Source organism: Bacillus sp. BF2-3, assembly GCF_008368795.1.
GTDB classification, from domain to species: Bacteria; Bacillota; Bacilli; order Bacillales; family Bacillaceae_G; genus Bacillus_A; species Bacillus_A cereus.
This window is the reverse complement of record NZ_QOSA01000046.1, coordinates 1-45,321: the sequence shown is the minus strand read 5'-3', so window position 1 is coordinate 45,321 and position 45,321 is coordinate 1. Positions and strand designations below refer to the sequence as shown.

Genomic DNA, 45,321 nt, shown 5'->3' with positions numbered 1-45,321 from the left:
GATCATCTTGACATTTACAAATGCAATGGCTTCTTTTACGGTAACGTCGTTTATACGGCACTAGATACTTAATTTCCCCAGTGCAGCTCTAAGGTGGTAAGTTATTTTTCTGCGTTAGGAAGTTCTCAGCTTTCCTTCCTTCTCTGTATAACCGGGTAAAATAACTCGTGTCCTTTTCTTCGCTTATTATGAAATTGAATGCAAAAAAGCATATTCATCCCTAAATATAGGGACGAATATGCTTATATCCGTGGTTCCACCCAGATTCCCATCACAAAAAACATAATGGCTTCTTTTGCGATAACGTCGCATACACGGCACTAGATACTTAATTTCCCTAGTGCAGCTCTAAGGTGGTAAGTTATTTTTCTGCGTTAGGAAGTTCTCAGCTTTCCTTCCTTCTCTGTATAACCGGGTAAAATAACTCGTGTCCTTTTCTTTGCTTTTTGTAAAACATCCATTTATTGTCATTTAATATATCTTATTCATTTTATTTTTGCAAGTGTTTAAAAAAATTATTTATTTAATTAAAAAAGTGAAACCAAATTTTTTTGGTTTCACTTCACAATTTTACCAATCTTGTGGTTCGTAATTTAAGTCTGCAAATAGACGTCTTTTCTCTTTCTTTGTTAAATCTCTCCACTGCCCAACCGGTAAATTATTCAATTCAATATTCATAATTCTCGTACGTTTTAACGTGTATACTTGATAACCTAAAGCTTCACACATACGGCGAATTTGACGATTTAGCCCTTGTGTTAAAATAATTTGGAACTCATATTTTGATAACTGTGTAACCTCACAAGGAAGCGTTTTTGTTCCTAAAATTTTAACACCCGCTGCCATTTTCTCTAAGAAATCAGGTGTAATTGGCTTATCTACTGAAACGATATATTCTTTCTCATGTTTGTTTTCAGCACGTAAAATTTCATTAACAATATCACCATCATTCGTTAACAAAATTAAACCGTCTGAGTCTTTATCAAGACGTCCAATGTGACTAATTCGTAAAGGATGGTTCACTAAATCGATAATATTACCTTTTACTGATTTTTCACTCGTACATGTAATACCTACTGGTTTATTTAAAGCGATATATACGTGATCTCGAGCAATTCGAAGCTGCTCTCCATTTACTCGTACATCATCACCTGGGTTCACTTGGTCACCAATTTTTGCAACCTTACCGTTAATAATTACTCTTCTCTCATTAATTAGTTTATCCGCTCCACGTCGAGACGCTTTTCCAGCTTCACTAATAAATTTATTGATACGCAAATTAGGCACATCCTTTTCTAAAAAAATTTCAAGCTCACACTGCTTCTACCGTACAATACAAAAGGGTAAGCCTCCTATTATAACTTAAATATATTAACATGAAAGGGTATATAACGTCTTCTATTAATTACTTGTTTATAAGAAAATATCTTTATTATACATTCATTTATACACTTTTTCAGCGTTTAATATACAAGCCATTCTTCCTTACATACAGCTTGTTTTCCTTTTATCTCTTCTATATCTTCATGAATATTAGCTAATTTATATAAATCTAGGAAAATCTCTTCCACATAATTTTGATGCGTCTGTTCATCTTTCCAATACGTTAACACTATGTAACGATTTTCATTTTTTAAAGACTTCCCAACTACTCCACCTAACATTCCTTTTGCTTTTTCCATTCCTTTATTCCAAATTGTTTCTTGCTTCTGTAAAAAATACTTTTCCTTTTCCACCTTTACATCACATATAGTAACTCTTACGAATGCTCCTTCTGTAACAACGTCTTTCAAATGCGTATCAGTTATATCATACAACGTTTGAAATAATTCAATTTCACACGAAAGAAACGTATCCTCTTGATTACTATTTAAATAAATTGTATCGTGAGCACCATTCATAAATGATTGATATGTACTTCTATCTTCCCATAAAGTAAATACACATGCCTCATCTTCATACCATCCACCAAATTGTCCATGAAAACCATCTAGATGCCGTATATCACTCCATTTTTCTTGCGCATTTGAAAACAATTTCTTTTTCTCTTCTTCCACCTTACAGTAGATTGTTTTTAGTAACATTTTTAATTCCCCCTTTAGCATATAATTTATCTTCTTCTCACAATAATTAGTTCACATAATATTTTTATAATCACCCTAATACTCTTTATAGACATATAGAACTAATCATATTTATCACTACATCTATCAAAACATCTATCGAATTTAATTTCAAATGATTCAGAATAAAAAAAGATGTAACTCTTAATGAATTACATCTTTAGCTAATCTCCCTTATTCATCTTTTTCTCAAATAAATAATACGTAATTTCTCCCGGATAATGTACTACTGCTACCTTCCTTTCCCCTTTTTTAAAACTAACAGTATGCCCGTTTTCCCCTAAGTTCTCCCATCCATTTGCTTTTGTAATAGGCATTACACTTATATATTGATAGTCCTCTTCATTATCATCGTTAATATAGATTGCTGACATTGGCACTGGAAAATCTTTAATTTTAGATTCTTTGTCTACATATATGAGTGCAAATAAACCAACTAATAACATAGCCATTGAAATACTTAAAACCAGTTTTCTTCTATTCATTTTCACTAAAAACCCTCTCTTCTCGCATATAACTTTCATCATTTTACTAAATTTAATTATTCATGTATAGAAAAGACATAATTCAAATTATTTCTAACCTATTTTCTCTACTTTAAACAACATTATTGTTATATATTATAATTATAAGTTTTTAAATTTTGGAGGCGTTACATATTGCAGAAATTACTTTTTACTAAATGGACAGTTGTTATTTCTATTTTCATCATTTTCGGTACGATTTTCTATGTTACTAATGTTAAAAATAACAACGAAAAAGCAACTGTAGAAACAGCGGAGACAAAAACTTTCAAAACGAAATTACAACCTAAAATTCATGAATTGACTACTCATTATAATGACATCATCGAAAAAGATTGGTTACCTGCCTGGGAAGAGATTAACACGAATGGAGATTCAGTAGATCGAAATAAACTATTAGTTACAATGAGTGCTGTTTCCAAACAGTACGAAACAATTATGAACGAAATAGACACGCTTAAAATTGAAGAAAACATAACAGATATAGATATACAAAAACAACTACTTCAATTCACAACTCAGTTTAAATCCGCATCAAATTTCATGAAAAATGCAGCAAATTTGATTATAGACGGAGCAAATAACTCTACTCCAACCAATGAAACTATTGAAAAAACAAAACAAGCTTTAGGACTTGCGGATCAACATATTGTCATCGCTTTATCTACTTTAAATGAAGTTGAAGATAAATTAGGACTTACAAAAAAATAAAACTATTTACTATTTTAAAATAAAAAATGATTGCAATTCACAATTTGTATGTCTATAATGTTTTTATTGATTTACAATCAATGTGTTTATAAATTTTATAATTCGGATGAACCATTCAGGAGAAGGTCTATTGATCTACCGACGGGGCAAAAAGTTGTTATACCAGCTTTGAAACTCTCAGGTCTTGGTTACAAGTAGAACTGCATGGGGACGAATCTCTGGAGAGACTCCCTCTCGCTTTCATAGAGCGCGGAGGAAAACGAGCACCGAAGGAGCAAATCCGCTACTTTAGCGGATAATCTCTCAGGTAAAAGGACAGAGACAAGCGAAAGAAAAAGCCGATTGTATCGGTTTATTTTTCTATCCCTTGTTTCTCCAGAGACCATTTCATTTACTTGAAGTGGTTTTTATTTTTTCTAAAAAAGGAGAATAAAGATGGAGACAGTAAGTAAAGTATTAGAACAACTAAATCAATACGTGTGGGGATTACCAACTTTGTTGCTACTCGTTGGAACAGGTATCATTCTCACAGTGCGTTTGAAAGGTTTACAGTTTAGTAAACTATTATACGCTCACAAACTAGCGTTTAAAAAATCAGAAGATACTTCTTCTTCTGGAGATATTAGTCACTTCCAAGCACTCATGACAGCTATGGCCGCAACGATTGGTATGGGTAATATAGCCGGTGTTGCAACAGCGGTTACAATTGGTGGTCCTGGTGCAATATTTTGGATGTGGATTACCGCTTTATTCGGTATGGCAACAAAATATGCAGAGGCAATACTTGCAGTGAAATATCGTGTTAGTAATGAAAATGGTGAATATTCAGGTGGACCAATGTATTATTTAGAGCGTGGTTTAGGTAAGAAATGGCTTGCTATATTATTCGCTATATTTGGTACAACTGCTTCTTTCGGTATTGGTAATATGGTGCAATCTAACTCAGTTGCAGAGGCAATGCGAATTAATTTCTCTTTCCCTCCTGCTTTAACTGGTATAGTAATGTCATTTTTAATCGCAATTGTTATTTTAGGCGGTGTAAAAAAAATCGGAAAAGTGACGGGATATGTCGTTCCTATTAAAGCTTTCTTTTATATAATTGCTGGTCTTATAATTATTTTCTATCACTACGACCAAATTCCAGAAGCATTTTCACTTATTTTTTCTGGTGCATTTAATGGTACAGCAGCTGCTGGTGGTTTTATTGGGGCAACAGTTGCATCAGCTATCCAAATCGGAATGGCGCGTGGTGTATTTGCGAACGAAGCTGGTTTAGGGAGTGCACCAATTGCGGCGGCGGCGGCAAAAACCGATTCGCCTGCAAAGCAAGCTTTAGTTTCAATGACTGGTACTTTTCTAGATACGTTTATTGTATGTACAATTACAGGACTAGTATTAATTACTACAGGCGCTTGGAAATCAGGTAAAACTGGTGTTGAAGCTACAACACTTGCATTCCAATCTGTATTCGGTACTGCTGGTAGTATGATTCTCGGTATCGCAATTATTTTATTTGCCTACTCTACTATTTTAGGCTGGTCGTATTATGGAGAAAAATGTGTAGCTTATTTATTCGGAGAAAGTGCAGTTAAATATTATAAAGCAATCTTTATTTTCATGATTGCAATTGGTGCTAATTTAAAGCTAGGAATCGTATGGACATTTGCTGATATTGCAAATGGACTTATGGCAATTCCAAACTTGATTGGTCTGATTGGATTAAGTAGTATTGTTGTTGCTGAAACGAATCGCTTTTTACAAGCAGAGAAATTGAAAGAAAATAATAAAAAACAGGCAAGTTAATCTATGAAAAAAGGAATGACTCATACATGATGAGCATTCCTTTTTTCATCCCCTCTTTTACTTAATTACTATCATTAAAAATATATTTATATCAATATTTACTCCTTTTTATTCCTCCAAAAGTTTTTCACATAAATGTCATAAATCGTATGGTCTAACTATATAGTTGAAAAGGAATGCGACATTAAAGTGTCGCTGAAAAACTCATCCAAGAAAAGGGAGGAAAAATCTTTTGAAAAACAAAATCATTGTTTTCCTATCTGTTTTATCATTTATTATTGGTGGTTTCTTCTTTAACACGAATACTTCAAGTGCTGAAACATCATCTACTGATTACGTTCCTAACCAATTAATCGTTAAGTTCAAACAAAATGCATCTTTAAGTAATGTGCAATCTTTTCATAAATCTGTCGGAGCTAATGTCTTATCTAAAGATGATAAGTTAGGTTTTGAAGTCGTACAATTTTCAAAAGGTACTGTAAAAGAAAAAATAAAGAGTTATAAAAATAATCCAGATGTGGAATATGCAGAACCAAATTATTACGTTCACGCCTTTTGGACTCCAAACGACCCATATTTTAATAATCAATATGGATTACAAAAGATTCAAGCTCCACAAGCTTGGGATAGCCAACGAAGTGATCCGGGTGTAAAAGTAGCTATTATTGATACAGGAGTTCAAGGCTCACACCCTGATCTGGCTTCGAAAGTAATTTACGGGCATGATTATGTTGATAACGACAATACATCTGATGATGGTAATGGTCATGGTACACATTGCGCTGGAATTACTGGAGCACTCACGAATAACAGCGTCGGAATTGCTGGTGTTGCCCCACAAACTTCAATTTATGCTGTCCGCGTATTAGATAATCAAGGAAGTGGTACTCTTGATGCTGTAGCGCAAGGTATTCGAGAAGCTGCTGATTCGGGTGCAAAAGTAATTAGTTTAAGTTTAGGAGCTCCAAATGGTGGTACTGCATTACAACAAGCCGTTCAATATGCATGGAATAAAGGCTCTGTTATAGTTGCAGCTGCTGGAAATGCTGGAAATACAAAAGCTAATTACCCTGCTTATTACAGCGAAGTAATTGCAGTTGGTTCTACAGATCAATCAGATAGAAAATCTTCATTCTCTACTTATGGTAGCTGGGTAGATGTTGCAGCACCAGGTTCAAATATATATTCAACATATAAAGGAAGCACGTATCAATCATTAAGTGGTACATCTATGGCAACACCTCATGTTGCAGGAGTCGCTGCTCTTTTAGCAAATCAAGGATATAGTAATACACAAATTCGCCAAATTATTGAGTCAACTTCTGATAAAATTAGTGGTACAGGTACGTACTGGAAAAACGGTAGAGTCAATGCATATAAGGCTGTACAATACGCTAAGCAATTACAAGAAAATAAAGCTTCTTAAGAAAACTTTAATCAATCGATCTACCATGAATGCGGAATAAAATAGAAGGAGAGACTTCTATAATTAAAGCCTCTCCTTCTTACAAACTATATTACTCTCCCTGCTTTTTAACCATATGTAAATACAGTACAAAATCCATCATTGTCGACGAATGACCAAGTTGACGGATCATCGCTGTTATATTTCCTCTATGATATGTACCATGATTTACGACATGTTGCACTAATTCTAAAATCGAAGTTTCTAATTTCCCTACATATGGATTCTCAATAACAAATACAGCATTCACATCTTGTATTGTAATTAAAAAATCTTTATATTGATTTGCCATGTTTTCAAACATTTTTTCTAATTCATGTAACGATTTAGTTTCAATTTGTTTTCGTAAATCTTCTCGGTCTTGTATTGCTTCATTCATACTTTTACCATGCAATATATGTAACCACACTTGATCTGTAATATAAATATGCACAAAAGTATCCTTAATGGATGGGAATACACTCTGTATCTGCTCATTAAAAATCGTCTCATAGTTTGGTAACTCTTTTAATCGATTGAATAATCTTGTATTGGCCCAAGCATGATAATCACACTGTTTTAATATATAATCTTTCAATTTATATTACCTCCTTATTGTATGAAACGAATGGTTTGTTTCTTCATTTCTGATTCTCTATCAGCCTTTGCAATCCCTTTTTCTTTCATTTCATGCTTATTTATCGTTTTATATTTTACATACGTATAAAATTCCGTTTGAAATGGAAATGGTGTAATCCGAATTGTTTCCTCGTCCACCCATTCAGCTTGAATAAGTTTCTCCTCTTCACTATTAAACATTTCTGTTCCTTCAAAACCATCTTTAAATAAATCAATTTCATCTTTCTTTTTGACACCAGGCTTATTCATACATACGTATAAAGAAAGTTCATCACAAAACTTTAATAATCTATAATGTTTATCGAACATCGCAAACTGTTCTTTTGTTAACGTTTTCAAGATTCTTTTTTGTCGTTCTAATTCATGTTTATAAAATGACATCATCTCTTCATCTTCCTCGTTTAGTGGAAATGATAAAAAATGTTTACTACAAAGCAATGCCCCGTATGGATTAGAATTTTCAATTTCATTCAAACCAATCGTATAAAAAACAAAACGTAATGGGCTTGGACAATCCATAAATGTATATGGAATATTTTTAGCATCATTCAAAATTGGTACTTTATCAAGCTCTATCCATCCTCTGTCATGCTCATATATTGCATCAACTGTTTCTTTTAAATATGTTTTACTTTCAAAAAAGTCTTCTTTTATATGTTTTGCAATCTCTCCAGCTAAAAAACCATGATCATGTTGACGAATTAATATACTTTCCTTCTCATTTTTTTCACGAAAAATCATTCATATACTCCCCCTCATCCTCATATTAAAGCTTTTTATATGCATCGATTCTTAATTAATCCCTAAATAATAGAAGGGATTCAGTCTCTTGCAACGAAATTAACATAATTATATAGTATTCTATCTAATCATAGTGATAGCTTTATCTTTACTATCTATTATACTAAAACATTCATTCCAAAAATTTTTTTATGAGGTGAAAACATGAACAAAACAGAATTAATTAAAAACGTAGCTCAATCAGCTGATATTTCTCAAAAGGACGCTTCTGCAGCTGTACAATCCGTATTTGACACAATTGCTAATGCATTACAATCTGGAGATAAAGTTCAACTAATCGGTTTTGGAACTTTTGAAGTGCGCGAAAGATCTGCTCGTACAGGACGTAATCCGCAAACTGGCGAAGAAATTCAAATCGCCGCTGGTAAAGTTCCTGCATTTAAAGCAGGTAAAGAATTAAAAGAAGCTGTTAAATAAACAAGAAACCAGCCATTTTATAGGCTGGTTTCTTGTTTTTATTTAAGCAATTGCTTTATATTCTCTGCATGATACACTTCACAAATATAAAATACACATTTGCATTTACTTACAATTTGATACTTTCTAGTTGGATACACATTCGCTGTAACAGAACATCCATCAAACAATTCAATAATATTTCCAGATGGCTGATATCCTTCATATAATACATTTCTTCTTACTTCCATCTTTTCTATAAGCTTTTCAACAGGAATATTTCCACTCTCTAATTCACTCTTTATTGCGTCCGGTAAAAACGAAGTGTCTGCAAAAATTAGATTTTCAGATAACACCTTGCCTTTATAACTAACATTAGATACACGGTAAAGAAATGTTCCATCTTTATCAAAGAAATTCTTTGCTTCTTTCGGAATGTACTGTCTACCAAGTGCCTCTTGTTCAAGAACATCAAACTGAACTGTATCATTTAAAAGCTTTTCTAAAGCATGAATGGATGATGTATCTCCAGAAAATAAAATATTTTTAATTGCTTGTACGTTATAAGTGAATTCATTCTTTCTATTTTCCGCTACTAACATGAGGAACACCTCTTCTATAATTTTTTTATTTAAGATTTAAAAGTGCTGCCGCATCTAATTGCGTAATTTCAGTTACTTCCTTACTGAATATTGCAACAGAGGCCCTATAATCTAAACTAGGCTTTACATCTTCCATCATTGTATTATTTAATAACTCTTGTCTATCCTTAAAAACCAACAAGTTTGGAGGATCATTTGGAGCTGATACTGTAATATGTACTGGCGGAATCATTAGTCCTTCACCTGTCGCTTTCAGCACCGCTTCTTTTCGAGTCCAATATGTTAAAAATCCTTCTATTTTCTGTTCATTTGGCAGTTTCATAACTTGCGCTATTTCAATGTCTGTTAATACACCTTCTGCCATTTTCATAACATCTACATTTGGATTCATTTGTTCTACATCTATGCCAACAGGTGCAGATTTTGTAAAAGCAACGACAACCCACTCACCTGAATGCGAAACGGATAATTGCGGCATACCTTCTGGTAATTGTGGTCTTCCATGCTGCACTTTACATACTGAGCACATTCGATCAATTGGTACTTGGACTGGTGACATAGAAAGTATCTTACCGAGAACTAATCTACTTATTACGCAACCTATTATAAAACGAGCGCGATCTGCCGAATGATGATACGAATTTGCTTTCTCTCGCTCTATATCATTTAGTAAATTGTAATGCCATGACTGTAAATCCGAAATTCTTGCCCACCATATTTGACAATCATTCTCATTCAAAGTTGGAATAGAATCTACAACTTTACTTTCTATCATGTAAACTCTCCTTTATTCAACGAATATCAATTTTCATAAGAAAGCATGCGTATATTGTTATTCATTGACAAGTACTTTCTCTTTTTCTGATACAGATAATGTTTTTTCTTTCTTCTTTGACATTACCTCTTTATCGGAAATACGTAAAGAAAATAGTAGTGCTATGAGCAAAAATATTGCTGATCCAATTAATGCTGCTTGATATGGTAAAAAATCGGATTGAGCGTTATTACTTCCAAAACCAGCTAGTATACTAGCTAAAACAGCTACTCCTATTGCTGAACCTAATCGATTTTGCACATTGAATATAGTAGTAGCTCTCCCCATAGAAGGCGGCGTGATATTGTTAAAGGCAGAAAATTGAACCGCACCGACAGATTGACCTAAGAAAATACCGATACCAAACAATAATGCGCGGATTTGCCACGGATTCGTATCGTGATTTACAAAACTTAATAAAACAAAGATAACCACGGTACAAATTAATCCAATAGAAATTACCTTTCGCGCTCCTAATTTTTTATATGACCATGGCACAATTTGTGAAGAAACCATTAATCCAATCGCCTCTGGAAATGTCGTAAGTCCTGATTCCAGCGCGGAAACTCCTATCACATTTTGATACATAAGTGGAAAAACAAATAACATTCCTAGTAAACCAGCTGATGAAAATAATGATATAAGACTCATCTTTCTAAACACTGGTTCTTTTAATAAACGTAAATCTAACATCGGTTGCTTTACTTTCAGTTCTACGATTATAAACAATGTAATGAATACACCCCCAGCTATCCCAGTACTCATAATTTCTGGAGAAATCCACCCTTTTGATGGTCCCTGGCTGAGCGCATATATGAGCATCGCAAATCCTGGTGCTGATAAAATAAAGCCGAGCGAATCAAAGCGACCAGCTGATTTTTCAACATGCTCTGCTAAAAATAGAAGTCCAAATAGCAATGCAACGATTCCAAACGGTAGATTAATATAAAATGCCCAACGCCAAGACATTTGATCTACAAAGAAACCACCGATGATAGGACCAATTGCTGGTGCTACAGCAATTGGAAGTATAATGAACCGAGAAATCTTCGGTCTTTCCTCTGGTGAAAATGTTCGAAATAACATTGCCATTCCAACTGGTGTTAAAAGCCCTCCACCAGCACCTTGAATAATACGGAAAATATTCAATGAAGTAATATCGTTAGCCATTCCGCATAAAGTAGAGGCAATTGTAAATACGAAAAGAGCAATTAAAAACACTCTTTTCGTACCAAATCGATCTCCTAACCAACCAGAAATCGGAAGGAAAACAGCTAAACTAACTAAATACCCAACATTAACCGTCCCCATTGCAGATGCAGGTACTTGTAGTTCTCTACTTATCGTTTGCAGTGCTACATTTACAATCGTTGCGTCCATCGCAGCCATAAACATCGCAGTTATATAAACGATACTTACAACTACTTTTGGATTTAGTTTTTCTTTCATTATCGTTTTCCTGCTAATGTTTTTTCGCGAACTTGATTACTTTTTGGATTCAAATCTTTCCAGTTATATTCAACATATTCTAAGCAGCTCTGCCTACTAGCTTCTTCATATACGACATTCCAGCCAATAGGTACATCGAGAAAAGCAGGCCAGAGAGAATACTGGCCCTCCTCATTTATTAATACTTTATATGTGTAATTATCATTTTCAAATGGATTCGTCATACTCTACTTACCCCTTTCTTATTCTGCAAATATTTCGCTAATACTTGTCCAATTTCCGTAAGCGGACCTGGCTGACATAGATCTTTATGTCTACAATCAATATCGTGCTGCACAATTTGCCCGTCTAAATAATTTAGCCACGTATTTGGAGAAATAGGATCAAACCAGTCTGGTATAACAGTAGATCTAAAGAACAGGATATCTCCGTTATAAACTTTCGGTACATATTTCCCTAACAACCCTACTGAATTTACATATGTTTCTTTCAAGTTCAATATAGTCTCTTCTTCAAGACTTGCTAATGCACTTCCATCTTTACGAAGGATTTCAACTGCACTTTCCATTGTAAGTGGTTTACCATCCATGTTATCTGGGTCATATCCGCCTAAAGCAAGTAATGCGATTAACGCTTCCTCTTCAGTAGGCGCTTCCGTATTCGGTAAGAAGTGTCCAGGATAAGAGTCAAGCATAACGAGTAATTCTACTTCTTCCCCTTCATTTTGTAATTGCGCCGCCATTGCATGCACAACATTTCCTCCAAGCGACCAACCTAATAAACGATATGGTCCATGAGGCTGTACTTCACGAACGTGTTTCAAGTAATCCGCCGCCATCTCCTCTAAACTTTTTGGAAGTTCTTCATTTTTAGCAATACCACGTGCTTGCACACCATAAATTGGATAATCTGTTCCTAAAGATTTCATAAGTCCTGCATAGCACCAACTTAATCCACCTGCTGGATGTACACAAAATAGTGGTAATTGATCCCCGCTTGCTCGTAATGGAAGCAACACATCAAGTGCACTTTGACCATTCCCCATCTCAAGTCTTTCAGCTAACCCTGCAACAGTCGGTGCTGCAAATAAAGTACCAATGTTTAGTTCCACTCCAAGCGCCTCTTTCATGCGGCTCATAAGCTGCACTGCAAGGAGTGAATGACCACCAAGATCAAAGAATCCGTCATCAATTCCAATTTGAGGTACACTTAGCACTTCTGTAAACAAGTCACATAACATTTCTTCTTGCGGTGTTCTTGGACCACGACTAGAAGATGATGCGATAAATGCTGGAGCTGGCAATGCCTTTCTATCTAATTTACCGTTTGGAGTTAAAGGTAACTCATTTACTACTACAAAAGCGTATGGAACCATATAATCTGGTAAACTACCACTAGCAAACTGACGCATTTCATTCGTATCAATTGCTTCATTATTTGATGCAACGATATAAGAAACTAACCGTTTATCCCCTGGTTGATCTTCACGTACAATAACGGCTACTTGCTCAGCTTTAGGGTGCTTCATTATGACTGCTTCTATTTCTCCTAATTCAATTCGGAATCCACGAATTTTGATTTGATGATCTGCACGTCCTATATAATCTAGCGTCCCATCATTACGCCAGCGAGCTAAGTCTCCTGTACGATACATTCTTGTACCTGGCTTGCCAAATGGATCTGCGATAAAGCGTTCAGCCGTTAATCCTGCTCTTCCTAAATATCCACGCGCAAGTCCTGCACCTGCAACATACATTTCTCCAACTACTCCAGGTGGGACTGGTTGTAAATAGTTGTCTAACACATACACTTTAAGGTCAGGTATACTGCACCCAATTAAACTATTTGCCCGTAAAGAGACGATAGTTTCATCTAATTCAATATAACTAACATGTACTGTCGTCTCTGTAATACCATACATATTAATAAGCTTTGGTGCGTTATGAGGATGTCGACTATACCAATCTTCTAAGCGACTTAGCTCAAGTGCTTCTCCTCCAAAAACAACATATCGTAAAGATAATTTTTGGCCAATCTCTTCATTTTCACGATCTGCTTGCATCAATTGGTAGAACGCTGATGGAGTTTGGTTTAAAACCGTAACCTTTTCTTTAACAAGAAGCTGTAAAAATTCTTTCGGCGAGCGACTTACAGTATGTGGGACTACAACTAAACGCCCTCCGTATAATAAAGGTCCCCAAATTTCCCAAACCGAGAAATCAAAAGCATATGAATGGAACATCGTCCAAACATCGTTTCCGTCAAACTGGAACCAATGATCAGTTGCTCCTAAAAGTCTCACTACATTTTGATGAGGTATCATAACGCCTTTCGGTCTGCCTGTTGACCCTGACGTATAAATAACGTAAGCAATATGTGATGGAGATAATGGCTTAATTCGTTCCACTTCATCAATATTGTCTTCACTATATTTCTCAACCTCTGCTATTACTTTCACATCATCAACTAAAACTTTTAGTGCCTCATTACATTCAATTTCCACTTCTGAATTCGTTAAAACACATGATGGTTTCGCATCGTGTAGCATAAATGAAATACGGTCTGCTGGGTAATCTGGATCTAACGGAAGGTATCCAGCACCAGCTTTAAGAACAGCTAATAAGCTTACAACCATGTTTAATGATCTTGGCATCGCTAAAGCAACGAGTTGATCAGGACCAATCCCTTTTGCTATTAGGAATCGAGCTATTTTATTTGCTTTTCTATTTAACTCTTCATAAGTTAATTTCTTATCTTCAAAGACAACAGCAATAGAATTTGGATTTATATGAGCCTGCTTTTCAAACAATTGTGGCAATGTCATTTCTGGTGCAATTTGAAAACCACCATTCCACTTTTCTAACACTGTATTTTTCTCTGCTAAAGTTAATATTTCTAATCTGCCAATGGATTGATCTGGATTTGTAGTTGCATCATCTAATAACAAAATGAATCGTTCTATTAGTTTTTGAACCGTTTCACGTTTATATAAATCGGTACTAAACTCTAGTAATCCATGTAAACCGTTCGGAGTACCATCAACCCCGTTACTCTCACTAATTTCAAATGTTAAATCAAATTTTGCAGAACCAACGCTTTGAATTTCAAGGCTCGCTTCTAAATCTGGTACATGAAACGTTGCTTCTGGTGTATTTTGAAAAGCTAACATAACTTGAAACAACGGATGGCTGTTTCGAGTACGTACTGGATTTAATACTTCAACAAGCCTTTCAAATGGAACATCTTGATTTTCATAAGCTGCAAGATTTACCTGCTTCACTCTATTTAATAATTCTTTAAAACTTGGATCTCCTGAAGTATTTGTACGTAACACTAATGTATTTACAAATAAACCAACAATATCTGAAAGTACATCATCATTTCTTCCAGCAATCGGACTTCCAATTGGTATATCAGTGCCTGCACCTAATCTTGTAAATAGTGCACTAAGCCCTGCTTGCAATACCATAAACAAACTAACTCCATTTTTACGTGCAAGCTCTACTAACCTACTATGCATACCTTCATCTATATGAAAATGAATTGTTTCCCCGCGGTAACTCGTCTCAATTGGACGCTGGAAATCTGTAGGTAACTCCATTTGGTCTGGTAAACCTTTAAGTTCTTCTTTCCAAAAATCTAATTGTGTTGAAATAAGACTCTCTTGTGTCGTTTCATCACCTAGCAATTGCTGTTGCCAAAGTGCATAATCTGCGTATTGAACTGGTAGTGTCTCCAGCTGAACTCTGTCACCTTGACATCGCGCTTTATACGCCGCTGTAAAATCTCTCGTTAACGGCTGTAATGACCAGCCATCACCTACAATATGATGTAATAGAATTAATAATACATGTTCGTTTTCACTCATTGTAAAAAGTTGCAAACGAACTGCCGGCTCAAAATCGAGGTTAAAGCTATATCTTACCGCCTCTGAAAGTACACTTTCTAATTCATCTTTACATGTATTAGTTATAACCATTTCTAAATTTAAGTTTTCCATATCTAAAATTTTCTGATAGGAACTACCTAATACGTTAGGGAAAATTGTTCTAAGTGTTTCATGTTTCTCAACTACATCATAAAAAGCACCTTGTAATGCTTCCCGATTCAATATTCCATTCATACGAATGACTAGCGGAATATTATAAGTAGGACTTGGACCTTCTAAACAATTTAAGAACCATAACCTGCGCTGTGCAAATGAAAGTGGAACTTCATTTGGCCTACTTGCTTTCTGAATAGCTGGTCTTGCGCTTTTTGCATGGTTTAATTGTTTCGCCAGTTCGGCAACAGTTGGTGATTCAAATAGTTTCCCAATTCCTAATTCCACACTTAACGTTTCACGAATTCTTGCCATTAAACGAGATGCGAGAAGTGAATGTCCACCCATTTCAAAGAAATTATCATCAATGCTAATTCGAGAAACACCAAGTACTTCTGCAAATAAATCACATAATATTTCTTCTTTCGGATTTCTAGCAACTCTCTCATTGTTCATTCCATTAAAATCAGGAGCAGGTAATTTCTTTCTGTCAACCTTACCATTTGGCGTTAATGGTAATACTTCTAGCACAACAAATGTCGATGGTATCATATAATTCGCTAAACTTTCTGAAACATAAGAACGAATTTCTGAAAGATTAATCGGTTCCTTTTCTTCTGCAACGATATACGCAATGATGCGTTTATCATTTGCACGATCTTCTCGTACCATTACTACCGCTTGTTGAATATTTTCATGTCGTTGTAATACCGTTTCAATTTCAGCTAATTCAATTCGGAATCCACGAATTTTAATTTGATGATCTGCGCGACTAATGTACTCTAACGCACCATCACTACGCCATTTCACAAGATCTCCTGTACGGTACATGCGCTTCCCTGATTCTCCATAAGGATTTGCAACAAACCGTTCAGCTGTTAACTCAGGTTTTCCTAAATATCCGCTTGCAAGTCCTTCCCCTGCAATATATAATTCCCCAATAACTCCAGGTGGCACTGGTTGTAACCCTGCATCCAATACATACACTTCTGTATTGCAAATTGGTTTTCCAATAGGAGGTATGCCCTTTTCACCTTCATCAATGTTCATGAAAGTAGACCAAATCGTCGTTTCAGTTGGTCCATATAAATTAGTTATTGAGCAACCTAATTCTCGTAATTTATTTGCTAAATGCGCTGGAAGAGCTTCACCACCAACAAGTATGCTTAGCCCTTGTAGCTTCTCTGGATAATCAGTTACTAACGCCTGCCAAAGCGTCGGTGTAGCCTGCATAATGGTCACTCTTTCTTCATGTAAAAGTGTCGTTAATGCAGAAGGCTCTTGTATGTCTGCTTTTTGCGCAATTGTTAAACTTGCACCACTAATAAGAGGTAAATAAATTTCTAGTGCAGAAATATCAAATGCAAACGTTGTAACTGCTAATAAATGATCATTTTCATTTAATGAAAACTTTTGTTGCATAGCCATTAAAAAGTTACTTAAACCTCTCATAGGAACAATTACACCTTTTGGGTTTCCTGTTGAGCCTGAAGTATATATTGTATAGGCTGGGTTTAACAGTGATACATCATTCTTACATGCTATATTCATACGAGAATATGTATGTAACGCTAGTTTCGTTTCTTCGTCATCTAATACAATTTTTTTCATATCCTTTTCTATAACTAACTTAGATGAAACAGATGAATGTGTTATGATACAAACTGGTTTTGCATCATTTACTATATAAGTAACTCTATCTGCTGGGTATTCTGGATCTATTGGTAAATACGCTGCACCAGCCTTTAAGACTGCTAGCATACTAACTACCATTTCTATTGATCTAGGGAATACTAAAGCTACAAACTGATTTGGTCGTATTCCTTCTTCTACTAAATAATGTGCTAGTTCATTCGCTCGTTCATTTAGCTCTTTATACGTAAGGATTACACCGTCACAAGTAATCGCTAGTTTATTGGGATTTTTTTTCACTTGTTTTTCAAATGATATAGGCAGACTGATTAATTCATCGTCTTCCTTCGTTTCATTCCATTCCAATAAAACTTTATGATTTTCTTCAGGCAGAGTAATGTTTATTTTTCCAATCGACTCGTTTTTCTCATAATTATTTATTACTAATTCAAATAGATTCATAAATCTTTCTTTATGCAATGCTAGCTCCGCGTTATTATATACTTCAGGATTTGCATCAAAATGAATCATTATCTCATTTTGATCAAAACGTTTATATACATTTATCGATAAATCATCGACAGGTCCTGCTGATAAGTTATGCGTAATACCACGATTTCCAGCAAAATTAAGCCCGTAATCAAAAGGCATAACATTCACTAACGGTCCAAACAACCTTTGATTTTCACCTAGTAACTTTAAATCTCTTCTTAATTCCTCATGACGGTATTTATAATGGCGACGTACATCTCGGATTTCTTTAGAAACTTGCTGCAATAATTCCGCAAGAGTTATATTTGGAGTTACTGTAATACGAAGTGGAACTAAATTCATTACCATACTTGGTGTATGAATAGATACAGAACCTAGGCGTCCCATCATCGGTAAACCTAAAACAATATCATTTTCACCTGTTAATTTATGCATATAAATACTTGTTACAGCCACAATGAATTCCGGCCAACTTGTTAACGAAATATTGATATCTTCTAGTAAAGTTTTCGTGCTAGAACTAGATAAATAAGCTGTTTCTCGTGAAAATCCATTTGATGTTCTCGGTGCTCGTTCTGCCAAACTTACAACTTCTGGGGCATCTGCAAACTTTTCTAACCAAAAAGTACGATCTTCCTGAAATTGTTTAGACTCACGATACTCAATATCTTCTTGCACGACTTTTGCAAGAGAACCAAATGGTTTTTCATTCTTGTTTGTTTCTTCTATAAGTGATGTATACTCATTCGCTACTTTTTGGCTAAGAAGTGAAAATCCATAGCCATCCATCACAATGTGATGGATGCGCTGATACCAAAAGAAACGATTATTTTCAACTTGAATAAGTGCTTCAGTAAATAAAGTATCTTTTTTCAAATCGACTGGCATAGATAAATCATTTTTCATCCATACTTTAGCAGCTTCTTCAGGATTTTCTTCTTTACGAACGTCAATAAAATGCATATGAAACTGTGATTCTTCAATAACTTGCCATAGGCCAATTTCATCCTCTTCGAAGCGAACATGAAGTGCTTCTGTTTCCATTACAACTTTACGTACAGCTAATTCAAAAATGTCTTGATGAATATTTCCGTTTATTTCTACATATTCCCCAGTATTATAAATTGGATTAAGCGGATCTAATTGTTGCGCAAACCACATACCAGACTGCGCAGATGATAACGAATGACGAATCTTTTGACTGTTAGGCATTCTTTACTACCCCTTTATTATGTAGTCTATTTGTTACAGCACCTGTGCTGTTTGTGAAGATAGTAAACTGTACCAACCTGTAACAGTTGGACGTTCTGCTAAATCTGCAAAAGTGATTTCTTTCCCTTCACGACGCCACTTCTCTACTAAACTCATAATTCTGACCGAATCAAGCCCTCTATTTAATAAGTCCTCATCAATATCAATACTCTCTACTGGCTCACGAAGTAGTTGTGCAACTAGTTCATGCACTTCCTGTATAGTGATTCCTTCACCCTCATCACCTTTTACACTTTGTAAATCTTTTAACAGTAGGTTTGTTGATGTCGTTACTGCACATCTATTAGATGCATACTCCAATGCTTGTTTATGATGCTCTAGTGAAAAATCAGCAACTGCATCTGCTACAAAGAACGGCTCTATACCATCCATAAATGCTTCACAAGCTGTTAAAAGACAGCCAATATGCGCATAAATACCGCAAATAATGAGTTGATCTCTTCCTTGTTCATTTAAAATTTCTAATAGATTTGTCTTTTTAAATGCACTATATCTCCATTTTGTTAGGAATATATCATTTTCATCAGGAGTAAGTTCATCAACAATTTTCTTTTTATCTGGTCCAGCAGGTATACCGTCACCCCAAAAGTCTTGTAATAAACCTCGTTGTTCTAACGTTTGCCCACCAGGTTGTGCTGTATAAACAACTGGTATACCAAGTTCCTTACATTTTTCTCTTATCATTTTAATATTTGAAACAAGTTCTACTTTTGGTGATTCTTTATCGCTATATGCATCAAGAAAATATTCTTGCATGTCATGAATTAAAAGTACTGCACGTTTCGGATCTGGTGTCCAATTCACTTTATTTTTCGGTAGTTCTGATTCAATTGGCATTTTATATACTGAAATAGATGGAATAGCCATCTAATCACTTCCTTCCGGTTTTTATTATTGTTTTACTGTAATAAGTTTTTCAGCAATGACTTTACGTAGTTCTTTTTTGCTGACTTTTCCGACTCCTGTTTGCGGAAATGATTCAATAAATTCAATTCGATCTGGAATTTTATAAGCCGCTATACCACGTTCTCTTAAAAACATTTTTAATTCACTTACTGCCGGAACTTGTCCGCGAGCTATAACAAAAGCACAGGTGCGTTCACCTAAATAATCGTCAGGCATAGATACAATTGCTACGTCATGGACCGCATCGTGTGCTAATAGATGATTTTCAACTTCTTCTGCAGCAACTTTCTCACCACCGCGGTTAATTTGATCTTTATCTCTTCCTTCTACAATGATGTATCCTTGTTCATTTACTTTTACAAGATCACCTGTGCGATAAAATCCATCCTTTGTAAATGATCGTGCATTATGCTCTTCGGCTTTATAGTAACCACGAATTGTATATGGACCTCGTGTTAATAAACTACCTACTTCGCCCGGTTGTACATCGTTGTCATTTTCATCAACAACTCGTACTTCATCGAGTGCAGACATTGGTCTACCTTGTGTATGAATAATAATTTCTTCCGGATCGTCTAATCTTGTATAGTTCACTAATCCTTCCGCCATACCGAATACTTGCTGTAACGTACATCCAAATGTAGGGCGTATACGTCTTGCTACCTCAGCACTAAACTTAGCACCACCTACTTGAATAACCTCTAGGCTCGATAAATCGGTATTACGAGAAGATGCAGCATCAAGCCAAATCATTGCTAATGGCGGAACGAGCGCTGTAATTGTAACTTTTTCTTTTTCGATAAGAGCAAATGCCTCATCTGGACTACCACCAGTTGCCAATACCACTTTTCCACCCGCATAGAAAGTTCCAAATGTCCCTGGAGAACTCATTGGGTAATTGTGTGCTACTGGAAGAACTGCCATATAGACGCTTTCTGCATTCAAATTACAAATTTTAGCGCTAACACGTAAACTATAAATATAGTCATCATGTGTTCTAGGAATTAATTTAGAAAGACCTGTTGTGCCTCCTGATAATTGGAGAAACGCAACATCACTTGGCTGAACTTCTGGTAATGAGACGGGATCCATATACAGATCATTTATGTTCACAAACTCTTCTTCTTCTCCCACTACAATTACATGTTGTAAATTTGGCACTTTCTCTTTCACTTCTCTTGCTAGTTTTCGATAATCAAAACCGAGAGCCTTATCTGAAATAACGTAAGCGCTCGCCTCGCCAAAATCACAAAAATAACTAATTTCACTGCTTCGATGTGACGGCAGTGCAAAGACAGGAAGCGCTCCAATTCGAAATAGTGCAAAACATATTTCGAAAAACTCGATAATGTTAGGTAACTGGATTACAACTCTGTCCTCTTTCTTTATTCCTAAATTCAGTAAACCTGCTGCTAAACGATCTACCTTTTTATTAAGTTCACTATATGTTATATGCTTCTTACCACTTACAACCGCGATTTGATCTCCATATTTCTCAGCCCGCTCTCTTAACACTCCTCCAAATGTTTCACCAAGCCAACATCCTTCTTCTCGGTAACGATCGGCAAATTCTTTTGGCCATTCTGTATAACCTACTAGCATTCTTTCTTCCCCCTATTTTTCATTAAGTGAACTATCTCTTAACCCTAAAGCTTTTAGCATTGTTTGGAACTTAGCTGATGTTTCTGCTAACTCATCTTCTGGTTTTGACTCAGCAACAACTCCAGCTCCTGCATATAAACGCAGTGTATTTTCTTGTACTTCAGCACAACGAATTGTAACAATCCATTCTCCATCTCCATTTAAATCGCTCCATCCTAGCATTCCTGTAAAGAACTCGCGGTCAAATGGCTCAATATGCTGTATAGCCTCTCTTGCTTTTTCCATCGGAGTTCCGCAAACTGCTGGCGTAGGATGAAGGGCAATTGCTAATTGTAAAGAAGAAGTATTTGGATCCTTCAGTTCACCTTTCACTTCTGTAGACAAATGCCACATCGCTTCACTATGAATAACTGATGGCTTTTCTGGAACATGTAATGTATGACAATACGGACGAAGTGCAGCGGCAACCGCTTCCACTACTACCGCATGTTCATGTAAATCTTTTGGAGAAGAAAGTAATTCCTCTGCTCTTCTTTTATCTTCTACTGGGTCCTCACTACGTGGCCTTGAACCAGCTAACGGGTTAGAAATAACTTGCATACCATTACGTGAAACAAGTAATTCAGGACTTGCTCCAATTAGCGTCTTACTGTTCTCTTTTTCATCTTTCGGTAAATTCACAGCAAATGTATAACCATGCTTATTATGCTCTGCTAATTCTCGCAGAAGTTTTTGCTTATCAATCTTTTCCGAAGATTTAACATCTAACGATCTAGATAGAACGATTTTCTTTAAATCACCGTCCTGTATTTTTTTAATTCCTTGCTTCACACCATTCATATAAACTTCAGGGTCTGGCATTGGCGTCATTTCAAATGTTACGTTCTCATTTGTTTCAAGCTGATTTGTTGTATCCAATTGTAAACGCTCAGAAATCCTACTATATTCTGGTACGATAAGTTGGACTTCTTTTCTACGATCGAATGGCAAAGCACCCACAACGATAGGATTTGGATTTCCAGCTTGTTTCGCATTACTTAATGTCGCTTGCACAAGCTCTGGGAAATTTTCAATTTCACGATGCTTTACTGTAGTAAACTCTCCTTCTGCTAATATCGTTCGAGTTGGTGAAGCAAAAAAGAATGAAGATTCAGTCTTATAATCTTCTAAAAGTTTTTCTGACAATTCCTTTACAGCTATATGTTCATTCATAATATAATAACCTCCTGAATTTTGATTAAACTCCTAACGTAGCACCGCCATCGACACATAAATTGTGCATTGTAATATGACTTGCTCTATCTGAGGCTAAAAATAACACGGCTTCAGCAACTTCTGAAGGTTGTGCAATTTTTTGTAATGGAATTCCGAGTCTATATGTATTTTGAGAACCAGCAATTATATTTTTAGCTCCATTCTCATCAGCCCATAGTAATCTTTGCATCTCAGTTTCAGTAGAACCTGGAGAAACTAAGTTGCAGCGTATATTGTATGCCGCAAGCTCTAGTCCTAAACATTTCATAAACATCGTCGTTGCAGCCTTTGACGCAGCATACGCAGCCATCTCCATTCTCGGCGTATTTGCCGCATTTGAACCGACTGTAACAATTGCCCCTGATTTTCTTAACATCATATTTTTACTTACCGCTCGGGACATATTGAAAACCCCTGTAGTATTTACAGAGAATGTTTTATTCCAATCTTCATCACTTAACGAATGAATTGGTCCCATACGTAAAACCCCTGCAACATTTATTAAAATATCTATTGGCGCTATTTCATTTGCAATATGATTTACCATGTCTTCAACAGCAGCGCTATTACTCACATCTAAACGAAACGTTTTCATACGTGTTTTATTTAATTCATTTTGATTTAAGAGTACATTTAACCCCTCTTCATTTTGATCAACCGCAATAACTGTGGCTCCTCTTTCTAAAAACATTTTGGCAACAACACTGCCTATGCCTTGTGCTGCACCTGTTACTAAAACTGTTTGCCCATCAAATTCCCCTAAGTTCATTTTCTCTATCCTTTCACATAAACATTAATTTCATTAAGTAACATAAATGATATTGATTTTCATTATCAGTCGTGTTGTAAAAAATAATACACTTACTAAACTAATTGGTCAAGTGCGCATTACTTTAAAATCCATTTTATTGATAATGTTTTTCATTTACTATCTTACACCGAAATGATAATGTTTCTCAATAAACTTGTCAATCTTTTTTTATTTTTCAGATAAAGTATTTTAATGCTTCTTAATAAAATCATACCTAAACGCATTAAATGTACTTATATTATAAATAAAATTCAAACTCCTCTTTTTAAAATTGAAGAAGATAAACTAGAGATACGTTCATTTACAATGCTTTATGAAAAACTCAAGTATATATTTTCTCAATATTTTTCTGAAAATATATCTTACAAATACTAATGAATGTCTTCTTTATCATTTAAGATTTAATATATATTTCGAATATGATGTATCAATTTATTATATTCCAAATGGGTATTCCACTCACTTTTACATCTATAAAAATCACAAAAGTAATTTAACCTTGTTAAAATAACTCATAAAAAAGCATCCTAATTAATAGAATAGGATGCTTTTTCGTAATCATAGTGTTATAGAAGATTTGTATACTTATGCTACGCTGCGATACTCTTCTTCTTGTTCTTTTTTCTGTTTAGGTGCTTGAATTAAAATTGCGATAATGAATGACACGACACATAATACACCGATCACCATGAACGTTGGTTTGAATCCACCTAGAAGTGCACCGATAAAGGAACCTGCAAGCGCCCCAAATCCAAATCCTTGATACACAATTCCGTAGTTCTTACTATGGTTTTTCATACCGAAGAAATCACCAACAATAGCTGGGAAAATAGTGATATTTCCACCAAAGCAAAACGCTACACTTGCTACACATACGAAGTAAATACCATAATTTAAATCTACAAAACTTAGAACTAAGACTGAACTCGCCATAACAACAAAAGTACCAGTAACGATTTTTAAACGCCCAATTTTATCCGATAACGGTCCTAAAATGATACGACCTAATGTATTGAAGATTGCAACCATAGCCACCGCATTAGCTGCTGTTGCTGCGCTAAGTCCTACAAGTTGAACACCAATGTCTTTTACCATACCAATTAAGTATAAGCCACTCATACATGATGTAAATAACATGATAAATAATAAGTATACTTGTTTTGTGCCTAACATTTCTTTCGTTGTGTATTCCTTAGTTTTTGTTTCATGAACTGCTCCTTGATCTGCAGCTTGATGGATTAAACAAGCACCAATTACAATCATAGCTGTAACAATTAAACCCCAGTATATAAATGCTTGCGATACACCAACTGATTCAATCAACTGTGCGTTAACGTATTTAAAGATTAAGCTACCTGAACCATATGCAGAGACAGAAATACCAGCAATTAAACCTTTACGCTCTGGAAACCACTTTATTAAATTTGATAGTGAAGTGATATATGCTGTACCATCTGCATAACCTACAACAACTCCTGCTAGTACATAAAGCAATATTAATGAAGAAGCTTGTGAACTAAGTATTAACCCTAGTCCTAATGCTAATCCAGCTATCATAATAAGTTTACGAAGTCCCCATTTTTCTTGCAATTTACTCGCAAATAAAGTTGAAAATGCTAAAGAAAGACTAGTAATTGAGAAAGTTATCGCAACAGCGTTAAGACTCCAACCGTATTTACTAACTAAAGGCTGATTGAATAAACTCCATGTATATATCGTCCCAAGCCCCATTTGTACTATAACTGTGCCAAGGACAACAAACCATGGATTAACAGTTGATTTTTTCATACCTTTCCGCCTCCTCTTTCTATTTCAATGCTATTCGCTAAATTTACTTTTTTTATGTTCATTTTGGTCACCTCTTTTGATTTGACACCTTCATTGTATAAGATGTTTTCGTTCATGTAAGCACTTACAAGACAGAGCGTCAAAAACGTAGAATCAGTTACAAAAAACGAAGGATGAAATACAAAAACTACTTATTAAATACGTAACAGTTATTTAATAAGTAGTTTTTGTATAAGCTCGATTTACATTTGTTTTTGAACCCTTTTTTAAAAAGTGAAACAATAAAACCGTCTCTTTACTATTTATTAAAGAGACGGTTTTATTAGGTCAATTCATAAGCCTGACTTTTTTTATACGTTTATAATTGTTTCTTCAAATGTAACAATTGGCTCTACAAATTCCATCATAATGAAAGCATTTTTAATACGTCTTGTTAAAACTTCTTTTAATTCTGCACACATTTGTTCTGTAAGTGATTTTACAAATACAAAGTTATGATAATAAATCACACTCTTCTCTTTACTTAATGGGTTTAAAAACATCCCTTCTTTTGTAACGAGAGCATTAGAATGCCCCGATAAAGTTGAAAGAAACGTCTCTAAAATTTTTATTTCTCTTTTTGAAAACGATTCTTCACAAACTACTTTAATATTCATTTCTGTTATCATTTATATATTCCCCCAACCATTTTTTCACAAGGGGATACTATAATACTATTAAATTTTCACAAGACTCCCCTTGTCGTTCATAAAATTCACCAGAAAACTAAGTTGACTAACTTGTTTTTTCCCTTTATTCATATAAATCTCTCCTTTCGTATATATTACTTCTCCATTTGTAATTGATTACCTTTTTATATTAAAGTTTTTCTATGTTTTTAATTGGAATTTTACCAATTAGAGATCTTATTAATAAACGTATATTTTTCTTATACTCCTGAAAAAAACTTTACTTATCTACTTTACGTTTTGTGCTACATAGTGTCTGTTTTTTGAATAATTTGTTTCTCTGCAGTATTTACATAGAAATATTGTTTCGCTAATGCTGAAAACAATTTACTTTGCTTATAATAAAGTGAAACTTTAATCAACCCTCACCAATCGGGCTTTTATGCGCAGCAGGGCCCCCACCTAACTTCTTTGCTTCCACTGAATTTTGAGGTGGGGGTCTTACTGCCCAGCAAATAGCGGGATAAACTTAAATAAAATATAACTTTTAACATAAGAGTACTTTATACTCTTCTATTAGAGAACAAATTTTTTCCCAATAAATAAAACTAAATATTCACTAATATATCTATCCGTGGTTTAATATATATAATAAAAAAATATTTCTGTCTTTAATGAGGAGGTACTATGAAAGCAAACGTAGGGGATACTATACTTTTTCAACGAAATAATTTAAAGATTACAGGATCTGTATTAAAACTTTATACTGAATCGGTCTTAGTTGAAATTACAAATGTAAGCGGTGGTACTTTTGAATTTGATCGAACAATTGTAAATCATAAAAACTATAAAGTTTTAAATACAAATACATAAAACAACACAAAATAGCCCCTGCTCAACAGCAGGGGCTATTTTATATAAAAATATTTCACTAGTTTATATACCCTAAAACATTAACAATCTTACTCGCTTTTAAATTGTTAATATGATAATAAATTTCTAAACCTCTTCTCTCTGCTCGTAACACTTTACCCTTCATTTTTGATAAATGTTGTGAAACAGTAGATTGCGGAATATTCAGTAACTCTGTTAATTGTGTTACATTACAAGTTTTTCTCGTACTTAATTCATTTACAATTTGCAGTCTGATTGGATGCGCCATAATTTTTAAAATATCTACATCTTCTTCTGAAACTAAAGTTTTTCTCATTTCACTCGTATATGTTGTCATAAGACATTCCCCTTTTATATGAATTCCATATTCATAAGATCTATTTCCAAATTTTTTAAAACCCTTGATTAAAACTTTCATATAGAAATAAAAGGATTTTAAATTTTTGAAAACAGAACTTACATTTACTTTATTTATTTATTTGGTACATATACATAATACAATGTTAATATGTGCTCTATGTGAAGTTCACATAAATTTGTGATGAAGATTTACTTAGCCACTCGCATCCTACTCATCTAATTACCCACTGCATAAAATCATCAGTTATTTTAACACATTTTAGGCGTTTGTATATACTATTTATAAAACAACTTTTATAAAGGGAGGATTCATATGCCTACAGCGTTACAAGAAGAAGTCGAAGAAGCACGGGAAACATATGTCAGTCGTATCATCTTAGTTGGAGGATCGACTTTATTTTTAGTAGGCGGGGTTATCTCAGCAATTTCAGCTTTTAAAGCTTATAATCGTTTGGAGAATACGCCGCCTTCTACAGATAATTCATAGATATTTTATAAAATAAAACGTCGCCTCCAATATGAAGAGACGACGTTTTATTATTCATACATATGACACTAAAAGTATCGGTAGATTCCCTACTCCATTTTTTAAGCTTACTTCACCACAAACCGCGTCTGACTACACCCATCCTTCTGCTTCGTTACTTCTAATACAGCCGGCATTGCGTTTTTCAGCTCTTGTACGTGTGAAATGACACCGATAAATCGACCTGATTTTTGTAAGTCAATTAAGGCGTCTACTGCTTTCGTTAATGATTCTTCATCTAATGAACCGAACCCTTCATCGATGAACATCGTTTCGATGGAAATACCACCTTCATATGCTTGAATGACATCTGCCATTCCTAGCGCTAGGCAAAGTGATGCATTAAATTTCTCTCCGCCGGATAATGTTTTTACATCGCGCGTTTGGCCAGTGTATGCATCGTACACATCTAAGCCTAATCCACTTTGACGATTTCTCTTTTCAACTCGTTCACTTCGTTTTAAATAAAATTGTCCGTTTGATAATTTACGTAATCGTTCGTTTGCAATTTGAACAATTTGTTCTAAATACTCAATTAAGATGTAACGTTCAAATGATATACGGCTCTCGTTATCACCTTTCATTACTTCATATAAGTCAACAAGTTCTTGGAAGGCTTTTTCTTCCTCATGAATTTGCTCATCAATACGTCTAATGTTTTCATGTAAATCAGAAATATATGTTACCGCATTTTGCGCACGTTGACGTTTTTCTTTAATGATATCGAGATTAATTTGTAATTCTGTTATGTGTTCACCTAACGCTGTAATATCCATATACTCTTTATCTTTTAATTCAGCTTGTAACTCTTCAATTTGTTTTGCAAGCACTTCAAGCGATGAATAATAACCTTGAATTTCTTTTTGTAACATTTCCATCTCGTGATCGCTTAATTTGGCTTCTTTATACGTGAATTCGTCTGTAAACCCGCTTTGTTCTAGCTCTTTCATAAAGCGTGCGAAAGTCTCTTCTTTCTTTAATTTTGCACTTTCAAATTGATTAGAAGCACCTTTTTGTTCTGCTTGAATACGTATATTTTCATTTTGCCAATGCTGATACGCTTCCTGCACTTTCTTCCATTCGTCCTCCATTAACCTAAGTTCCTGCATAGCTTGGTCAAACTGTGCTTTCCAGGCTTGTACTGTTTGTAAGTTTTCTGGAATATTTCGTTTATCATGTTCATATGACGTACGAAGTTGCATACACTCCATTTCTGTACGGTGCTGCATTGTTTCCACTTCTCGTTTTTGTTTCTGAAGTTCTTCTATTTTTTCTTCTACGCTTTTCATGTTCGCAGCAATCTGCTTACGTGTTTCTTCACTTGCTTTTAACGTATTAACGTCTGCAGCTAATTGTTTTCCTTTTTGAACAAGTGCACTATATGTTTCAGCTAATTTTTCCGAGTTGTAGCCGCGCTTCACAACTTCTTCTATCACTTGTTCATATTGTAGTCGATAGAAATTCCATTTCTCCTCTACTTGCACATGTAATTTTTCAGCAATGTTCTTCTTATCTCTTAAATCGTTTAACTCTTTTTCATCGATCGCATTACTTTGCTCTGTAGCTTTTTGCGGATGATTCGTACTACCACATACCGGACAAGATTCACCGTCATGTAAATGAAGAGCTAATATACCAGCTTGTTCACTTAACCAGCGGCGCTCCATGTTTTCATATGCACGAACTGCCACTTGCATTTTATTATTTGCCGCTTCTTTTTCTTGCTCGAATTTTTGTTTTTCTTGCCAAACATCATATGCTTGCTTTAAAACTTTTGCATCTTCTCGCATATTCGTTAGTTCTTCTACTTTAGCTACATATTGCTCAAGTGCTTGTTCTAATTGCTGCAATTCATCAGACATTCTCTGTTTTTTGTTTGTATGCTCTTCTAGTTGTTGATCTAACTTTTGCATACTTTCTTTTAATTTCCCTATTTGGATTTCGGTATTTTGTAAATTCAGCTTTCTCTCAGCTAATGATTCAATAATCGCTTGTAACTCTTCTAATCTTTGAACAAGTTTTTTAGCCTCTTCTCGCTCAGCTTCTTTATTCTTTACTACTTCATACTTCTCCTGAGCAAGTTCAAAGCTATTCATTATCTGTTCTTGTTTGACGCTTATCTGTTTTAACAAACTTTCAGCTTTCTGCTCATTTTCCATCGCTTCTTCATACCATTGTTCAAATGGTAATAAGCGCTTTGCTTGTTCCGCACGTTTAAAGGATTTTTCTTTCCTTTCAATTGCTGCACGGTTCTCTTGTAAAGTGTTATATTTCTCATTCTTTTGTTGTAAATCTATAAATTTCTCATTTACAGATTTTGCTGCATGAAAACGTGTTTCTGCATCCTTTAATTGCTTCGTTTGAACATCTTGTTCTACTTGTAATTGCTCAACCTCTGCCTTATACACGGTTGTTTCTTGTTCTAACGCTTCTACTACTTGATGCGTATTTACATGTTCTTGTGCCACTAATGTCTCTAATAATGCTCCATCACGGATTGGTAATTTAAAAACATTACGGAAATAGAGCTCTCTCTCTTTTTGTTTTTCTTGCAAGACATCTTTCCATTGTTTTCTCTTTTGATCAAGTAACTCACGCATTAATTTATAACGATCCGTTTTAAAAATACGACGTAAAATCTCTTCTTTGTTTTCCGTCTCAGATGTTAATAGTTTTCGGAATTCCCCTTGGGGTAACATAACAATTTGGCTAAATTGATGTTTACTTAACCCAATTAAATCTTCCACTTTTTTGTTTACGTCTGTTACATGAAAACGATCGACGGCTGGAACGTTTTCTCCATCAATAACTTCATATAATTCTACTGCATGTCCTGTAATGGTCTTATTCCCTTGTTTTTTATGTCCAAGTTGTCGTTTTATTTCATAGCGTTTCCCTTTTAACTGAAAGGTTAATTCAACACTTGTATAAACATTATCATCAGCAAATTGACTTCGAAGCATGCTCGTATCACTACGTTCTTCTCCACTAGCCTCACCATATAACACATAACAAATCGCATCAAAAATCGTTGTTTTTCCAGCTCCCGTATTCCCAGAAATAGCGAAAATACGATGTTCTCCAAGATCTTCAAAATCGATTACTTCTTTCTGTTTATATGGCCCGAATGCTGTCATAATAAGCTGAATCGGTCTCATCCTCGTTCACCTTCCCGTTCTTGCACTGTTTGTAATACATCTATAAATAGGCGTTCTTTCTCTTCTGATAAATCTAACCCTTTCATTTCTTTATAGAAAGCCTTTAAAAGAGATAAATCATCCGTTTTATGTCTTGAAACCGTTACTTCATTTGTATCTGTGAGTTCTCGCCTTTGCATCGCTCTTTCAACGTGCATTGCATTTGGATATACAGATCGTATTTTCTCCATTGGCTGTAAGACAGGGTTTTCGTCTAATAATCTTACAAATACGTAATCTTCACTTACTGGGTGCTGTAATAATTCATCTATTTTCGCTTCTACTGTTCGCATTTTACGACGTGGTGAAAGTAACCTTTTTTCAATTGCTACTTCACCAGTTTCATTCAGTTCTACAATGTAATAACCTTTTTTATGTTTCTCTTCAGAAATTGAATAGGCAAGTGGTGAACCTGAATATCTAATGGTCTCATTACGTACGAAATGCGCTTGATGTAAATGTCCAAGCGCTGTGTAATGAAACTTATCAAAATAATGACTATTTACATATTCAGCACCACCAATTGAAAGTGGTCGTTCTGCATCACTTGTATTCTCCTCCGCTTCTCCTGAAGAAGTTACAAATGCATGTCCAACAAATACATGTCTAGCTTCTTTATCCATCGTTTCAGAGAGCTCATTCATAAAAATGCGCATCGCATCATCATGAGAACGTACGTCTTCATTTTTCAACACGTGTCTAACTATACTTGGGTCTGCATACGGTATTAGATGGAAGTGAACCTCTCCATATTCATCATTTAGTACAACAGGTTCGTACGGGAATTGAAATTGACCTGCAATATGTAATCCTTGTTTTTTCATTAAACTACTTCCAAAATGGATACGATCCGGACTATCATGATTACCAGCTACTGCAATAACTGGTGTTTGTAAATCAATAACTATTTTTTGCAGCACATCATTTAATAAGTCTACTGCTTCTGTAGGTGGAATTGCTCGGTCATATAAATCCCCTGCAATAATTACAGCATCTGGTTTTTCTTCTTCAACAGCCTGTACAAACTGATCTAATACAATCTTTTGGTCTTCAGTCATATACACGCCATGAACAAGCTTTCCTAAATGCCAATCAGCTGTATGAAATAACTTCATATTTTTCTACTCCTTTTAATTTACTGATTTTAGTGAAACGAGTTGATAGTTTATTGTAGTTTTTCCGTTCTCCCACTCTAGTTTCAATATCGTTGCACTTCCAATTCTTTCTTCATTTGATTTATATAAAGGCAATATTTCTTTAATTGTAAATAAGTGGTAACCATCCAATATTAATTGAAATATATTTTCTTCAATATGTAATCTTACTTCTTTTTCATTTGAAATAATTTTTGTGTGCATCTCAAATTTCATGATAGATACAACCCCTTTTTATAATCTCTACATTTTAATAGTATAGTGGCTATGCAAGATTGACAAGTACATACACAGCAAAGTACACACTTTTCTATTGTTATATGCTTTATGTATTTTATATAAAATACGGTATGTGAAATTTTACATTTCCCCCAAAATAAAAATGCCTATTGTGACATCTTTATTTTTGTATAAAGTCTTTCATTACATAATATAAAACGGTAATTAAGACGATTGCGACGAAAAATGAGAACACTGCGACAATGTAGCCATCTTTATTTAATAAAATACAGAATGAAATAGATATTATAAAAATCGGAAATACGAGACGTACTTTATCCTTCACTTCTTCTGTCGTATCTGTATGATGAAAATACTGCGTTATTCCTATCATTAAAAAAGACAAAATAATAACCGACAATAGTAAAGGTCCTGGCATTCCGATTTCTCCTTTCTCTATTTCTAATTCAATGTAAAATTTTTTATTACACTTGTACGATTTATTTTTTCTTCAAACACACTTTTAGAATTGATAATGAACATTTCACACCTATATAATAGCGCTTTTATCATTATAACTTCAAATAATTACACTTACAGTAATGTTGTAATATTCCCCCTCAGTCTCTGAAATCCTGCAAAGATAACTCGTCAAAATATGCAGTGACCAAATTAATATTTACCGTCAACTTTTGACAAAATTTATAAAGGACATTTCAGTACATATCAAGAATTAAGAATAAGAAGATATGTAAGGGAGGATGCATTATGACTGAACAAGTTTTATTTTCTGTTAGTGAAAACGGCGTTGCGACAATTACTTTAAACCGTCCAAAAGCACTTAATTCTTTATCTTATGACATGTTACAACCTATCGGACAAAAACTTAAAGAGTGGGAACACGATGAGCGTATTGCACTTATCGTGTTAAAAGGAGCTGGCACAAAAGGTTTTTGTGCAGGTGGCGACATTAAAACTCTTTATGAAGCGCGTTCCAATGAAGTGGCATTGCAACATGCAGAACGTTTTTTTGAAGAAGAGTATGAAATTGATACATATATTTATCAATATACAAAACCGATTATTGCTTGTTTAGATGGAATTGTAATGGGCGGTGGTGTCGGTCTTACAAATGGTGCGAAGTATCGCATTGTAACTGAGCGTACGAAATGGGCAATGCCAGAGATGAATATCGGCTTCTTCCCAGACGTCGGAGCTGCATATTTCTTAAATAAAGCGCCTGGATATACAGGACGATTCGTTGCTTTAACAGCATCTATTTTAAAAGCTTCTGACGTATTATTTATTAATGCTGCAGATTACTTTATGACATCTGATTCATTACCAGAGTTTCTTACTGAACTTGAAAGTGTAAATTGGCATAAAGAAGATGATGTACATACTAATTTAAAAGAAGTTATTCGTACATTTGCAACTGCTCAAAACTTAGAAAGCGAGCTCGCTCCTTCATTAGAAGTAATCAATTCACATTTTGCTTTCGATACAATTGAAGAAATCATCCATTCATTGGAGAAAGATGAAAGTTCCTTTGCTCTAAAAACGAAAGAAACACTGTTATCAAAATCCCCTATTTCACTAAAAGTAACATTAAAACAGTTTATTGATGGACAAGATAAATCCGTTGAAGAATGTTTCGCTACGGACCTTATACTTGCTAAAAACTTCATGAGACATGAAGATTTCTTCGAAGGAGTACGCTCCGTTGTCGTTGATAAAGATCAAAATCCGAATTATAAATATAAACAGTTAAGTGACGTTTCAGAAGAAGATGTCAATCGTTTCTTTAACTTACTTAATGCATAAAATGAAATTGTCATGAGGGGATATTTTGTTCATCCCCCACCTAACTTCTTTGCTTCAGCTAAATCTTGTGTGGTGAAAATCTTACTACCCGCAAATAGCGGTATAAAATCGAGGCTATATAGTAGTGTAATTACAGCTACTATATAGCCTTTTTTATTTAATTATTTTTAATAAAATTTAATTTTATTAAATCCATTTTTGTGCTACACTGATTTTAATCAAATATTCTAAAAATAAAAAGGAGGGGCGGCTATGATAGAAAATTATCTTCTTTTCATCATTATGTCTATTTGCCTTATCATTTTACCTGGTCCAGATACAGCAATGGCTACGAAAAATACATTGGTTGCTGGTAAAGTCGGTGGAGTGAAAACAGTGTTTGGTACATGTATTGCACTATTAATTCATACTTTAGCTGCTGTAATTGGTCTTTCTGCACTTATTGTAAAGTCAGCTCTTTTATTTTCTATTTTCAAGTACGTTGGGGCTCTCTATTTAATATATATCGGTATTAAAGCCCTTTTAGCAGTAAGAAACAAAGAAAACTTAGATACAAATGATCTATCTTTGAATAATGAAAACGAACATACTTCTTGCTTTCGCCAAGGATTTCTTACAAATTTATTAAATCCTAAAGTAGCAGTCTTCTTTTTAACTTTTTTACCACAATTTTTAAATCCAAATCATAATACATTTATTCAACTTCTTGTAATGGGCCTTACTTACCTCGTTTTAACAGTCATTTGGTTTGCATTTTATATATTTTTAATTGATAAAATTAGTGCTTTTATGAAAAAACCGAAGACGCAACGTTATATTCAAGGGCTAACAGGAGTCGTCCTAATTGGATTTGGTATTAAACTAGCTTTTGAAAAAAATAATTAACAAGACGAAAACCACCACTATTAATAGTGGTGGTTTTCATCTAATAACTGATTTGGTTGTTTACTCTATATTAAAACCAGCGCTCAGTTACAACTTTTTTACGTGTATAGAATTGAACGCCATCTGTACCATTTGTACCTAAATCACCAAAGAATGAAGCTTTATTTCCTGCAAATGCGAAGAATGCCATTGGTGCTGGAACGTTTACGTTTACACCAATCATACCAGCATCGATATTATCACGGAATGTTTGTGCATGTTTACCATTTGACGTATAAATAACCGCACCATTTGCAAATTTAGATTGATTTGTTAGTTTAATACCTTCTTCTAAATCTTTAACACGTACAATACTTAATACTGGAGCAAAAATTTCATCTTGCCAAATTTTCATTTCTTGATTCACGCCATCAAAGATTGTCGCACCTACAAAGTAACCTTCTCCAACTTCTTCATTAATTTTACGGCCATCTACTAATAAAGTTGCCCCATCTGCTACACCGCTATTAATATAGCCTAAAACGCGCTCTTTATGAGATTCACGGATTAATGGTCCAACATAGTTATCTTCGTTAAAGCCATCGCCTACTTTTAATTTTTTCGTTTCTGCTACTAATACATCAATAAATTCATCAGCAATTTCATCCACTACTGCTACTACTGAGCATGCCATGCAGCGCTCTCCACTACTTGCAAATGCAGATCCAATTACACCTTGTACTGTTTTCTCAAGATTGCAATCTGGCATTACAATCGCATGGTTTTTCGCACCTGCTAATGCTTGTACACGTTTTCCGTGTTTCGTACCTGTTTCATATACGTAACGAGCTACCGGCTCAGAGCCAACGAACGAAACAGCCTGAATATCTTTATTTTCTAAAATGCTATTTACAACATCTTTTCCGCCTTGCACTAAATTTAATACGCCTTTTGGGAAACCTGCTTCATAGAATAATTCTACAAGTCGCTCCGCTAAAAGTGGCGTTCTTTCAGATGTTTTTAATACGAATGTATTACCGCAAGCAATTGCAAGTGGGAACATCCATAACGGAATCATCATCGGGAAGTTAAACGGTGTAATACCAGCAACAACTCCGATTGGGTAGCGCCAAATCGATCCATCAATTCCGCTAGCGATATTCGGAAGTGCTTGACCCATCATTAAATTTGGCGTAGATGTTGCAAGTTCTACCGCTTCAATACCACGCTGTACTTCACCTGTTGCATCCGTTAGCGTCTTACCATTTTCTAGCGTAATGATTTTTGCAAGCTCATCTTTGTTTTCTTGTAATAGCTGTAAATATTTATATAAATTTCTTGAACGATTTGGAACTGGTACTTTAGACCATGTTTCGAATGCTGCTTTTGCCGCTTCAACAGCTTTTTCAACATCTTCTTTTGGAGATAGTGGAACGTAAGCGATAATTTTTCCAGTCGCTGGATTTGGAACTGCTTCTACTTCCGTACCTGTCGATTCAACCCACTCACCGTTAATGTGATTTTTTACTCGTTTAATTTCAGTTGTAATCATTGTATTCTCTCCTTTGTATAATTTATTTTTGATTAGAAATTAATTGCTCGCTAACTTTCTTATATAAAGCAGCCATATCGTTTTCACCATATCCAGCTTGACTCGCTTCGTCATATACGTTTAATAACATTTCGCTTACCGGTAAATGGAGTTCGCTTTCCTTAGCTAAGTCAACTGCAAATCCTAAATCTTTCTTCAATAAGTTCACAGTAAATCCTGGCTCGTAGTTTTCAGGTGCTATAAAACTTTTATAATTACGTTCATAAATTCTACTTTGACCGTAACTTACATTTAAAATATCAAACATTTTATCTAAATCCATATTATTCTTTTTCGCTAATGTTAAAGCTTCACTCACACCAGCTGTATAAAAACCAATTAATAAGTTATTAATTAACTTAACAGTTGTACCACTATCAATCTGCTCACTAACGTGGAAAATGTTCGCGCCTAGTACGCCCATGATAGATTCCGTTTTCTCATATACGTCTTTCAATCCACCAACCATAAACGTTAATGTACGGTTTTCGGCTCCTATTACACCACCGCTCACAGGTGCTGCTAAAAAGTCTACTTTCTTTTCCTTTGCAGCTTCCTCTAACTGTTTGTTTAACTGCGGCGATACCGTACTTGTATCAATGAAAACTACATTCGAGTGACCATTTTCAAATAATCCTTCTGCTCCAAAATATACCGCTTCAACAGCGCGAGGTGAAGGTAAACTTGTAAAAACTACATCACATGTTTCTGCTAGTTTTGAGATTGATAGACCGATAATTCCGCCTTCTTTTTCAAAGGACGCTTCCGCCTCTTTATTTAAGTCCACGCCATATACTGTGTAACCTGATTTAACTAGATTTTTTGACATTGGAAGGCCCATGTTACCTAAACCGATAAAACCAATCTTTTTCATATCGCTTTCCTCCTATTTACACAATATATTTCCCGCGATTTATAATAGCTTTCGCAATTTCTCTCTTCTTCGTAAATACGTTCGTGTATAAAGGCACTAATAATTGACGGATTTCAGCTAAAATTACATGTCTATCTTGTTCTTCTGTGACAGCCGCTGAAAGTACAGAAATCGCCGCTTCTTCTACTTTACGGTATCCTTCTTCACAAATAACATCCGTTATTAATTGCTTCGTACGTTCTTTTTCCTCACCATTTTTACTTACCGCTTTTCTCGTACGTAAAAACGCTGATTCCATGACGTACACGTCCGTCAACATATTTGAAATTACACGTGAATATTCTTGTTCTTGGTCAATTTTTAGGCCTGGAGTTTTAGAGAGCGTTTTCAAAGATTGTTTCAACAATTTTTTCGCTAATAAAATGTAACGATGGTTTCTTTCTACATTTGCTACATCACTTTCTACTTCAGTATCTTCTAATTGTTCGATTTGCTTCATTAACATTTTGGCAACTGTTAATCTATTAATTTCGTTCGTTCCTTCAAAAATACGACTAATTCTAGCATCACGATATAATCGTTCTACCTCATACTCTTGCATATAACCGTAACCACCATGAATTTGTACAGCTTCATCTACGATATAAGCAAGTGTTTCAGAAGCATTTACTTTATTCAGTGCACATTCAATTGCAAATTGGGACATTTTCTTCATAAGATCTTCATCGCTCTCATGAATTGCTTCATCGATTACACCTGCCGTACGATAAGCTGCACTTTCGGCTCCATATGTAGCAATGATCATATTTGCAATTTTCTCTTGAATCATCGTAAAGTCTACTAATTCCGTTTGGAACTGTTTTCGCTCTTTTCCATATTGAACCGACAAACCAATTGCTTGTTTTGCTGTTCCAATATTTCCAAAAGCAAGTTTAAGTCTAGCAAAGTTAAGAATATTAAGGGCTACGTGATGCCCTTTCCCAACTTCCCCTAAAACATTTTCAGCAGGGATGACAACATCTTCTAAAATAAGAGTCGCTGTTGAAGAACCTTTAATCCCCATTTTCTTTTCTTCTAATCCAATAGATACACCTTCACATGTTCTTTCGACAATAAACGCTGTCATTCCTTTATTTGTCTTCGCAAAAACAACGTATACATCTGCCATATGAGCATTTGTAATCCATTGCTTCTCACCATTTAACTTCCAAGCTGTTCCCTCTTCATTCAATACGGCGCTTGTTTTTGCACTTAATGCATCCGAACCAGCATTTGGCTCTGTTAAAGCATAAGCCCCAATCCATTCTCCCGATGCGATTTTCGGTAAATATTTTTCTTTTTGCTCTTTCGTTCCATAATATATGTAAGGCAATGTACCGACACCAGCGTGTATATTAAAAGAAACGCTAAACGCACCAGCGTAACCCATTTTCTCTGCTACAAGACCTGAGACAGCCTTTCCTAACTCGAACCCGCCATAATCTTCTGGTACCTCAATGCCTAATAATCCAAGTTCCCCAGCTTTCTCAAATAATTGACGAGAAACTTTATAGTTATGTTGTTCAATATTCTCCATTTGTGGAACAATTTCTTGTTTAACGAATTGTTCTGTCGTTTTTGCGATTAAATCTTCATCACCTGAAAAATCTTCTGGTGTAAAGTAAGTATGATTTATATCTTTATTAAGTGAAAAGAATTCATCCCATGGTAACTTCGTTTTCTCCATATGTATCCCCCTATCATTCGGCTTTCATAGCTTTTTGCTTATGCTCGTCTACGATGAGTGGAATATCTTTTTTGAAAATAGAAGGCGATGATTTTTCACATCAAGCATTTTATTTTGCCAAAGATGTATTTTCATCGCCTTCGCTGCTTTATCTATTGATCTTCTGATAATACTGTTTTTGCAATACCAGTATCTAACTCTTCAAAGTCATGATATGAAATTGTTTCGTATAATTCACTTCTCGTTTGCATATTAGAAAGTGCATCTTTTTGAGAACCTGTTTCTTTAATTAAAGCAAACACATTTTCATACGCTTTCGCTGCAACGCGAAGTGAAGTTACAGGATAAATAACCATTTGGAAACCCATATTCGCAAATTCCTCTGCACTATAATATGGAGTTTTTCCGAATTCAGTCATATTCGCAAGCAAAGGTGCATTTACCTTACTATTAAATAGACGGAATTCTTCCTCTGATTGAAGCGCTTCAGGGAAAATTGCGTCTGCACCTGCTTTTACATATGCATTTGCTCTTTCAATTGCTTCATCTAATCCTTCAACGCCACGAGCATCAGTACGTGCTACAATGTATAAGCTCGGTGCAACTTCTTTAATCGCTTTAATTTTTTGAACCAATTCTTCTGTAGTAACAAGTTTCTTACCATTTAAATGTCCACATTTTTTTGGTAATTGCTGATCTTCAATTTGGACAGCTGCTACTTTCGCTTCCACCATTTCTACAGCTGTTCTCGCCACATTTAGTACACCACCAAATCCTGTATCAATGTCAACAAGAACAGGTAAGTCTGTAGCTCTTACTAAATCTCTTGCTCTCTCAGCCACTTCAGTAGACGTCACGATACCTAAATCTGGTAAACCTTTACTTGCAGTATAAGCAGCTCCTGATAAATAAAGAGCTGAAAAACCTGTATTTTTCGCAACAAGAGCTGCCATTGCATCATGAGCACCTGGAATTTGCAAAATTTCATTTGCTTCTACTAAAGCTCGGAATCGATTCGCAAGCTCCTCTTGTGTTGACTGTTTTTTCACAACCCAAGCCATTCTAAATTCCCCCCTATTATTAAATTAAGAATAGATCTACAAATTCGTTTACATTCATATTTTCTAGTTTTTCTTCATTTAAACAAACTTCATGAATTTGTTCTTGTTGCTTACTAGAATAATGACCTGCCATATTTGCAGTGAATTTTTGAACAACTTTTGGAATTGCTTCGTCTCTACGGAAGCGGTGACCAAGCGGATATTCACATTCCACATTTTCTGTTACTGTGCCATCTTTAAAGTGAACTTGAACAGCGTTGGCGATTGAGCGCTTGTTCGGGTCAAGGTAATCTAAACTGTACTGTTTGTTTTCAACAACAACCATCTTATTACGTAATTCATCTACACGTGGATCGTTTGCTACTGCATCTTCATAATCGTCTGCAACGATATCTCCTTTTAATAAACCAATTGCCGTAATGTATTGTAAGCAATGATCACGATCAGCTGGGTTATTTAATGGACCTTCTTTATCAATAATACGAATTGCTGATTCATGAGTTGTAATTGTAATACGGTCAATTTCATCTAATCTCTCTTTAATTTCCGGATGCAACTTCACTGCACATTCTGCAGCCGTTTGTGCATGGAATTCTGCTGGATATGACACTTTAAATAATACATTTTCCATTACATATGACTCTAGTGGTCTTGCTAATTTTAATTCTTGTTTATTGAATAATACATCTTGGAATCCCCATCCTGGCGCAGATAATGCTGTTGGATAACCCATTTCACCTTTTAGAGCAGTCATTGCAAGATGAACACCGCGGCTCGTTGCGTCACCTGCAGCCCATGATTTACGTGAGCCCGTATTTGGAGCATGACGATATGTACGAAGACTAGAATTATCAATCCACGCATGTGATAATGCATTAAAGATTTCTTCACGTGTTCCGCCAAGCATTTTCGCAACTACTGCAGTTGTTGCTACTTTTACATATAATACATGGTCAAGACCAACTCTGTTTAAGCTGTTTTCTAAAGCAAGCACGCCTTGAATTTCATGTGCTTTAATCATCATTTCTAATACTTCACGTACTTTTAAAGCTTCTTTTCCTTCTGAAATACGAACACGGCTAATATAATCTGCAACTGCTAAAATTCCGCCTAGGTTATCAGATGGATGTCCCCACTCTGCTGCAAGCCAAGTATCGTTATAGTCTAACCAACGGATCATACATCCGATATTAAATGCACCTTTTACTGGATCTAGTACATAAGACGTACCTGGTACACGTGTACCATTTGGCACGATTGTTCCTGGCACAACTGGTCCTAGTAATTTCGTACATTCTGGATATTGCAGTGCTAAAATTCCACATCCAAGTGTATCAAGTAATACGTAACGAGCTGTACTGAATGCTTCTGCACTAGTAACCTCTTTATTTAATACATAATCGGTAATCTCTTCTAATAATGCATCTTTTTGCTTAATTTCATTTGTTTTAATCATGCTATTCTTCCCTTTCTGTCGAAAATTCGTTATTATTAATGATGGGTGTCGGTCAAACACCCATCTGGCGGGCGGCGCTAACAACTCCTCAGTTGTTCTTATTTACTAAGTACATGTCGCTCGCCAATATAATTTACACGAGGACGGAACAAACGATTATTTGCATGTTGCTCAATAACGTGCGCACATAACCCCACTGTTCTAGAGCTAAAGAAGATTGGTGTGTAAAGTTGAATTGGAATACCTAGCATCCAATATACTGGAGCTGCATAATAATCAAGATTTGGATAAATTCCTTTTTCTTTTTCCATAATCTTTTCTCCAGCTTCACACATTTCATATAGTGTATAATCACCTTTTACATCACATAACTGTTTTAAAGCTTCCTTCATCATAAGTGCTCTTGGATCCATCTTCTTCATATAAACACGGTGTCCAAAGCCCATAATTTTTTCTTTGTTATATAGTTTCTTCTGTAATAACTCTTCAAATTTCTCAACATTACCAGCTTCTAAAAGCATGTACATAACCGCTTCATTTGCACCGCCATGTAAACTTCCTTTTAAAGATGCAACTGCACCTGTTAAGGCACCGTATAAATCTGATTGTGTTGATGCAATAACGCGAGCTGTAAATGTAGAGTTTGGCATTTCATGCTCACTATATAAAACAAGGGAACGATCAAAGATCTTTTCCTCAAGTTCAGTTGGTTTTTTACCAGTTAACATATAGAAGAAATTCGCACTATAAGATAATTCTTTAAGAGGTTCAATTGGCTCCTCATTATTTAAAATATGATAGCTATTCGCTACAATGTTTGGCACTTTACTTAGCAGCTTGTACCCTCGGCTTTTATTCACTTCTAACGAGCGGTTTTCGATATCATTATCGTAACCAGCTAACGCTGACACACCTGTACGTAATCCATCCATGGGATGCGTCTCTTTAGGCAATGCCTTTAGTACGTTGAATACACCTTCTGGTACTGCATATTCTTCTTTTAATTTCTTTTCAAGTGTTACTTTTTCATCTTCATTCGGTAGGTGTTCCTCCAATAAAAGGTGCACAATGTCTAAATACTCTTTTGTTTTTGAGAGTTCGATTAAGTCATACCCTTGAATTACAATTTCACCTTTTACTGTGTCAAGAAACGAGATTTTCGTCTCCGCTGCCACTATACCATCTAATCCCGGGGAAAATTTCTCTTCAGCTTTCATCATTATTTCCTCCAATCCTAATAGATCTTCGTGCACATAACTGTAAGCCTTTACAATATCGTGAAACTACATTTCTATTTCAATGTATCAGAGTTTTTAGAAGATTTCAATTTATTTTATAATGATAAGTTTCCTACACTTTTCTTACTGTAACAATACAATTTTTTGAAAATAATTCTTATATTTTATAAAGAAAGGATAGACTTCTTTGCGTATTTTTAAAAACAAGATATAAAGATTTTTCATATAACACCGCCAAATATACAATTATTCTAATTTTATTTGAGAAATAGAAAAAACGAGCTGTACATAAATACAGCTCGTTACTATATGATATTTATTTCACTATCTCTTAAATATAATTTTTATATAAAACTTATTCATTTTTAATAAAGTTATTATTTTACATAATTAAATTGAATTTCTTCCATTTCCTCATGATAACTTACAAATAAATCATAGTTTTGAAAATACCAAAGATCATCAGAATCTACAAAAAATATAATACCTTCCTTCTCAACTGACACTATTTCGCCATCGGGTTTCTCAGCAACAACCCCTAAAGAATATCCGGGCTGAATTGAACTATCCCCTCCGTACCTTACAGTAAAACGTACAGATTCACCGTGCTTTATACGTAATTCTTCTTGGAACCATTGCAGAGCTTTACGATCAATTGAAATTCTCATCTTTATTCCTCCAGTTTACGCAAACTCTTTTTTTCCTAATCGTTGTTTTACAAAGAAGACGAAAATAATTAAGGCTATCAATGCTGAAATTGCACTCCCTGAAAATAAAATACGATAACCAAACATTTGTGAAACAACTCCAAGTAAAATAGCACCTAACCCGATTCCTAAATCAAACGCTGTAAAAAATGAAGCATTTGCAACTCCTCTTTTACTCGGATCGACAATTGTAAGCATTGCCGCTTGCAAAGCTGGCTGCGCTGAACCAAATCCAATACCGTATAATGTTGCTGCGATAATTACACCTATCAAACCATTTGAAATAGTTAAAACAACTATAGCTAAAATAGTAATACATAATGCTGGAAGTATAATGAATACTTCTCCATACTTATCTAATAGTTTCCCTGAAATTGGTCTTACAATTGTTAATGCAATTGCATATACAAGAAAGAAAGTTCCCGGGTTTACATGAATTGATGATGCAAATAACGGTAAAAAGGTTGTTATTCCTCCATATGCAAACGATAAAAAGAATACTACAATCGTGATTGTTAATACGGATTTCTCAAATAGCTGAATTTTCCCTTTTTCTTTTTGTGGCGTAAATGGGATCTTCGTTATTAATGATAATACGACTGCCATAAAAGATAACAACGTCGCTAATAAAAATAGACCATCAAATGAATAATTTTGCACAACCCATAATCCAATCATAGGTCCGATCGCCATTGCAATTGTCATCGCCATCCCGTACCAACCCATACCTTCACCGCGGCGTGAATCTGGAATAATATCCGTTATTGCTGTTCCAACAGCTGTTGTAGAAACAGCCCATGTTACTCCGTGAATAACACGTAAAACAGCTAAAAGGACAATAGTCGATGCTATATTATAGGAATACATCGTTAAGCCAAAAAAGATGAGTCCGAAAATAATAAAGGATCTTCTACCATATTGATCTAACATTCCTCCAATAATCGGTCGTATTACAACAGCAGCTATTGTAAACATCCCCATCATAAGTCCAACTTGCGATTCATTGCCACCTATCTCTTTAATAAAGAGCGGGAGCGTTGGAACAAGTAAATAAAATCCTGTAAATAAAAATAACATTGCGAAAGTCATTTGAATAAATGATTTCGTCCATAATCGTTCCATAAAAATACCTCCATACACTCGTAAAATATTACGATTAACACTCTCATTGTATATTTTTTTTATCTCTTTTCCCTCCGCAAATAGACGTATCTTTTCATATTAAATAGTCCACCATCAGCTTACATTAGTCTTAAGACTTTGTACGCATATTTTAAACGAAAGTCCTATATATGTACCTTTATACGTGTGAAAAGAATATACTAATTTATTATCACAACTTAGGAGTGATTATTTTATGTGGGTATTATCATCAAGAGTAACTGTCGCGGTTCCTTCGATACCCGAAATACATGCCCCCGCCGTTCATACAGCAAGTTCCGATGTCGGCATTGAACTTCCAGTAATTTGGCAACAATACCAATCACCAGGTCAAGCTACCCCTTCATTTTGGCATCATGGTGCCCATCCAAGTAGCACTACCTTTTATCATCCTAGCCACGCTCCACTACCTCAGGCTCAAGTCTTTTATCATTTCCCATCAATTTATTTTCAAAATTTTTATGGTACGTTTAACATTTAAAACACATCATTTCATAGCTACTACATTTAAACGAAAAAAGCACTTAAGATTGTAATTTTCACAAATCTTAAGTGCTTTTTAATATTTTTTATAAATTTTTCTTATTGCCCATTATTAGCAGGGGTCTCTCCTGCATTACCGCCAGTCTCTGGTTGTGTGGTCGCTGGTGGAGTTGTATTTCCTTGACCTCCTCCGTTATTTGCTGGAGGTGTCGT

38 protein-coding genes, 1 riboswitch and 1 other annotated feature are annotated in these 45,321 nt (G+C 35.0%); of the genes, 9 read left to right on the top strand and 29 right to left on the bottom strand.

Annotated elements, in window-relative coordinates:
• Positions 1–225 precede the first annotated feature (225 nt).
• Positions 226–449 (bottom strand) — a binding site (T-box leader).
• Between the two features lie 121 nt (positions 450–570).
• The 3 genes from rluF to DN401_RS26040 form a co-directional block, all read right to left on the bottom strand.
• Entirely contained in the window at positions 571–1,278 is a 708-nt protein-coding gene (gene rluF / locus DN401_RS26050) for a 23S rRNA pseudouridine(2604) synthase RluF (protein ID WP_001222171.1), read from the bottom strand.
• Between the two features lie 185 nt (positions 1,279–1,463).
• Positions 1,464–2,084, bottom strand: a complete 621-nt coding sequence (locus DN401_RS26045) for a YdbC family protein (RefSeq protein WP_000925177.1) — start codon at positions 2,082–2,084, stop codon at positions 1,464–1,466.
• 203 nt (positions 2,085–2,287) lie between these two features.
• The gene (locus tag DN401_RS26040; RefSeq protein ID WP_127063937.1) at positions 2,288–2,650 is read right to left on the bottom strand and encodes a hypothetical protein; all 363 of its coding nucleotides are present in this window, start codon (positions 2,648–2,650) and stop codon (positions 2,288–2,290) included.
• 132 nt (positions 2,651–2,782) lie between these two features.
• Here DN401_RS26040 and DN401_RS26035 point away from each other — a divergent pair, with 132 nt between their 5' ends.
• The 3 genes from DN401_RS26035 to DN401_RS26025 all read left to right on the top strand — a co-directional run bounded on the left by DN401_RS26035 (position 2,783) and on the right by DN401_RS26025 (position 6,587).
• Positions 2,783–3,358 carry a hypothetical protein gene (locus DN401_RS26035; RefSeq protein WP_001170889.1) on the top strand — a complete coding sequence of 192 codons (576 nt, stop codon included), beginning with the start codon at positions 2,783–2,785 and terminating at the stop codon, positions 3,356–3,358.
• A 208-nt stretch (positions 3,359–3,566) separates the two neighbouring features.
• Positions 3,567–3,687: riboswitch (glycine riboswitch) on the top strand.
• A 106-nt stretch (positions 3,688–3,793) separates the two neighbouring features.
• Positions 3,794–5,161: an alanine/glycine:cation symporter family protein gene (locus DN401_RS26030; protein WP_000451037.1), complete on the top strand. Its 1,368-nt coding sequence runs from the start codon at positions 3,794–3,796 to the stop codon at positions 5,159–5,161.
• 232 nt (positions 5,162–5,393) lie between these two features.
• On the top strand, positions 5,394–6,587 hold the full coding sequence (locus DN401_RS26025) for a S8 family peptidase (RefSeq protein ID WP_000790938.1): 1,194 nt from the start codon (positions 5,394–5,396) through the stop codon (positions 6,585–6,587).
• 91 nt (positions 6,588–6,678) lie between these two features.
• Here the strand turns inward: DN401_RS26025 and DN401_RS26020 are convergent, their stop codons facing one another.
• The gene (locus DN401_RS26020) at positions 6,679–7,203 is read right to left on the bottom strand and encodes a DinB family protein (protein ID WP_000656267.1); all 525 of its coding nucleotides are present in this window, start codon (positions 7,201–7,203) and stop codon (positions 6,679–6,681) included.
• 14 nt (positions 7,204–7,217) lie between these two features.
• Positions 7,218–7,985, bottom strand: a complete 768-nt coding sequence (locus DN401_RS26015) for a DUF3891 family protein (RefSeq protein ID WP_000577298.1) — start codon at positions 7,983–7,985, stop codon at positions 7,218–7,220.
• Between the two features lie 204 nt (positions 7,986–8,189).
• On the opposite strand from DN401_RS26015, the gene DN401_RS26010 reads away from it, so the two are divergent.
• A complete protein-coding gene (locus tag DN401_RS26010; RefSeq protein ID WP_001043905.1) occupies positions 8,190–8,462 on the top strand; it encodes an HU family DNA-binding protein in 273 nt (90 codons plus the stop codon).
• A 38-nt stretch (positions 8,463–8,500) separates the two neighbouring features.
• On the opposite strand, the gene DN401_RS26005 is transcribed toward DN401_RS26010, so the two are convergent.
• The 11 genes from DN401_RS26005 to DN401_RS25950 all read right to left on the bottom strand — a co-directional run bounded on the left by DN401_RS26005 (position 8,501) and on the right by DN401_RS25950 (position 25,773).
• Positions 8,501–9,043 carry a hypothetical protein gene (locus DN401_RS26005; RefSeq protein ID WP_000959125.1) on the bottom strand — a complete coding sequence of 181 codons (543 nt, stop codon included), beginning with the start codon at positions 9,041–9,043 and terminating at the stop codon, positions 8,501–8,503.
• 25 nt (positions 9,044–9,068) lie between these two features.
• Positions 9,069–9,818: a 4'-phosphopantetheinyl transferase Sfp gene (gene sfp / locus DN401_RS26000; RefSeq protein WP_000573004.1), complete on the bottom strand. Its 750-nt coding sequence runs from the start codon at positions 9,816–9,818 to the stop codon at positions 9,069–9,071.
• 57 nt (positions 9,819–9,875) lie between these two features.
• Positions 9,876–11,306 carry an MDR family MFS transporter gene (locus DN401_RS25995; RefSeq protein WP_000660198.1) on the bottom strand — a complete coding sequence of 477 codons (1,431 nt, stop codon included), beginning with the start codon at positions 11,304–11,306 and terminating at the stop codon, positions 9,876–9,878.
• Positions 11,306–11,530 carry an MbtH family protein gene (locus DN401_RS25990; RefSeq protein WP_000184057.1) on the bottom strand — a complete coding sequence of 75 codons (225 nt, stop codon included), beginning with the start codon at positions 11,528–11,530 and terminating at the stop codon, positions 11,306–11,308. Before DN401_RS25990 ends, DN401_RS25995 begins: the two co-directional genes overlap by 1 nt.
• Complete coding sequence (locus DN401_RS25985) at positions 11,527–18,684, bottom strand: amino acid adenylation domain-containing protein (protein WP_127063936.1); 7,158 nt, start codon at positions 18,682–18,684, stop codon at positions 11,527–11,529. The genes DN401_RS25990 and DN401_RS25985 overlap by 4 nt, the downstream gene beginning before the upstream one ends.
• A gap of 33 nt (positions 18,685–18,717) precedes the next feature.
• Positions 18,718–19,611, bottom strand: a complete 894-nt coding sequence (locus DN401_RS25980; RefSeq protein ID WP_001007285.1) for an isochorismatase family protein — start codon at positions 19,609–19,611, stop codon at positions 18,718–18,720.
• A gap of 24 nt (positions 19,612–19,635) precedes the next feature.
• Positions 19,636–21,252, bottom strand: coding sequence for a (2,3-dihydroxybenzoyl)adenylate synthase (locus DN401_RS25975; protein ID WP_000960125.1), 1,617 nt, complete (start codon positions 21,250–21,252; stop codon positions 19,636–19,638).
• 12 nt (positions 21,253–21,264) lie between these two features.
• Positions 21,265–22,464: an isochorismate synthase DhbC gene (gene dhbC, locus DN401_RS25970; RefSeq protein ID WP_001002068.1), complete on the bottom strand. Its 1,200-nt coding sequence runs from the start codon at positions 22,462–22,464 to the stop codon at positions 21,265–21,267.
• A 25-nt stretch (positions 22,465–22,489) separates the two neighbouring features.
• On the bottom strand, positions 22,490–23,275 hold the full coding sequence (dhbA, locus tag DN401_RS25965) for a 2,3-dihydro-2,3-dihydroxybenzoate dehydrogenase (RefSeq protein ID WP_001048437.1): 786 nt from the start codon (positions 23,273–23,275) through the stop codon (positions 22,490–22,492).
• 627 nt (positions 23,276–23,902) lie between these two features.
• Positions 23,903–25,105: an L-lactate MFS transporter gene (locus DN401_RS25955; RefSeq protein ID WP_000750111.1), complete on the bottom strand. Its 1,203-nt coding sequence runs from the start codon at positions 25,103–25,105 to the stop codon at positions 23,903–23,905.
• Between the two features lie 350 nt (positions 25,106–25,455).
• Positions 25,456–25,773, bottom strand: a complete 318-nt coding sequence (locus DN401_RS25950; RefSeq protein WP_000627304.1) for a hypothetical protein — start codon at positions 25,771–25,773, stop codon at positions 25,456–25,458.
• A gap of 687 nt (positions 25,774–26,460) precedes the next feature.
• Here DN401_RS25950 and DN401_RS25945 point away from each other — a divergent pair.
• A complete protein-coding gene (locus DN401_RS25945) occupies positions 26,461–26,646 on the top strand; it encodes a YkvS family protein (RefSeq protein WP_000646793.1) in 186 nt (61 codons plus the stop codon).
• A 58-nt stretch (positions 26,647–26,704) separates the two neighbouring features.
• On the opposite strand, the gene DN401_RS25940 is transcribed toward DN401_RS25945, so the two are convergent.
• On the bottom strand, positions 26,705–27,004 hold the full coding sequence (locus tag DN401_RS25940) for an ArsR/SmtB family transcription factor (RefSeq protein WP_000214801.1): 300 nt from the start codon (positions 27,002–27,004) through the stop codon (positions 26,705–26,707).
• A gap of 336 nt (positions 27,005–27,340) precedes the next feature.
• Between DN401_RS25940 and DN401_RS29975 the strand changes: the two genes are divergently transcribed.
• Complete coding sequence (locus DN401_RS29975) at positions 27,341–27,514, top strand: hypothetical protein (protein WP_001141668.1); 174 nt, start codon at positions 27,341–27,343, stop codon at positions 27,512–27,514.
• 107 nt (positions 27,515–27,621) lie between these two features.
• Here the strand turns inward: DN401_RS29975 and DN401_RS25935 are convergent, their stop codons facing one another.
• The 4 genes from DN401_RS25935 to DN401_RS25920 form a co-directional block, all read right to left on the bottom strand.
• Complete coding sequence (locus DN401_RS25935) at positions 27,622–30,711, bottom strand: AAA family ATPase (protein ID WP_001247465.1); 3,090 nt, start codon at positions 30,709–30,711, stop codon at positions 27,622–27,624.
• A complete protein-coding gene (locus DN401_RS25930) occupies positions 30,708–31,865 on the bottom strand; it encodes an exonuclease SbcCD subunit D (protein WP_000765152.1) in 1,158 nt (385 codons plus the stop codon). Before DN401_RS25930 ends, DN401_RS25935 begins: the two co-directional genes overlap by 4 nt.
• Before the next feature lie 15 nt (positions 31,866–31,880).
• Complete coding sequence (locus DN401_RS25925) at positions 31,881–32,120, bottom strand: DUF2584 family protein (RefSeq protein ID WP_000667342.1); 240 nt, start codon at positions 32,118–32,120, stop codon at positions 31,881–31,883.
• A gap of 184 nt (positions 32,121–32,304) precedes the next feature.
• Positions 32,305–32,562 (bottom strand): hypothetical protein, encoded by a 258-nt coding sequence (locus tag DN401_RS25920; protein ID WP_001119404.1) that lies wholly within the window; start codon positions 32,560–32,562, stop codon positions 32,305–32,307.
• A 329-nt stretch (positions 32,563–32,891) separates the two neighbouring features.
• Here DN401_RS25920 and DN401_RS25915 point away from each other — a divergent pair, with 329 nt between their 5' ends.
• Together DN401_RS25915 and DN401_RS25910 are read left to right on the top strand one after the other, a co-directional pair.
• Entirely contained in the window at positions 32,892–33,947 is a 1,056-nt protein-coding gene (locus tag DN401_RS25915) for an enoyl-CoA hydratase/isomerase family protein (RefSeq protein WP_078188171.1), read from the top strand.
• Positions 33,948–34,199: 252 nt separating this feature from the next.
• Complete coding sequence (locus DN401_RS25910) at positions 34,200–34,832, top strand: LysE family translocator (protein WP_000572360.1); 633 nt, start codon at positions 34,200–34,202, stop codon at positions 34,830–34,832.
• A 70-nt stretch (positions 34,833–34,902) separates the two neighbouring features.
• On the opposite strand, the gene DN401_RS25905 is transcribed toward DN401_RS25910, so the two are convergent.
• The 8 genes from DN401_RS25905 to DN401_RS25870 all read right to left on the bottom strand — a co-directional run bounded on the left by DN401_RS25905 (position 34,903) and on the right by DN401_RS25870 (position 44,586).
• A complete protein-coding gene (locus DN401_RS25905; RefSeq protein ID WP_000633344.1) occupies positions 34,903–36,363 on the bottom strand; it encodes a CoA-acylating methylmalonate-semialdehyde dehydrogenase in 1,461 nt (486 codons plus the stop codon).
• 22 nt (positions 36,364–36,385) lie between these two features.
• Positions 36,386–37,276: an NAD(P)-dependent oxidoreductase gene (locus DN401_RS25900; protein ID WP_149288031.1), complete on the bottom strand. Its 891-nt coding sequence runs from the start codon at positions 37,274–37,276 to the stop codon at positions 36,386–36,388.
• Positions 37,277–37,292: 16 nt separating this feature from the next.
• Entirely contained in the window at positions 37,293–39,002 is a 1,710-nt protein-coding gene (locus DN401_RS25895) for an acyl-CoA dehydrogenase family protein (protein WP_000415995.1), read from the bottom strand.
• A gap of 152 nt (positions 39,003–39,154) precedes the next feature.
• Positions 39,155–40,063: a methylisocitrate lyase gene (prpB, locus tag DN401_RS25890; RefSeq protein WP_000312639.1), complete on the bottom strand. Its 909-nt coding sequence runs from the start codon at positions 40,061–40,063 to the stop codon at positions 39,155–39,157.
• A gap of 19 nt (positions 40,064–40,082) precedes the next feature.
• A complete protein-coding gene (prpD, locus tag DN401_RS25885) occupies positions 40,083–41,519 on the bottom strand; it encodes a 2-methylcitrate dehydratase (protein ID WP_000598123.1) in 1,437 nt (478 codons plus the stop codon).
• A gap of 98 nt (positions 41,520–41,617) precedes the next feature.
• Positions 41,618–42,739: a citrate synthase gene (gene mmgD / locus DN401_RS25880; RefSeq protein ID WP_002041090.1), complete on the bottom strand. Its 1,122-nt coding sequence runs from the start codon at positions 42,737–42,739 to the stop codon at positions 41,618–41,620.
• Positions 42,740–43,134: 395 nt separating this feature from the next.
• Positions 43,135–43,425, bottom strand: coding sequence for a HesB/YadR/YfhF family protein (locus DN401_RS25875; protein WP_001222842.1), 291 nt, complete (start codon positions 43,423–43,425; stop codon positions 43,135–43,137).
• 15 nt (positions 43,426–43,440) lie between these two features.
• Positions 43,441–44,586, bottom strand: coding sequence for an MFS transporter (locus DN401_RS25870; RefSeq protein WP_000440662.1), 1,146 nt, complete (start codon positions 44,584–44,586; stop codon positions 43,441–43,443).
• 235 nt (positions 44,587–44,821) lie between these two features.
• On the opposite strand from DN401_RS25870, the gene DN401_RS25865 reads away from it, so the two are divergent.
• Complete coding sequence (locus DN401_RS25865) at positions 44,822–45,106, top strand: hypothetical protein (protein WP_149288030.1); 285 nt, start codon at positions 44,822–44,824, stop codon at positions 45,104–45,106.
• Positions 45,107–45,321 lie beyond the last annotated feature (215 nt).

Coding starts and splice junctions, on each gene's coding strand:
- sfp (WP_000573004.1), bottom strand. CDS start 9,818: ATGATAGAAAGTAAAGTTGTAGATTCTATTCCAACTTTGAATGAGAAT.
- DN401_RS25985 (WP_127063936.1), bottom strand. CDS start 18,684: ATGCCTAACAGTCAAAAGATTCGTCATTCGTTATCATCTGCGCAGTCT.
- DN401_RS26015 (WP_000577298.1), bottom strand. CDS start 7,985: ATGATTTTTCGTGAAAAAAATGAGAAGGAAAGTATATTAATTCGTCAA.
- DN401_RS25950 (WP_000627304.1), bottom strand. CDS start 25,773: ATGATAACAGAAATGAATATTAAAGTAGTTTGTGAAGAATCGTTTTCA.
- DN401_RS29975 (WP_001141668.1), top strand. CDS start 27,341: ATGCCTACAGCGTTACAAGAAGAAGTCGAAGAAGCACGGGAAACATAT.
- DN401_RS25900 (WP_149288031.1), bottom strand. CDS start 37,276: ATGAAAAAGATTGGTTTTATCGGTTTAGGTAACATGGGCCTTCCAATG.
- DN401_RS26010 (WP_001043905.1), top strand. CDS start 8,190: ATGAACAAAACAGAATTAATTAAAAACGTAGCTCAATCAGCTGATATT.
- DN401_RS25940 (WP_000214801.1), bottom strand. CDS start 27,004: ATGACAACATATACGAGTGAAATGAGAAAAACTTTAGTTTCAGAAGAA.
- DN401_RS25910 (WP_000572360.1), top strand. CDS start 34,200: ATGATAGAAAATTATCTTCTTTTCATCATTATGTCTATTTGCCTTATC.
- dhbC (WP_001002068.1), bottom strand. CDS start 22,464: ATGAATGAACATATAGCTGTAAAGGAATTGTCAGAAAAACTTTTAGAA.
- DN401_RS26030 (WP_000451037.1), top strand. CDS start 3,794: ATGGAGACAGTAAGTAAAGTATTAGAACAACTAAATCAATACGTGTGG.
- DN401_RS25930 (WP_000765152.1), bottom strand. CDS start 31,865: ATGAAGTTATTTCATACAGCTGATTGGCATTTAGGAAAGCTTGTTCAT.
- DN401_RS25955 (WP_000750111.1), bottom strand. CDS start 25,105: ATGAAAAAATCAACTGTTAATCCATGGTTTGTTGTCCTTGGCACAGTT.
- DN401_RS25990 (WP_000184057.1), bottom strand. CDS start 11,530: ATGACGAATCCATTTGAAAATGATAATTACACATATAAAGTATTAATA.
- DN401_RS25875 (WP_001222842.1), bottom strand. CDS start 43,425: ATGAGAATTTCAATTGATCGTAAAGCTCTGCAATGGTTCCAAGAAGAA.
- DN401_RS25935 (WP_001247465.1), bottom strand. CDS start 30,711: ATGAGACCGATTCAGCTTATTATGACAGCATTCGGGCCATATAAACAG.
- DN401_RS25980 (WP_001007285.1), bottom strand. CDS start 19,611: ATGGCTATTCCATCTATTTCAGTATATAAAATGCCAATTGAATCAGAA.
- DN401_RS25865 (WP_149288030.1), top strand. CDS start 44,822: ATGTGGGTATTATCATCAAGAGTAACTGTCGCGGTTCCTTCGATACCC.
- DN401_RS25870 (WP_000440662.1), bottom strand. CDS start 44,586: ATGGAACGATTATGGACGAAATCATTTATTCAAATGACTTTCGCAATG.
- mmgD (WP_002041090.1), bottom strand. CDS start 42,739: ATGATGAAAGCTGAAGAGAAATTTTCCCCGGGATTAGATGGTATAGTG.
- DN401_RS25895 (WP_000415995.1), bottom strand. CDS start 39,002: ATGGAGAAAACGAAGTTACCATGGGATGAATTCTTTTCACTTAATAAA.
- DN401_RS25975 (WP_000960125.1), bottom strand. CDS start 21,252: ATGCTAGTAGGTTATACAGAATGGCCAAAAGAATTTGCCGATCGTTAC.
- DN401_RS25905 (WP_000633344.1), bottom strand. CDS start 36,363: ATGATTACAACTGAAATTAAACGAGTAAAAAATCACATTAACGGTGAG.
- DN401_RS25995 (WP_000660198.1), bottom strand. CDS start 11,306: ATGAAAGAAAAACTAAATCCAAAAGTAGTTGTAAGTATCGTTTATATA.
- DN401_RS26045 (WP_000925177.1), bottom strand. CDS start 2,084: ATGTTACTAAAAACAATCTACTGTAAGGTGGAAGAAGAGAAAAAGAAA.
- prpB (WP_000312639.1), bottom strand. CDS start 40,063: ATGGCTTGGGTTGTGAAAAAACAGTCAACACAAGAGGAGCTTGCGAAT.
- prpD (WP_000598123.1), bottom strand. CDS start 41,519: ATGATTAAAACAAATGAAATTAAGCAAAAAGATGCATTATTAGAAGAG.
- DN401_RS26005 (WP_000959125.1), bottom strand. CDS start 9,043: ATGTTAGTAGCGGAAAATAGAAAGAATGAATTCACTTATAACGTACAA.
- dhbA (WP_001048437.1), bottom strand. CDS start 23,275: ATGAACTTAGGGGAATTTGATGGGCAAACAGTTTTAGTAACAGGTGCA.
- DN401_RS25920 (WP_001119404.1), bottom strand. CDS start 32,562: ATGCCAGGACCTTTACTATTGTCGGTTATTATTTTGTCTTTTTTAATG.
- DN401_RS25925 (WP_000667342.1), bottom strand. CDS start 32,120: ATGAAATTTGAGATGCACACAAAAATTATTTCAAATGAAAAAGAAGTA.
- DN401_RS25945 (WP_000646793.1), top strand. CDS start 26,461: ATGAAAGCAAACGTAGGGGATACTATACTTTTTCAACGAAATAATTTA.
- DN401_RS25915 (WP_078188171.1), top strand. CDS start 32,892: ATGACTGAACAAGTTTTATTTTCTGTTAGTGAAAACGGCGTTGCGACA.
- DN401_RS26040 (WP_127063937.1), bottom strand. CDS start 2,650: ATGATGAAAGTTATATGCGAGAAGAGAGGGTTTTTAGTGAAAATGAAT.